The sequence below is a fragment of the Mesorhizobium sp. M1409 genome (assembly GCF_040317535.1).
Classification (GTDB): Bacteria; Pseudomonadota; Alphaproteobacteria; order Rhizobiales; family Rhizobiaceae; genus Mesorhizobium.
The window spans coordinates 1-52,787 of the sequence record NZ_JAMYKV010000049.1; the positions used below are offsets into that span (position 1 = coordinate 1).

A 52,787-nucleotide genomic window follows, 5' to 3' on the forward strand; every position below is an offset into this window, starting at 1 on the left:
GAGAGAAGACGGACAAACCCCGTTTTACGGGGCATGCACATGCGGCATTTCGATTCACTCAAAACTTTCCCCGGACAGCCCTGCGCAAGGGGGGAGATTGGAAGCATCAGCGCTGGCTCATGACTTGCAAAGTTGGTGATTGGCGAAACCCGCAACCACAGCCCATCTCCCCCCTTGCGGGGGAGATGGCCGGCAGGCCAGAGGGGGGTGCCTTGGCTCGGCATTCGAAACCTCAAGCCACTGCCATCTGCTGCAGGCTGACCAGGCGCTGGATGCCCTTCTTGGCCAGGCCCATCAATTCGGCGAACTGCCCTTCGGAGAAAGGCTCGCCCTCGGCGGTGCCCTGGATCTCGACGATGCCACCCTTGCCGGTCATGACGAAATTGGCGTCGGTGCCGGCCGACGAGTCCTCGATATAGTCGAGGTCGATGACCGGCTGGCCGTCATGGATGCCGCAGGAGATCGCCGCGACATGGTCCTTCAGCACCTTGGCGACGCTGGCCATCTGGCGGGCTTCCATCCAACGCAGGCAGTCATACAGCGCCACCCAGCCGCCGGTGATCGAGGCGGTGCGGGTGCCGCCATCGGCCTGGATGACGTCGCAGTCGACGGTGATCTGCTGCTCGCCCAGCGCCTGCAGATCGACCACGGCACGCAAGGAGCGGCCGATGAGCCGCTGGATCTCCAGCGTGCGGCCGCCCTGCTTGCCGGCGGAAGCCTCGCGGCGCATGCGCTCGCCGGTCGAGCGCGGCAGCATGCCGTATTCCGCCGTCACCCAGCCCTTGCCGGAATTGCGCATCCAGCCCGGCACCTTCTCTTCGAGGCTGGCCGTGCACAGGACATGCGTGTCGCCGAACTTCACCAGGCACGAGCCTTCGGCATGCTTGGAGACGCCGCGCTCGAAGGAGATGGCGCGCATTTCGTCGAATTGGCGTTTGGAAGGGCGCATTCAGGCTGCTTTCTTGTATCATTTTCGGAATCTTGGCCGGCTTGTAACCGCATGGGACGCACGGCGCAAAGGAAAATGGCCCGACGATCCGACACAGACACCGGGTGATCTGACGCGCGCACACCGGGTTGCGCGGGCCGTAGCGAAGTCTATATCCTTGGGCCGGAGGTTTTTGGCCGCAATGACCAAGCCAGTCGATCCGAGTTCGCAGTCGCCCGCGCTTCAATCTTTGGATATGCGCTCGCGCGACATCTTCCGGCGCATCGTCGATTCCTATCTCAAGGACGGCGAACCCGTGGGATCACGCAGCCTGTCGCGCATCCTGCCGTCCTCGCTGTCGCCGGCCACCATCCGTAACGTGATGAGCGACCTCGAGCATCTCGGTCTGATCTACGCGCCGCACATCTCGGCCGGCCGGTTGCCGACGCAGGCCGGCCTGCGTTTCTTCGTCGACGCCTTCATGGAGCTTGGCGATCTCTCCGACGAGGAGCGCCGCGCCATCGAGGCGCAGGTGCGGGCATCCGGCTCGGGCGCGACGCTGGAACACATGCTGACCGAGGCCAGCCAGATGCTGTCGGGCATGTCGCGCGGCGCCGGCTTGGTGCTTGCCGCCAAGAACGAAGTGGCGCTGAAGCACATCGAATTCATCCAGCTCGAGCCGACCAAGGCGCTGGCGGTGCTGGTGTCGCAGAATGGCGATGTCGAAAACCGCGTCGTCGAGCTGCCCGCCGGCGTCACCGTCTCGCAGCTGCACGAGGCCTCGAACTTCCTCAACGCCCATATCCGCGGCCGCACGCTGGCCGAGGCGCGGATCGAGATCGCCCGCATCAAGGAAGAGACCAGGGCCGCCCTCGACACGCTGTCGCAAGACCTGGTCGAAAAGGGGCTGGCGGTGTGGGCCGGCGCCGACAGCGGCCTGCCGGCACGGCTGATCGTGCGCGGCCGCGCCAATCTGCTCGAAAACGTCACCGCCCAGGCCGATATCGAACTGTTGCGGCACTTGTTCGAGGACATGGAGACGCAGGACGGGTTGATCCAGTTGCTCGACCTCGCCGAGGAAGGATCGGGCGTGCGCATCTTCATCGGCTCGGAAAACAAGCTGTTCTCGCTGTCCGGCTCATCGCTGGTGGTCGCGCCCTATCGCGACAAAGACGCCCGCGTCGTCGGCGCGCTCGGCGTCATCGGCCCGACCCGGCTCAACTATGCCCGCATCGTGCCGATGGTCGACTATACGGCGCAGCTGATATCCCGCATGCTGCGCTAGGTGTATTGATATTCCGGGGATGCCGGCCTGACCTGAATCTCAGCACCTTAGATCCAAACCTAAGGCCTCCGAGGAGAAAAAGAATGGCGCTCGAAGAATTCAAAGCCCGGATCAGCCTGCTGCTCGAGGAGATGGTCAACCAGCCGGAAGACCAGCACGAGATCCAGGAGCAGTTGCGTGAAAAACTGCGGGAAATGCGCGCCATGGGCCTGCCGCTGCCGGCCGATCTCGTCGAACTGGAAAAACGTCTCGATGACGATTTCTACGCCGCTGGGACCTGAGGCAAAAAACCTCCGCTTTCACTTCAACTGATCGTGTGCCGCGGAACAACAGACGAAACCGCTCGTTTGCCCCTTTGCGGCCGTTCATTGTGTGACCGGGTTTGGAGGATTGAATGATCCGATTGGCCGGGCTGGCCATCTCCGCCGCGGTGTTTCTCACCGCCGCTGCATTCGCCCAGCAGGCGGAGCCCGTATTGAAAGGTGCCGCCGCCTTCGGCGACTGGCGTGCCGACAGGCCGGGTGTGCGCCGCCTGATCAAGCCGAACGATCTGCCAAAGCCCGACGTCACCAATTCCGCCTCCAACAGCGCCGGCCTCGCCGAAAGACCGGCAGGCGCCAAGCCGAAACTGCCGCCGGGCTTTTCGGCCGAGCTGATCGCGTCGGGCATCGACAATCCGCGCGTCGTGCGCGTCGCGCCGAACGGAGACCTGTTCGTCGCCGACAGCGAAGGCAACCAGATCCGCGTCTACCGCCTCGCCGACGGCAGTGCCAAGCCCATTGAGAAAGGCATCTTTGCCGGCAATCTCAACCAGCCCTATGGCATTGGCTTCTATCCTCCGGGCAACGACCCGCAATGGGTCTATGTCGCCAACAGCGACAGCGTGGTGCGCTTTGCCTATCGCAATGGCGACCTGAAGGCATCAGGCGATCCGGAGGCCATCGTCGACGACATCCCTTCAAGTCATCACTGGACCCGCGATATCGCTTTCTCGCCGGACGGCAAGACGCTTTATCTATCGGTCGGGTCTGGTTCGAACGCCGCGCAGGATATGGGCAACGAACCGGAAGGCGGCCTCGACGCCTGGGCGAAGTCGCAGCCGCTCGGCGCTGCCTGGGGTCCCGAGGATGGCCGCGCGGCTGTGCTGGCTTTCGATCCCAACGGCAAGAACGGTCGCATCGTCGCCACTGGCCTGCGCAACTGTTCGGGCATGGCCGTGCAGCCGGCGACCGGCGCGCTGTGGTGCGTCGTCAACGAACGCGATGCGCTCGGCGACAATGTGCCGCCCGAATATGCGACCGTGGTCAAGGAGGGCGCCTTCTATGGCTGGCCCTGGTACTATATCGGCAACAACGAGGATCCGCGCCACAAGGGCGCGCGCCCCGATCTTGCCGGCAAGGCGACCATTCCCGACGTGCTGATGCAAGCACATTCGGCGCCGCTCAACATCGCCTTCTACGAAGGGAAGAGCTTTCCGTCCGAATACAAGGGTGACGCCTTTGTCGCTCTGCACGGCTCATGGAACCGTGGCAACAGGACCGGCTACAAGGTGGTGAGATTGCTGTTCAGCGACGGCAAGCCGACCGGCGAATACGAGGATTTCATCACCGGCTTCGTCGTCTCCAACGGCGAGGTCTGGGGTCGGCCGGTCGGCGTGGCGGTGGCGAAGGACGGCGCGCTGATCGTGACCGAGGACGGCAACGGCACCATCTGGCGCGTCACCCATGACGGCGGCCGCTCCTGAGCGCAAATTCGCATGCCGGCGTGGTGCAATCGAATTCGGGGGCAGGGAATTCACGTCTGGCGGACTTTGTGCGATAGGAGGCTGCGATAGCAGCGTCGCGCGCAAGGCCACAACCATGACCCTCACCGGATTCCTCGCCTACAGTGCCGCTCTCGGCATCGCCGCCGCCATTCCTGGCCCCGGCGTCGCCGCGCTCGTCGCGCGTGCGCTCGGCTCCGGCTTCCGCTCATCCCTGGCGATGTCCTTTGGCCTGATGGCTGGCGACCTCACCTATCTGACCGCCGTGGTGCTCGGTCTCGCCTTCGTCGCGCAGACCTTCGGCATGGTTTTTCTCGCCATCAAATGGCTCGGTGTCGCTTACCTCGCCTTCCTCGGCTGGCGCTTCTGGAACAGCGGCATCACGCCCGAGACCGTCGAGGCGAAGAAGGGCAAGGGCGGGCTGCTGTCGAGCTTCCTTGCCGGCCTGACCGTCACGCTCAGCAATCCGAAGACGATGGTCTTCTACCTCGCGATCACGCCGACCATCGTCGACCTGAAGACCATCACACTGACCGATTACGGCATTCTTGTCGCGCTGACGGTCGTCGTGCTTCTGGTGGTGCTGGTGCCGTATCTGGCGCTGGCGGCCAAGGCGCGCTGGTTCCTGAAGTCGCCGCGCGCGCTCAAGGCGCTGAACCGCACCGCCGCCGGCTTCATGGTCGGCGCCGCCGCGGCGATTGCCGCCCGGCAATAGAGGGCTTTTCGGCCAAAGTATTTCGTAAACAGGCCTTTTCGCGAAATGCTTTTCCGGGGGCGCGACGTTTTCGACACAGGTCCCACTCGGATATTTTCAGCCGACAGTCTATCTTGCGCGGCCGAAGGCCCTATCTTGCCGGCTTGAATTCCATTTGCCTGAAATTCTCCACTTGCCTGAAATTCTGGGAGCGAAACCAATGAACAAGCCCGTCACCTCTGCCCGTTTACCCGGTCGCGGCCGTGTCTACGATTCCATCACCGATACGATCGGCGACACGCCCCTGGTGCGGCTCGACAAGTTCGCTCGGGAAAAGGGCATCGTCGCCAATCTGATCGCCAAGCTCGAATTCTTCAATCCGATCTCCTCGGTCAAGGACCGCATCGGCGTGGCGATGATCGAGGCGCTGGAGGCAGCCGGCAAGATTTCTCCCGGCAAAACCACGCTGATCGAACCGACGTCGGGCAACACCGGCATAGCGCTTGCCTTCGCCGCCGCCGCCAAGGGCTACAAACTGATCCTGACGATGCCGGAAACGATGTCGATCGAGCGCCGGAAAATGCTGGCGCTGCTTGGCGCCGAGCTGGTGCTGACCGAGGGCCCGAAAGGCATGAAGGGCGCCATCGCCAAGGCCGATGAACTGGCCGCGACGATCCCCAACGCGATCATCCCGCAGCAGTTCGAGAACCCCGCCAATCCGGAAATCCATCGCACGACGACGGCCGAGGAAATCTGGAACGACACGCATGGCGAGGTCGATATCTTCGTCGCCGGCATCGGTACCGGCGGCACCATCACCGGCGTCGGCCAGGTGCTGAAGAAGCGCAAGCCCTCGGTGCATGTCGTCGCGGTCGAGCCGGACTCCTCACCGGTTCTGTCGGGTGGCCAGCCCGGCCCCCACAAGATCCAGGGCATCGGCGCCGGCTTTGCGCCCAAAATCCTCGACACGACGATCTATGACGAGATCGTCACGGTGTCGAACGAGGATTCGGTCGCAAATGCCCGCCTCGTCGCCCGACTCGAAGGCGTACCGGTCGGCATCTCGTCGGGCGCCGCCCTGCAGGCGGCCATCGTCGTCGGCTCGCGGCCGGAGAACAAGGGCAAGAACCTGGTCGTGGTCATCCCGTCCTTCGCCGAGCGTTATCTGTCGACCATCCTGTTCGAGGGGCTGGGCTCGTAGTCCTACGCTTCTTCGCGACTAGGCTGGCCCGCTGAAAAAAGTCCCTCGTGGCGCCAGCCACCGGCTTGAGCAGCACCCTGCTTCCGGTTCATATCCCACCGGTCCGCCTTTCGCGGCCCGGGAGGATTTCATGCACAAGCTCTACACTCGTCCGGGCAGCGGCGGCTTCGTCGTCGAGGCGGCGCTGGCGCTGGCGAACGCGCCGTTCGAGCAGATCGACGTGCCGAAGACGGACCGGCCCGATCCGGCCTTCCTCGACATCAGCCCCTTGAACCAAGTGCCGGTGCTGACGTTGCCGGACGGAAGCTCGATGACCGAATCGGCGGCGATCTGCATCCTGCTTGCCGAGCGTCATCCCAATGCCAGCCTGGCGCCGGCGGCCGACGCGCCTGCCCGCGCCGACTTCCTCCGCTGGATGGCCTTCATGTCATCAGTGCTCTATCCGGCGATCCTACGGCTTTACTACGCGCATCGTTACACGACCGATGCCGAAGGCACCAACGCGGTCAAGCAGGCAGCCGTCGCCGAGATGGACCGCGGCTTCGCCGTCCTCGATGCCTCTCTCGAAGGCCGTGACTGGCTGGTCGGCGACCGAATGTCGCTCGCGGACATCTACCTCGCCATGCTGGTGGCCTGGCATCCCGACGCCGAAAGGGCGCGGGCGACCTGGCCTGATATCGAGCGTCTGTGGTCGAAGCTGCGCGAGCATCCCCTGATGAAGACGCTCAACACATCGCATGAGATGTGGCCAGGCTGAACGGACGGCAAAGCGCCGCCTTGGCGAGGCTCAATTTCGCAGCACCGCCCTTTTGCCCTGCAGGAACCGGCGCACCGCTGGGTCGCGCTCGAGGCCGATCGCCCTGTCATAGGCTTCGCATGCCTGCGGTGCCTGGCCGAGCCTGGCCAGGAGACCGGCGCGGGCTGCCCAATAGGGCTGATACTCATCTAGCCGCTTGTCGTCGCCCAGCACGTAGAGGGCCGCCAGTCCAGCCACGGCACCCTCGGCCTCGGCGATCGCCACCGCGCGGTTGATCGCCACCACCGGTGATCCCGCGATCGAGAGCAGCGCGTCGTAGAGCTCGCGTACCGCCACCCAGTCGGTGCGGCCGGTCAGCCGTCGTGCCGCATGTGCGGACTGAACCGCCGCCTCAAGCTGGTAGCGGCCGATGACGCCCATGGTGGCGGCGCGGCGGAGCAGGGATTCCGCTTCGTCGACCAAAGCGCCATCCCACAGCGTATGATCCTGCTCGGCCAGCGGAACATAATCTCCGGCCGCATCGCGCCGTGCCGCGCGCCGCGCCTCGGCGAACAGCATCAGCGACAGCAGGCCCAGCGCCTCGGGCTCTTCCGGCATCAGCGAAGCCATCAGGCGGCCGAGCCAGATGCCTTCGCTGGCCAGATTGCGGCGCCGCGTTTCGGTGCCCGCGGGATCGGACCAGCCTTCTGCAAAGGCGGCGTAGATCGCTTCCAGCACCGCATCCAGCCTTTCGCCGAGTTCGGTCCGGTCTGGAACGCGGAACGGAATGCCGGTTTCACGGATGCGGTTCTTGGCGCGCACCAGGCGCTGGCCCATCGTTGCCGGTGACACCAGGAAGGCGGAGGCGATCGTTGCCGCGTCGAACCCGAGCACGGTCTGCAGGATCAGCGGCGAACGAATGCCGGGCTCGATTGCCGGATGGGCGCAGGCGAACATCAGCCGCAGCCGTTCGTCGGGAAGGTCTTCGTCGGTCATGCGCGCCTCCATCTCCTCGGCAATCAGCTTGAGATGCTCGCGGCCGGCCTCGCTGGTCAGCCGCCGCCGCACCGCATCGACGCGGCGCCGCCTTGCCACCGCCAGCAGCCAAGCTTCCGGCTTTTCGGGCACGCCGGTTCGTGGCCAGCGTTCGAGCGCCGCGGCAAAGGCGTCAGCCAGCGCGTCCTCGGCGGCGGCCACGTCACGCGTGCGCGCCGCGAGCCAGGCGACCAGCTTGCCGTAGCTTTGCCGGGCGGCGGTTTCCGCCGCCGCCCAGGCGATCTCCGGGCGACTGTCCATCACCTCGTCATTTCTTGGGCATGTAGTCGGCCATTTCCCAGATCGGCCGCAACTCGACCGTGCCGGTGCTGGCCGCCGGACAGCGTGCCGCCCATTCGATGGCTGTATCGATGTCGGCCGCCTCGATCATGTAGAAGCCGGCAAGCTGCTCCTTGGTGTCGGCATAGGGGCCGTCAATCACGTTGGTCTTGCCGTCAGCGATCCGCACCGAGGTGGTTGCCTGGGTCGGGCGCAGCCTTTCGCCAGCCAGCCACGCACCGGATTTCTTCAACGCTTCGGTATAGGCGCCATAGGCCGCGCTCATCTGCTGGGCCTTCTCGATCGGCGTGTTCGCCAATGCGGCTTCGTCGTTATTGATCAAAATCATGTATCGCATGGTCTTCTCCCGTTGTTTCGAAGGCCGCTTCGTTGCGAGCCGGACGTATGTCGCGCGGCAGCGCGCGATTTCGACAGGCAGCTCAAAAAAACTTTCGGCTGCGCTGGCTTTTTGCGCAAGCCGCCATCTGTTTCCCGATCCCTCAACCGTTCGTCCAACGAGCACAATTGCGGGTTGGCATTTGCGGCTCGCTGTCTAAACTCGCTCCGGTTCGCACCTGGGAGGCGGTGCGGTCGTCGATATTTTCAGGGAGGAGATCCGATGTTCCATTTCAGAACGAAATTCGTTGCGGCCGGCGCCGTGGCGCTCTCGCTTGGCCTGGGCGCTGTCTCAGCCAAGGCACAGGAATTCATCAACGTGCTGACCGGCGGCACGTCCGGTGTCTATTATCCGCTCGGCGTCGCATTGTCTGAAATCTACGGCAAGGGCATCGAAGGCGCGCGCACCCAGGTGCAGGCGACCAAGGCTTCGGTCGAAAATCTCAATCTGCTGCAGCAGGGCAAGGGCGAGATCGCCTTTGCGCTCGGCGATTCCGTCAAGCTGGCCGCCGAGGGCAACACCGAGGCCGGATATCCAGGCAAGCTCGACAAACTGCGCGGCATCGCCGCCATCTATCCCAACTACATCCAGATCGTCGCCAGCAAGGAATCCGGCATCAAGACGCTGGCCGATCTCAAGGGCAAGAGCCTGTCGGTCGGCGCGCCAGCCTCCGGCACCGAGCTCAACGCGCGCGCCATCTTCGCCGCCGCCGGGCTGAAATACGAGGATCTCGGCCGCGTCGAATATCTGCCCTTCGCCGAATCGGTCGAGCTGATCAAGAACCGCCAGCTCGACGCCACGCTGCAATCGGCCGGGCTCGGCGTCGCCTCGATCCGCGACCTCGCCACCTCCGTGCCGATCAACGTCGTTGCCGTGCCAGAGCAGGACGTCGCCAAGATCGGTGCGCCCTATCTTTCGGTGGTCATTCCCAAGGGCACCTATGAGGGCCAGAGCGAGGATGTCGCCACCGCCGCCGTCGGCAATTTCCTCATCACCCGCGCCGATGTCTCCGATGAAACCGCCTATCAGATGACCAAGCTCCTGTTCGAGCATCTCGACCAGCTTGCCGCGGCGCATGCGGCCGCCAAGGCGATCGACCCGGCCAAGGCGCTCGACGGCATGCCGGTGCCGCTGCATCCGGGGGCTGAGCGGTATTACAAGGAGAAGGGGCTGCTGAAGTAAGCGCCTTTCCCTCCCCTTGAGGGGAGGGTGGACAGCCGCCGAAGGCGGGTGGACGGGTGGGGTCGGTCCAGGCCGCGCACTGCCGCAATGACCCCGCCCGGGGGGGGGGGCCCGCCCCCCGGGGGGGGGGGGGGGGGGGGGGCCGGGCCATGCCGCGCACTGCCGCAATGACCCCGCCCGCCTCGCTTCGCTCGGCCCTGCCCTCGAGGGGGAGGGAAAGCACCGCCAGGAACCCGCCAATGACTGACGTCCATCCGAAAACCCCGACCGTGCTTGCGCCCGCCGAAGAGCAGGTAGAAGGCCTGCCGCCGGGCTTCGGCGAAGGGCTCGCCGGTAAGGCCGCCTTTCTCATCGCCGTCGCCTTTTCCGTGTTCCAGATTTACGTCGCCGCCTATGGCAGCATTCCGAGCCAGGTGGTGCGGGCCATGCATGTCGGCTTCCTGCTGCTGCTCGGCTTCGGCCTGATCGCCAATCTGCGCGCCACCAGCGTGCCGGCGAAGGCCGCGTTCTGGACGCTCGGCGCGCTCGGCTTTGGCACCGGCCTGTACAATTGGGTGTTCTATATCGACCTCATCCGCCGCTCCGGCTTCCTGACCACGCCGGACCTTATCGTCGGCGCCGTGCTGGTGGTGCTGGTCTTCGAGGCCGCGAGGCGGCTGATGGGGCTACCGCTGGCGGTCATCGCCTTCATCTTCCTCGCCTACTGCTTCGTCGGCAATCATCTGCCGCCGCCACTGACCCATCGTGGCTATGATTTCGCCCAGCTCGTCGACACCTTCGCCTATGGCACCGAAGGCATCTACGGCACGCCGATCTATGTTTCGGCCGCCTACATCTTCATCTTCGTCGTCTTCGCCGCCTTTCTCGAACGCGCCGGCATGATCGCATTGTTCAACGATTTCGCGCTAGGTCTTGTCGGCACATGGCGCGGCGGCCCGGCGCAGGTCTGCGTGCTGTCGTCGGCGCTGATGGGCACCATTTCCGGATCGGGCGTCGCCAACGTGGTGGCCAGCGGCCAGTTCACCATCCCGCTGATGAAGCGCTTCGGCTTCCGCTCGGCTTTCGCCGGCGCCGTCGAGGCGACCTCCTCGATGGGCGGCCAGATCATGCCACCGGTGATGGGCGCGGTCGCCTTCATCATGGCCGAAACGCTGAACGTGCCCTATGCCGAAGTGGTCAAGGCGGCGATCATCCCGGCGTTGCTCTATTTCGGCGCCTGCTTCTGGCAGGTGCATCTGGAAGCCGGCAAGGCCGGCCTGCACGGCATGGCGAAGGCGGACCTGCCCAACCCGTGGGACGCGGTGAAACAACACTGGCCGCTGGTGCTGCCGCTCGCAGCCCTCATCTATCTTTTGTTCGCCGGCTATACGCCGATCTTCGCCGGCACGATGGGCCTGGCGCTGACCATCGTGCTCATCCTCGGCACGCCGCTGGCCGCGGCGATCGGGCCGCTCGCCTTCCGCATCGTGTTCTGGTTGGCCCTCGGGCTTGCGGCGGCTTCGTTCATGAAATTCGGCGTCAACCTCCTCGGCCTCGTCATCGCCGCGCTGGTCGTCGCCTGCTTCACCTCTAGGGGCGGCCGCGAAACGCTGCGGATCTGCGTCGATTCGCTCGCCGAAGGCGCCAAGAACGCACTGCCGGTCGGCATCGCCTGCGCCATCGTCGGCATCGTCATCGGCACGCTGACGCTGACCGGCATCGCCTCGACCTTCATCGGCTGGATCATCTCGATTGGCGAGGACAATCTTTTCCTGTCGCTGGTGCTGACCATGGTCACTTGCCTGGTGCTCGGCATGGGCATCCCGACCATTCCCAACTACATCATCACCTCGTCGCTGGCCGGGCCGGCGCTTTTGTCGCTTGGCGTGCCGCTGCTGGTCAGCCACATGTTCGTCTTCTATTTCGGCATCATGGCCGACCTGACGCCGCCGGTGGCGCTGGCCGCGTTTGCCGCGGCACCGATGGCCAAGGAAAGTGGCCTCAAGATCGGCATCCAGGCGACCAAGCTTGCCATTGCCGGCTTCGTCGTGCCGTTCATGGCGGTCTACACGCCGGCGCTGATGCTGCAGGATGCCGGGCCGATCGCCGCCCAGTTCGGCTATCCGGTCGAGGTCGCCTACATCGTCGCCAAGGCGTGCATGGGCATAATGCTGTGGGGTGCCGCCGCCGTCGGCTTCCTCGTCAGGCGCATGGCGTGGTGGGAGCGCCTGCTGGCCTTCGCCGCCGGCGTGCTGCTGGTCGCCGCGGTACCGCTCACCGACGAGGCCGGCTGGGCGCTGTCGCTTGCCTGGATCGGCTGGCATTGCTGGCGGGCGCGGCAGGCGTCGATCTCCGCATGAGCCTGTGCATCCTGGCCGCCGGCAAGACGGTGACGCTCTCGGTTGCCGCCTTCACGCTGTCCTGGACCCATTCGGTGGAACGGACGCGCTGGCAGGAGGACTGGAAGCTGACGCCTTCCGGCCTGCAGGTGGTCGAGGCGCGGATCGAAGGTTCTGGCGCCGGCATGGAACCTCCGGAAGGCGCGGTGCTGAAAGACGGCTGGTGGATTTATACGCCTGATGTCGGTCCGCAGCGGCGCGTCGTGCTCGCTGCCTCGGGTGCCACCGGCGACGGCTGGACGCTGTGCACGGTTCAGGGCTGCCGTGAACTGGGCAGGGCGACTGGCGCCTCCATCGTGCTGGAACCATGCGGGTCGGACGGCACGAGCCAGCCGCGATAGCGCACGATCAATCCGATGAGCGGATGGGAAACTGAACACCATGCCCACGACCGGAGCACAGAACGCAGACGCCATCGAAAACGATGAGGATGGCGTGCGTCGCTGGATATTTCGGAGGGACGATCCGACGTGGGACGGTCGGTCACGCCGGCCTCGGCTGTCCTATGATACTAAGCCAGCCAGCAATGGCACCAAAAGCCGTGGCGATGTCGCATGTCGCCCGTCGACGACAGCGGGACGCTCGGCGCGATAGGTGGTGGCGCGGGTAGAGGTGGCGGGCCTGCAAATCCGGCTGTCGTGGCGATTTTCGAAAGCCATGATCAGTGCGCGCCCAGCGAGTTGCCGCGACGGGCGCAGGCCGGGCCGGGGCCGCGCATGTAATAGCGCTCGGGCCGATATGTCGGCGCAACGAATTCGCGGATGGCGGCGGCATAGCCGATGAGGTGCGCGATGAAGTTCATTTACCTGGTCCCTGTCCCGATTTTCGGATGTCCCTTCCGAATTGCGGTCATCATAGCGTCGAGGCGTGAATAGTCGGTGAACGTGATGTTAATATCTGGTCAAAAATGCCTTGCTTCGTGGCTGGAATGCGGCTGATTCGGGGTCTTTCCGTGCAGTTGGTCGGCATTCCGGCCAATGTGACTTTTGCATCACATATGTTTCGTTTGAATGTCGCCCGCGCGCGGTTCTGTTTCAACTTTTGCCGCGCCCGTGAAATTTCCGTGCTTGGCGCCTCGGCGCCGCAAACCGACCTGGACCTCCATTCGTCGCGCGATGGCGGAACTGGAGCGGGCTCTGTCCGTTCTCACCCTTATCGGGTCGTGGAAGGGAAAAGTCATGGCGCCGCGTCCAGCCTGGAAGGGCTATCTGAAGCTGTCGCTGGTCACCTGTGCCGTCGAGCTGACCAATGCCGTCAGCCACGCCGAGAAGGTCTCGTTTCGGGTGCTGAACCGCAAGACCGGCAACACGGTGAAGCGCATCTATGTCGATTCCGAAACCGGCAAGCCGCTCGGTGACGGCGACGAGATCAAGGGCTATGAGGTCGACGACGGCGAATTCCTTCAAATCGAGGAGGACGAAATCGAGGCTGTGCGGATCGAAGCATCGCATACGCTGGCTCTCGACGGGTTCGTCGACAAAGCCTCGATCCAGCAGATCTATCTCGACACGCCCTACTATGTCACGCCGGCCGACAAGGTGTCGGAAGAGGCGTTCGCCGTCATCCGCGATGCCATGGCGGGCAAGAAGATGGCCGGACTGGCGCGCATCGTGCTCTATCAACGCGAGCGCCCCGTGGTGATCGAACCGCTCGACATGGGCATGGTGCTGACGACGCTGCGCTACGACACAACGGTGCGCGAGCCCGACACGGTGTTCGGCGACGTCAAGGCGGTGAAGACCGATCCGGAGATGACCGAGCTGGCCGAGCTGATCATCGACAAGAAGAAAGCGAAGTTCGATCCAGCGGAATTCGAGGACGAATACGAGAACGCGCTGCTCGAGCTGGTCCGCGCCAAGAAGGCGGGCAGAAAGGCGCCCAACGCCAAAGCGGCGCCCAAACCCTCCAATGTCGTCAATCTGTTCGACGCGCTGAAGAAGAGCCTGTCGTCGGATGGCGACGCGACGAAGGCTTCGGCGAAGGCTAAACGCGCCAAGCCGAAAGCCGGTGCGCCCAAGCGCAAATCGGCCTGAGGACACGAAGCGATGGCCAGCCTCGAACAGTATCATTCCAAGCGCGATTTCAGGAAGACCGCCGAGCCGGCCGGCAAGGTTTCTCGCGACACCAAAGCCAAGGCCGGCGGCATCTTCGTCATCCACAAGCACGCCGCGACGCGGCTGCACTACGATTTGCGCCTCGAGCATGACGGCGTGCTGTGGAGCTGGGCGGTGACGCGCGGCCCGAGCCTCGACCCGCATGAGAAGCGGCTGGCGGTGCATGTCGAGGATCATCCGATCGACTATGCACCGTTCGAAGGCACAATCCCCAAGGGCGAATATGGCGGTGGTTCGGTGATCGTCTGGGACGAAGGCACCTGGACACCCGAGATCGATCCGGCCAAGGCGATGAAGAAGGGCCATATCAGCTTCGAGCTCAAGGGGCACAAACTGCACGGCCTTTGGCATCTGGTGCGGCTGAAGCCGCGCGCGGGTGAAAAGCGCGACAACTGGCTGCTGATCAAGTCGGACGATGCCGCCGCGCGTCCCGGCGAGGACATTCTGACGGAAGCGCCGGAATCGGTGAAGTCGGGCCTGACGATCGAAGAGGTCGGCGAAGGCAAGACCGCCAAGGGCCAGAAGCCAAAGGTCTGGCATTCCAACAAGCCGGCCGCCGGCAAGGCGAAGGCCGGGAGCACGAAACTCGATTTTATCGAGCCGCAGTTCGCCACGCTGGAGCGGGAAGCACCGCCGGGCAAGGACTGGCTGCACGAGGTGAAGTTCGACGGTTATCGCATGCAGGCGCAAATCGCCGGCACGGAGGTGCGGCTGCTGACCCGCACCGGTCTCGACTGGACGGAGAAGTTCGGCGGGGAGATCGTCGCGGAACTCGCCGGGCTGAAATGCAGCGACGCCATCATCGATGGCGAGGTCGTCGTGCTGGCCGATAACGGCGTGTCTTCCTTCGCGCTGCTGCAGGCCGATCTCTCAGCGAAGCGGACGGACCGCTTCCTCTACTATGTCTTCGACATGATGCGCCTCGATGGCGAGGATTTGCGCCGGGCACCTCTGGTCGAGCGCAAGCAGGCCCTGCAGGAGCTGCTCGGCAAGCAATCCGAGAATCCGGCGGTGCGTTTCAGCGACCATTTCGCCGAACCCGGCAAGATCATGCTGGAGCATGTCTGCCGCATGGGGCTGGAAGGCGTCGTCTCCAAGCGCGCCGATGCGCCGTATCGCAGCGGGCGCGGCCCCACCTGGGTGAAGTCGAAATGCACGGCGCGGCAGGAATTCGTCATCGGCGGTTATCTACCGTCGGACAAGACCGGGCGGGGGTTGCGCTCGATCCTCGTCGGCTTCCACGAGGGTGGCAAACTGCATTATGCCGGACGTGTAGGCACCGGCTTCTCCGGCAAGGGCGCCACCGACTTGAAGGCAAAGCTCGATGCGCTGACGGCAAAATCATCGCCCTTCGCCGCAGCCGTGCCGAAGGGCAAGGGACTGGTCTGGGTGAAGCCGGAACTTGTCGGCGAAGTGGAGTTTCGCAGCTGGACGTCCGACCGTATAATACGCCACGCCTCGTTCCAGGGATTGCGCGAGGACAAGCCGGCGGAGGAAGTCGTGCAGGAAAAGCCGAAGGCGGCGACGGGCAAAGGCCCAGCCAAGGCCAAGCCGCCGGCCGGCAGTGCCGCCAAACCCGCCGGGTCGATGACCACCACGGTCAAACTCTCGCATCCCGACAAGCTGCTGTGGCCGGACGAAAAAATATCCAAGCAAGGGCTGCTCGACCACTACGCGCAGGTATGGCCGCGCATGGAGCAATTCATCGTCAACCGGCCGCTCAGCCTGGTGCGGGCGCCGGACGGCATCGGCGGCCAGCGCTTCTTCCAGAAGCACGCCTCGGCCGGCATGAGCGACAAGATCGCCCGCATGAAGGACCCGACCGACGGCGAGGAGATACTGTTCATCCGGGATTTCGACGGCGTTGCGGCGCTGGTCCAGTACGGCGTGGTCGAGATCCACATCTGGGGCTGCACCGTCGACAGACTGGAGCAGCCGGACCAGATCATCTTCGATCTCGATCCCGATGAAGGCGTCGACGTGAAGGCGGTGCGCGAGGCGGCACTCGATATCAGAGGCAAGCTCGACGAGCTGTCGCTGCCGAATTTCGTCAAGACATCCGGCGGCAAGGGCTACCACGTGCTGGTGCCGCTGAAGCCGTCGGCGGATTGGGAGGCGGTTAAACCGTTCGCCCATGATTTTGCTCGCGCGCTCGAACAGGGTGCCCCCGACCGCTACACGGCGACGCTGTCGAAGAAGGCGCGCACGGGAAAGATCTTCGTCGACTATCTGCGCAATGGCAGGGGCTCGACGACGGTCGCGCCTTATTCGTCACGCGCCAAGAGGGGCGCCACCGTGTCGATGCCGGTGACCTGGGCCGAGATCGAGGCCGGGCTGGCGCCGAACGCTTTCCCGATCGGCGACAAGACGACGATGAAGCAGCTGGCGCAAGCCGATCCGTGGGCAGATTTCTTCAAGCAGGGCAAGGTGCTGAAGCGGGGCTAGGACTTCGCCCGCTCAGGCTAGAAACACCTTCTCGAAAGCCTGCTTGCCCGCGGGCGAGAAAATGACCGCGCGGCTGTCCTTTTCGCGGCGCGCCCATTTTTCCGAAAAGATCTTGTCGAGGATGGCGGCGCCCAGCGTGCCGGCGAGGTGCGAGCGGCGCACGCTCCAGTCGAGGCAGGCGCGGCACACCGGCCGGCGCGGCTTGGTGTAGACATCGATGCCGATAGCGGCGAAATGCGATGCGGCCGCCGGCCCGAGCCTGATTTCCTTGTCGTCGCGGACCAGGACGTTTTTTGCGACAAGGCGATCGAGCATCGCCACCGCCTGCTCGCCGGCGAGGTGATCGTAGCAGACGCGCGCCACCCGCATCGCTCCGTCGCGGGGACCCGGTCGCACGCGCTTTGGGCCAACGGCTTCCGCGACGCCGGTGATGGCTTCGATCATGCCCGCCACCTGCGGTCCGGCGAGACCGTAATAGCGATGCCGACCTTGGCTCGCCACCGTGAGCAGCCCGCCTTCCATCAGCTTGCCCAGATGCGAGCTGGCGGTCGGCAGTGACACACCGGCCTCGAGCGCCAGTTCGCTCGCCGTCAGCGCCGTGCCGCCCATCAGGGCATTCAGCATGTTTGCCCGTGCTGGATCGCCGACCAGACTGGCGATGCGGGCTATGTCGGGTCCTTCACGCATAGTTCGTTCTCCGTCGAAGCATTCTTGTCAGATAACCACTATTCTCCGGGCAGATCAAGGAGACGACGATGACCGCGCGAACCGCTTTCCCCTCGGCACCGCTCCCCGGCCGTCAATCGTTCCCGTTCGTTACCTGGCTGCGTTCGCGGCTGCTGGCCCGCTGGTATGACCGCCATTTGCAACGTCTCGACCTTGCCGAGATCGACGACCATTTGCTGCGCGACCTTGGCCTGACGCCGCAAGACGTGCGCCGCGAATGCGCGAAATCCTTCTGGCAAGCGTGACCGTCACCACGATTGCCTAGCAGACCAGGCGGCACAATGTATCGACGCTGCTCGAACTATCGATGCGAAAACCCAAGGAGACCACCATGACCATCACCTGTTTCATCCGCTACGAGATCGACCCGTTCGGCAAAGCCGCCTTCGAGGAGTATGCGCGCAACTGGGGCCAGGCCATTCCGCGCTGCGGCGCCGATTTGATCGGCTATTTCGCGCCGCATGAGGGCTCGGCCACGACCGCCTATGCCGCTTACAACATCGACAGCCTGGCGGCCTACGAAGCCTACCGCGCCCGGCTTGCCGCCGATCCCGCCGGCAAGGCAAACTATGAGTTCGCCAAGCGCGAAAGATTCATCCTGAAGGAGGACCGCATGTTCCTGAAACACGTCTCGGGACCGCACGCGAAACTGGTGCTGCCGTGATTGCCGTCATCTTCGAGGTCGAGCCGGCGGCAGGCAGGCGCGATGCGTATCTGAGCATCGCCGCCGACTTGCGGCCGCTGCTCGACGGCATCGACGGCTTTCTCTCCATCGAGCGCTTCCAGAGCCTGGTCGACCCGAACCGCATCCTGTCCTTGTCGTTCTGGCGCGATGAGAAGGCGGTGGAGGCCTGGCGCAACACCGAGGAACACCGGCAGGCGCAGAAGGCCGGCCGCGGCGGTATCTTTGCCGGCTATCGTCTGCGCATCGCGCATGTGGTGCGCGACTATGGACTGACAGAGAGGGACGAGGCGCCGGCGGACAGTCGGGCGGTGAATGGGTGAGTGGTTCTTCCTTTTCCCCCTGTGGGACAAGGAAAGAACACTAGGCATTCCCGATCAGCACACCCGCCGCGAACACCAGGGCGCCGCCCAGCACCACCTGGAAGGCGGCACGCAGGAAGGGCGTCTGCATGTAGCGGTTCTGGACGAAGGCAATCGCCCACAGTTCGAAGAACACCACGACTGCCGCGACACCTGTCGCCGTCCAGAAATGCGGGATGAGATAGGGCAATGCATGGCCAAGGCCACCCGCCGACGTCATGACGCCGGTGGTGATGCCGCGTTTTATCGGCGAACCACGGCCCGATAGTTTGCCGTCGTCGGAAGCCACTTCGGTGAAGCCCATCGAAATGCCGGCGCCGATCGAGGCGGCAAGCCCGACCAGAAAGGTCTGCCATGTGTCATGCGTGGCGAAGGCGGCGGCGAAGATCGGCGCCAGCGTCGACACAGACCCGTCCATCAGCCCGGCAAGCCCTGGCTGCACATAGGTGAGGATGAACTGGCGCTGCTCGGCGGCGGCCTCTTCGTCCTTCACTTCACCCGGCACGTGCTTCTGCTCCAGGCGCTGCGCCAGCGTCTCATGACCCTGTTCCGCCAACGCCAGATCGTCGAGCAGTTTCCGGGTCGAGGCATCCGTGGTGCGCTTGGCCGCCTCGACATAGAACAGATAGGCCTGCCGCTCCATCGCTTCGGCCTGGCTGCGCACGTGCTCGATGCCAAGCGGCCGGACCAGCCAGTCGGGCTTGCGCTCGTAATAACCCTTCACATGTTCGCGCCGGATCAGCGGAATGCGCTCTCCGAACCGCTCGCGGAAAAGCTCGATCAGCGCGTCGCGATGGCCGTCCTCCTCCTCGGCCATCTCCTCGAACACTTTTGCCGATTGCGGGAAGTTCTCCGTCAGACCATCGGCGTAGGCGCGATAGATGCGTCCGTCATCCTCCTCGGACGAAATGGCCAGAGCCAGGATCTCCTGTTCGGTAAGCGATTCGAAGGGACGGCGGCCGAAGCCGAAGACGCGGGAAAGCATGAGGAATTCACCCTAGTTTAGAATAGTTCTAAACTATGGTTTGAGATGCCTTCGGTCAATTGCGTGCGGTCAAGAATTGTTGAAGCCCGCGCGCGTACCAAGGCCTTCATTATCAGTGAATGTTTACCTATATGGGTGAGCCAAGCCAAGAACAAGGAGCCGGCAGATGACGGCAAAACAGCCTCCGCATCCCTATGATCCCAAGCCCGTTCTCGATCTCATCGCCAGCATCGAGGCCGATCTGCATCGCCTGAAAGGCCTGGTCGAGCAGCAGATCGAGAAATTCGACCCCGCCAATCCGCACAACAAGGCGCCTGACGGCAAACTGACCGAGGAAGGCGTCGAGTGCTGCTACCGCATGTTCGACGAAGGCAAGTCGCGCTATTCGGTCGCCCAGCAAATGAAAATCTCCTTTGCGGCCGCCACGCATCGGTTCAACAACTGGCGCAAGCTGGGCGGGAGCAAGAGGCAGCGGACGCTGTTGGGGTGAGAGCCCGGTTCGCCGCAGGCGAATTGAAAGATCCGGTGGACCTTTCAAAGGGCTCGAACCGGGGGGCTGCCGTAGGCAGCGGGCCCCCGGCTGAGCGCTCGACCGCCAGATGTCGGCGGGACAGCACCCCCCTCTGGCCTGCCGGCCATCTCCCCCGCAAGGAGGGAGATTGGCAGTTTCGACTTCGGCGCTTCTCTTGTCGACGTTGGAAGTTGGCGAGAGTGTTCGTGACGTCTAATCTCCCCTGAGAGGGAGATGGCCGGCAGGACAGAGGGGGGCGTGCAGCGGCGGCGTTGCCGCCCCGCCAAACTTTGTAACGGTCACATTTTTTCATTGGTGCGCCACGTTTGTTTGCGCGCATCATGCGAGGACACCTTCTCTTCCACTGGACCTTACATGACCGCCATAACCCCTCCCGGCATTGCCGACATCCACCGCGCTGCAGCCCGGCTTGCCGGCTTGATCGTCGAAACCCCGTTGATCGAATCGCAGGAGCTGAATAAGCGCTTCGGCGCCCGCATACTGTTCAAGCCGGAGACACTGCAGCGCACCGGCTCGTTCAAGTTCCGCGGCGCCTACAACAAGCTGTCGTCGCTCAGCGAAGAGGAACGCAGCCGGGGCGTCGTCGCCTTCTCGTCGGGCAACCATGCGCAAGGCGTCGCGGCGTCGGCGGCGATGTTCGGCGTCAAGGCGGTCATCGCCATGCCGGCCGACGCGCCGGCGATGAAGATCGCCAATGTCCGCAAGATGGGCGCGGAAGTGGTGCCGTTCGACCGTTTTCGCGACAACCGCATGACCGTGATCCGCCCTTACCTCGAAAAGGGCATGGTGCTGGTGCCGCCCTTCGACGACCCGGCCATCATTGCCGGCCAGGGCACGATCGGCCTCGAATTGATGCGCCAGGCAAGAGCGCTTGGCGTCAGCCTCGACGCGGTTGTGGTTCCCTGCGGCGGTGGTGGCCTGTCGAGCGGCATTTCCGTCGCCGTCAAGGACGTCTCGCCCGACACTGCGGTCTGGGCGGTGGAACCCGAGCACTTCGACGACACCCGCCGTTCGCTGGTCGCGGGCACCAGGGTTTCGAACGAGCCGGGCCACGCCTCGATCTGCGATGCGATCCTGACCGCCGAGCCCGGCCTGATCACCTTCGAGATCAATCGCAGGAACCTCACTGGTGCCATCGCCGTCTCCGACAAGGCGACGGCCCAGGCGATGCGCGATGCCATGGCCTACCTCAAGCTGGTGGTCGAGCCCGGCGGCTGCGTCGCGCTGGCCGCGCTGTCATCGGGCGAGATCGAGCTATCGGGCAAATGCGTTGCCGTGGTGCTGTCCGGCGGCAATGTCGATTTCGGTACCTATGCCGGGATCATGGCGGCGGCATAGCTGGTTCCGAAGAATTGCAGCGGCGCAGAATGATAGCTGCAGCGATCCTTCACACCCCCTCTGGCCGGCAGGCCAGAGGGGGGTGCTGTCCCGCCGGCTTCCAAGACTTCCGCGCTGCAAAAGCACCCTGACGCTCACGCGGCGTCTAATCCAGCGTCCGCCTGAACCGCACCAGTGCGACGCCGGCAAACAATGCCACGAACACCACCAGCCAGCCGATCTCCGTTGCGACCGCTGGCAGTTCGGCTCCCTTCAGCATCACCGCGCGGATGATGCGCAGGAAATGCGTCAGCGGCAGGATCTCGCCGAACACCTGCGCCCAGCCGGGCATGCCGCGATAGGGAAACATGAAGCCGGATAGCATGATCGACGGCAGGAAGAAGAAGAAGGTGAGCTGCAGCGCCTGCATCTGCGTGCGGGCAATGGTGGAGATCGTATAGCCGAGCAGCACCAGCGCCAGCACGAAGATCAGCACGGCGGTGAGCAGCAGCGATATCGAGCCGGTGAAGGGGATGGCGAACAGAAGCTTCGCCGCGGCCAGCACCACCACCACCTGAACGGCGCCGACCGCCAGATAGGGCAGCACCTTGCCCAGCATGATCTCGAGCGGGCTCGACGGCATCGCCAAGAGGTTCTCCATGGTGCCACGCTCGGTCTCGCGCGTCAGCGCGATCGAGGTCATCATCACCATCGTCATCTGCAGGATAACGCCGAGCAGGCCGGGCACGATGTTGTATTGCGAGATGCCTTCGGGATTGTAGCGCCGGTGCACCACCACTTCGAGCTGGCCAAGCGCCGCCTCGGCGGCCGCCTCCTGTATGCCGCGCGCCCGAAGCAGCGCCTGGCTGGCGACGGTGCCGAGCGTCGAGATGGCGCCGCTGGCGACGGCCGGATCGGTGGCGTCGGCCTCTATCAGGATCCGCGGACTGTCGCCGCGTTCGACCCGCCGAGCGAAGTCGGCGGGTATGGTGACGACGAAGGCGACATCGCCACGCGACATCAGGAACTCCGCATCGGCAGCACTTTGCGAGACATGGTCGAAACGGTAGTAGCCCGTGGTCTGCAACGCCGAAACCATGGCCCGCGTGTAGGGGTCACTGCTTGTTGCCACGAGTGCCGCCGGCAGGCTTTTCGGATCATTGTTGATGGCGTAGCCGAACAGCACCAGCTGCATCAGCGGCACGCCGAGCATCATGGCAAAGGTGATGCGGTCGCGCCGCATCTGGATGAACTCCTTGATCAGCAGGGCGCCAAGCCGGGCGAAGGAAAAGACGCTGTTCATGCCATGTTGTCCTTCGAGCCGGACATGAACTGGATGAAGACATCCTCGAGGCTGGTTTCACCAGGCGAAACTTTCACGCCCTTGTGCTGCTTTTCGATATCGGCGAGTGCCGCCTCCAGCTTCTTTTTGTCGGAGCCGACGACATGCAGCGTCGCGCCGAACGGCGCCACCTGGTCGACACCAGGGCGCCCCTGCAGCGCTTCGGCCACCTGGTCGAGCCGCGGGCCTTGCAGGACGAACGTGGTCAGCCCGGCATTCTTGACCACCTCCGCGACTGTGCCGGTGGCCAGCATCTTGCCGTAGGAGATATAGCTGATTCGGTGGCAGCGCTCGGCCTCGTCCATATAGTGGGTGGAGACCAGCACGGTCAGCCCGCCGCTGGCGAGGCGATGGATCTCGTCCCAGAACTCGCGCCGTGCCTTCGGATCGACGCCCGCCGTCGGCTCGTCGAGCAGCAGCAATTTCGGCTGGTGCATGATGCAGGCGGCCAGCGCCAGCCGCTGCTTCCAGCCACCCGACAAGGTGCCGGCCAGCTGGTCGCGGCGCGTCGCCAGGCCGAGGTCTTCAAGCGTCCTGGCGACATGTTCTTCGACCGGCCTCAGCCTGTAGAGCCGCGCCACGAATTCGAGATTCTCGCCGATCGTCAGATCCTCGTAGAACGAGAATTTCTGCGTCATGTAGCCGACTTCGCGTTTGATGCGCAGGCTGTCGGTGCGGATGTTGAAGCCGAGCACCGTGCCTTCGCCCTCGTCGGGTGTCAGCAGGCCGCACATGATGCGGATGGTGGTGGTCTTGCCCGAACCGTTCGGCCCGAGAAAACCGACGATCTCGCCTTCGGCGACCGTCATCGTCACATGGTCGACGACGGTCTTGTCGCCAAAACGCTTGACCAGGCCATGGACGTCGATGACATTCATTTTGCGCTGTCCGCCAGATCGACATCGACGATCTGGCCCGGCTGCAGCGGGCCGGCATCGCCCTCCGGCCGCGCCTCGACGAGGTAGACCAGCTTCTGCCGGTTCTCCAAGGAATAGATCACCGGCGGGGTGAATTCGGGATCGGGCGAGACGTAGCTGACACGTGCCTTCACATCCGGGCCGCAGCCGTCGCAATGGACTCCGAGCAAGGTGCCGACCTTGACCGAGGAGAAGGCGCTCTCCGGAATGTAGACGCTGAGCTTTACCGCTCCGTCGGGCAGGATCGAGATGACCGGCGCGGTCGGGCCGGCGGTGTCGCCCGGATTGCGGATGACGTCGTTGACGCGGCCTGGCGAGGGTGCTGCCAGCACGCGCTTCGACAGCCGCCACTCAGCCTGCTCCAGCGTCGCCTGCGCCTGCTTGACCTGGTTGTCGGCGGCCTTGATCGTCTCCGGCCGTGCCGGCAGGCCGCCGACGGCGAGATTGGCATTGGCCTGGCCGACCTGCGCGTTGGCCGTCTCCAGCGTCGCCGAGGCGGTGTCGAAATCGGCCTGCGTGCCGGCGCCGCGTTTGAACAGGTCCGCGGCGCGGTCGAATTTGCGCTTGGCGTCGGCGGCCTGGGCACTCGCCATGTCGACCTCGGCCTTCAGCACGGCGATCTCTTCTGGCCGCTTGCCGATCTGCAGGTCAGCCAATTGCGCCTGCGCCTGGGCGAGGCCGGCCTCGGCCTGCGCCACCGCGATCCTGGCATCGGCACTTTCCAGCGTCACCACGGTCGTGCCGGGCACCACACGATCGCCGCGCTTGACCATGACGGTCTCGACCTGCGCCACCTCGATCGGCGCCAGCAGCACATAGTCGCCCTCGACATAGCCGACGGCCAGCGGCGCAGCCGGGGCACAGGCGCTGAAAAGCTGCGCGGCGAGCGGCAGCGAACACAAAATGCTCATGGTCTTTGCCTCTTCATCCTTGCCTCTTCCGGGCAGCCAGTATGGCCTTGAGATTGCCCGATGTGGCCGCCACCACCTTGGCGGCCTCGGCGGCGCCGATGTCGTGCCAGCCCATGCGGCGCATCACCGCCTCGCGACCGATGCGGAAATAGATGACCTGGCCGATCAGCGTGAACACGGTAAGCCTCGCAGCCTCGCTTTCGGCCGGCTCGCCCGTCGCCTGTTCCCAGAGCTGGCACAGCCGGCGGTGCGTCGGCTCGAAGACGCCGTCATAGATGCGGTCAAGCGCTGCCGTCGGATGGGAAAGCTCGCGCAACAGGAACTGCACGATCTCGCCGGCCTGCGGGCTTGCCACGACAAAGCCGACCATTCGTTCCAGAGCCGCGAAGAGCTGCATTTGCGCCGCCTCGGGACTGCCCGGCGCGGTTGCCTGCATATTGCCGAGCGCCTGGCCGGCAACCGTCTGAATGGTTTCGACGATAAAGTCGGCGGCAGCGGTGCGAAGACCCTCCTTGCCGCCGAAATGATAGGCGATCGAACCGATATTGGCGTGCGCCTCCGCGGCGATCTCGCGCGTCGAGGTGCCGTCAAAACCCTTTCGGCCGAACAGTTTCAGCGCCGCCTGCACAAGAGCGGCGCGCGTCATCTCGGTGGGCTCGCGGCGAGGGCTTTTGGGGTCGGGCGACTTTGTCATGACCTCCATTTAATCAATCGATTGATTAAAGTCAATCCGTGAGCGCCAACTGTGTACATTGTCTTGCCATGAACGGCGGCAACCGCTTTAGTGCGCGGCCATGGGCAAGGAAATCGAACGCAAATTCCTGGTTTCCGGCACCGCATGGCTGGAACTGGCCGAGGCGGATATCCGCATCCTGCAGTTCTATCTCGCCGCCGGCCCCGCGCGCACGGTGCGCGTGCGCATCAGTGACGGCACTTCCGCCAAGCTGACGCTCAAATTCGGCGGCAAGGCGCGCGAGCGCGACGAGTTCGAATATTCGATCCCCCTGTCGGAGGCGATGGAGATGCTGGACTTCGCCCTCGGACGTGTCATCGAGAAGACACGTCACCATGTTAGGCACCGCGGCTATCTCTATGAAGTCGATGTCTTTGGCGGGCCGCTGGCGGGACTTGTGGTCGCCGAACTCGAGACGCCGGAGGACGTGCCGGACGAAATGCTGCCTGACTGGCTCGGCCGTGAAGTGACCGGCGAGCAGAAATTCTACAACGCGTCGCTCGCCCTCGGGGGGATACCGGAGATCGCCGCATGAGCTTTCGCATCGATCCACGCCTGCCGCTGACCGACGAGGTCAGGCGTATCCTTGCCGAGGAAATCGGCAAGGCTCTGCATCATCTTGACGCCGCGCGTAGCAGGCCGGAGCAGGCGCTGCACAAATGCCGCAAGCGGCTGAAGAGCGCGCGTGCCTTGCTGCGCCTTGTTCGTTCCGGAGACGAAACATTCTGCGAGACAGAGAACCAGTGCTACCGCAATGTGGCGGGGCTGCTTGCCGGCCCGCGCGAAGCGACGGCGCTGATCGAGACCATCGACCGGCTGGCGGCAAGCTTTCCCAAGGAGAGCGCCGACGATGGGCTGACCGCCGCACGCGACAGGCTGATCGCCCACCAGCATGAATTGCACGAAGGCAGCGGACTCGAAGCGGCGATCGGCGCGGCGACCGCCGCTTGCGAGGAAGGCCTCAAGCGGATCGAAAGCCTCGTCTTGCCCGACCAGCCGGAACAGGCCGCGGACGTGCTTGCCGAAGGCGCACGTGCCACGCTGCGTCGCGCCAGAAAGGCGCTGGACAAGGCCGGATCGCGCGGCGAAGCCAATGATTTCCACGATCTGCGCAAGGCGGCCAAGACCCACGGCATGCATCTGTCGCTGCTCGGCAGGCTGTGGCCGACACCGATCAAGGTCCGGCGCAAGGCGGTCGACGAACTGGGCGAGCGGCTGGGCGACCTGCACGATGTGTTCGTCATGCGCGACCTGCTCGAGGCCGACGGGCGTCCGCTCGGACCGCACGAGGACACCAAGCTTCTAGGCAAGCTTTTGAAGCGGTCGGAGAAGCAGCTGAAGAAGAGCTGTCTGGCCGAGGCGGCCGAACTGTTCGGCGACAGCCCCAAACGCTCGACGCGCAAACTGGCGCGCAAGGCGCGCGGCGATCTGGCTTCGCCGCCGGAAGACGCGACGGTCAGCTGACCGACATGCGGCTGGCGCCCGGCTGCCCGCCTATGCTAATCGCCTAGGATATGACCGAGCCCGGCAACACGCTTCTGGATCGACTTGGCCGCTGGCTCGCCGGCCGGCTGCAGGAAGAATCTTCCGGCTACGAACCCTACACGCCATCCGATGCCGAGACGCTGCGCCGCACGCTTGAGCCCGGCGATATCCTGCTGATCGAGGGCAACCAGAAGATCTCGGCGGCGATCAAATACCTGACTCAGTCGACCTGGTCGCATGCGGCCTTCTATGTCGGCGACGCGCTGGCCGAACCGGAGGACGGAACGGAGAGGCGGCGGCTGATCGAGGTCACGCTCGGCGAAGGCTGCGTGGCGGTGCCCCTGTCGCGCTATCGCACCTACAACACCCGCATCTGCCGGGCGAGCGGGCTGACACCGGAGGACCGCGACAAGGTCGTCGCCTTCATGGTCAGCAAGCTCGGCCTTAAATACGACCTCAAGAACATTTTCGACATGCTGCGGTTCTTCTTCCCGACGCCACCGGTGCCGGTGCGCTGGCGCCGCCGCATGCTGGCCTTCGGCTCCGGCGACCCGACACGGGCGATCTGCTCGACGCTGATCGCCGAGGCCTATGGCCAGATCCGCTATCCGATCCTGCCCGAGATCACCCGTGCGCCCGGCCGCGCTTCGGCGCAGTCGAACTATTCGCGCAAGGAAATCCTGCACATCCGCCACCACTCACTGTACACGCCGCGCGATTTCGACCTGTCGCCCTATTTCCGCATCGTCAAGCCGACGCTGGAATATGGTTTCGACTACCGGCAGATGGTCTGGGACGACAAGGCAAGCACAGACGCCGCAGCCGCAAAGGCTGGCGCAATCGCCTCAGACACCTGATGGCCCCTATGGCGCGGCCTATCGCTATCCAGCCGAGGTGCAGGCGTTTCACATGGCGGCCTATATCACGCCGAAACCGCAATAGCACCCTGGTTTTTGGCTCTGTGTTCGACCCAGACATGGACCGGTTCGTCCCGGCCGCGGATGCTCACCGGTCCATGATCGCGCGCATTCAACAGTGTCGTGGGCGATTCCGCCTTCGCGGCCTCAATCAGTCGTGACCCAAAGCAAATATTCGCCTGAAGCTCACGGCAGAGCGACTGCAAACGGCTGGCGACGTTGACGGTGTCGCCCACCACCGCGAAGGACAAATTGCGCTCGCTGCCGACCGCGCCGATGACCACTGCGCCATATTGTGCACCGATCCGAACGTCCAGCGGCGGGTATCCCCTGGACACCCGCTGGACATTCCAGTCTTCGAGAGCGGCGACCATCGCTTCAGCACACTGAATGGCCCGAGTCGCGTCGTCATGGCTGGCTTGCGGAACCCCGAATGTCGCCATGATGCAATCGCCGATATAGTTATCGACGGTGCCATTGTGGTCGAAAACGACCTGTTCCATGCGACGGTGGAACTGACGCAGAAGTTCGAACACTGCTTCGGCCGGATGATCCTCGGAATAGTGTGTGAAGCCGACGATGTCGGCGAACAGCACCGCGATATCCTGCCGGCGGACCGGGCCGAAGGGCTCGTCATCGGTGGCGAGCTGGTCGACGACATTGGGCGAAAAATGCCGGGCGAGATTGGCGCGGGCGCGCTCTGCCTTGACATAGTCTTCCGACAAATGTCGGGAACGATAGACGACCAGCGCCATGATCGCGCCGATAATCAGCACAACCAACACGTTGGTCGCCTGCGCAAATGTATCGACGAAATTGGGGTTGAGATAGAGGTTCAGTCGCTCTGTCACCGGCAGCGAATAGAGGTTCGTCGCCGGAATGACGGTTCCCGGATGAGAAATCACCCATCCCACCCCGATCGCCCATGTCAAGGCCGCGAGCGCGCCGAGATAGAGCGCCAATCGTGTCGAAAGGGTCAGCGCGCCAAGGCATACGAAAATCAGCAGGAATTTGAAGCTGCCCTCGCGCAGTTGCATCGCGGCTGGTGCGACCTCCAGGGAAAACGGGTTGGGCGTTACCAGCAGAACGGTCAACAGAATGATGTCCAGCGTACCGACGAGGTAACCGATCCACCATCGCGCCGTGCGACGGCGCGCAAAGAGAAACTGGATCAGGCCGACGAGCTGGAACAGCACGAGGCCCGCCAGCACGAAGAGCAGCGAAGCATCCCAGCGGCTGATCAATGAAAAGAAGCAGGAGATCACAGCGAGCGATGCCGTACGGGCCCAGAACTGCAATGCAGCACCCTGGCGTTCTGCGCGCGCCCGCAAATTTTTCAGGCGCGAATAGCGGCGAAGTTCAAGTGTTGGCGCGGTCGGCATAGGATCACTTCGATTTCACGGGGACGTGTCACGCATTCGGCAAACCCGCCCTCTTCAGTCTGGCAAATCAGTGCGCGAACTCTATCATGAATGTGATTTCATTTTTGAACCGCGGCTGTCAGGCCGGTAACGGGCGGCGTCCCTTTGCGGGAGCGGCGGGCCGATCGAACGCGCCGGCATCGCGCGGGTGCGGGCCGATCGGCATGATCGCGGGAAATGGCGTTGCACCGAAGGCAAACGTCCATTTGTAGCCAACCAGCCCATCCTCCGGCGTGGTGTGCTGATCGTGATGGGCCAGCAATTTGGCGCGGTCGGCGAGGTCCTGGGCCTCGCGCCGCACCATTTCCGCCGTCTCCGGCCGCATCCGCCTCGAGAAGCTGACGAAGGTCGCTTCGTTCTCGATATGGGTGATGGCCCAGCCGATGAAATTCTTGTTGGTCATCTCGAACAGCGGCCGCAGCGGCCCTTCGAAATTCCACTGGATCGGCGTCTCGACCAGCAATCTCGCCGACAGACCCCGTCGGAGCGCGATCAGGCCAAGTTCCTCCAGATCCCGCAGATAGAGGAACATCGAGGCTTCGCTCAGGCCTTGCGAGCGCATGATGCCCTCGGGCGTGAACTTCTCCGACAGCATGACGAAGATGAACAGCAGTGCCGGCCGGCCGGCGAGCCTGCGCTCGATCTCCGGCGCGATGTGGTTGACCGGACCCGGCCCCCTGTTCATCGAGCCGAGCACGTTCTCCAACTCGACGCCGGCAGCGGCGCAGATCTCCATCAGCCGGTCGAGCTTGCAGTTGCGCTCGTGGAAGATGCGCTTCACCGTCGGCTCGGAAACGCCCATGCGTTCGGCGAGCTCGCGGTAGGTGACGCCCTTCGCCTTCAGCGTCCGCTTCAGCGCGTCGAAGATCAGGCCGTTCATGGGATGCACCTCTTGTCGGGAATTTCGTATCGATTTTCGATACTAGTGGTAATATGGCTTTCGGGAAAGTATCGAAAATCATAGCTCTCCGTTGTCATCACAGGAGACCAGCCATGAAAACCTTCGTCACCTCAGCCTTTCTCGCCGTCATCGGCATCGACGCAGTGCCTGCCGCCCAGGCCGGCGAACTCTGGCGCGCCACCGGTCTCGAACAGCCGGAATCGGCCCTGTTCGATGCCGCCAACAACCGCATCATCGTCTCCAATATCGTCGGCAATCCCGGTGAGGCCGACGGCAACGGCTATCTCAGCGTGGTGTCCTTGGACGGCAAGACGGTCACCCAACACTGGACCGACGGCATGGATGCACCCAAGGGCATGACAATATCGGGCGGCAAGCTCTATGTCGCCGACATCACCAAGGTTCGCGTTGTCGATCTCGCCAGCGGCAAGCTCGTCGCCAGCATCGCGGTGCCGAACGCGGTCTTCCTGAACGACATGACATCGGACTCGTCGGGCAAGGTCTATGTCACCGACATGCTGGCCGACACGATCTATCGCATCGACGGCGACCGGCCGGAACTGTTCGTCAAGGACGCGATGCTGGCTTCGCCCAACGGCGTCTTCGTCGATGGTATCAGGCTGATCGTCGCCTCCTGGGGCAAGGGCATCAAGCCCGACTTCAGCACGGCGGAGCCGGGCGGGCTGCTGTCGGTCGACATCGCCAGCAAGGTGGTTTCGCCCTTGCCGGACGCGCAGAAATTCGCCGACCTCGATGGTGTCGTCGCTATTGGCGACACCATCTACGCCACCGCCTACATGACCGGCACGCTCTACCGCTGTCATCCCGGCGCCGCGCCGGAAGCGGTGGCGCATTTCAAGCCGGGCAGCGCCGACATCGGCACCGACGGCAAGTCGATCCTCTATGTGCCGCTGATGAACGAGGGCGAGGTTGCGGCGCTGAAGCTCGACTGAGAGCCATGATCGGCGCCTCGAGGCCGATCTCCTCGACGTTCGCCAACAGCCGCGAGTGCAGAGGTCAAAGATTCCCAATCCCGACGCGCTCGACCAGGGATCGGCCATGAACGCAGCGGCCAAATTGGCGTGGGGTCAGTCCGGTTACCTCTCGGAAGCGGGCGGAAAAGTGGCTTTGGCTGCCAAAGCCGCAGGCATGTGCCACGTCGGACAACGGAGTCTTGCCTGCTGCAAGAAGCCGCTTGGCATGGTCGGTACGTCTCCGCAATACGTAGCGATAGGGGCCAAGGCCAGTCGAGCGTTTGAAGGCACGGGCGAAGTGATAGGGGCTCAGACCGGCCACGGCAGCCAGGTCCTCAATCGTCAGGTCCTGCTCCAGATTGGCTTCGACATACTCCTGCACCCGCCGCAGAACGACTGGCGCCAGACCGCCGCGGATGAAGAGCGCTCTCGGCGGGCGTTCGCTGCAGCGGGCCGCGAGATAGGTGGTCAGCATTTCGCCGGCCTGAGTTATGGCGATGCGGTCAGCCGGCTCCTCCCACGACAGCGGCAGCACCATGGAGCGGATAATGTTTTCGAGCGACGGATCGCGTTGGAGGCCCGCTTCGCGCAGGCTTATCAGGCTGGGGTCGGCATCGAGCGTCTCCACCACTCGCGACTCAAACACCGGCGTCGGGATGTAGAAGTGGAGCAGCCGGCCTTTCCCGGCAGCCTCCCATGCGGTCGGTGCGCCCGCCGGCACAACCCAGAGGCTGCTTTCGCCATGGATTGGGTCGTAGCTGCGTCCGCGCAGCCGGCGAAAGCCCGCACCACCGGCGACCCAAAAACTGAGCGTATGGTGATTGGCCGGGTTGTAGCGGTAATGCCCGTGTCCCTCCCGCTCCCAGAGCGCAGCTGCCAAGCCCTCCCCGAAGCGTGTCGAGGCCCGCAAAGGAACACCCGACTGCTGCAGATGATTGAAGGTGGTGTAGTCCTGCAATCGTAACATGGCACAGTTCAGGTAAGCGAAATCTCTGCCGAAGCAAGACCGCCGCCCATTCCGCAGCAAGATCAGAACAAAACCCGGAGCTTTTGGGCTGACAGCGCCGCGGTGCCTGCGCTATGTGTCGCCCTGCGGTGGGCTTCGCAGAGCGAGGCAAGAACATGCGATTGCTTGACGACGCAATTGCTGTGCATGGTGGCGAAGCTGAACATCGCCGACGAACTGGCCGGTGGGCTGCATACCCCCAAGGAACTCGCGCGGATGGCTGGAAATGGGAGGCTGAAATGCCTCGAGCGGAAACTCGCGTCGATCACTCGTCGAGTGTGCGACTACTTGGAGTTGTGTTGAAGGCTACAGACGTGGCTCCCAAAGCTTGGCTGTTGGCCGTCTCCAGACGTCGGGCAATCGCGGATTTGCCCCCCGAGCGGCTGAGGGACATCGGTCATGCCGAGGCCCCAGCGGCAGTGCTTGAAGTCAACCCAGGTTTAGTCACGAACTTGATGTCGATGAGGTAGGGGCGGTCCGGACCTGCGGCAGTGTTCGGAACCCGCACTGCCAAGAATACAGCGCGGCTTGAAGCCGCGAATTAACCGTCAACACTGAGGAATGCGCCATGTTGAACCATCTCCAGCGCGCTGCTGCGCGCACGACAACGCTTGCCCGCCAGCCCGGTTCGATCTCGGACGGGACAAGGCTGCGCTCGGTCGACCAGCCGATTGCCACGCAGGAACTTCCTTCCGCCGTCCCGCTAATGGCACTTTCGACGGGCTTCTGGGCTTTCAAGGCCCTGGCTGCAGCACACGAGCTGGACCTCTTCAGCCGCCTCGCGGGCGGCCCAGGCACGACTGCTGGCGAGCTAGCGCAAGCGCTCGGTCTGCATCCACGCCCGGCCGAGATGCTGTTGACCGGCTGCGCAGCACTCGGGCTTCTGGAGAAAGCGGACGGCCGCTATCGCAATACGCCTTTAAGCGAAGCCTATCTCGTGCGCGGGAAGCCGTATTACTTCGGTGGCTTCGTGCAGATGGCCGACAAGCGGCTCTACGCGGGCTGGGGCAAACTTACCGAAGCGCTGCGCACGAACCGGCCAACCACATGGGACACGACAGTGCATCCTCGGCATTCGACGGCGAGGATCCGACGATGCTGGCAACCTTCTGGGAGGCGATGCATTCGCTCTCCACGATGACCGCGAGTATGCTTGGGGAGGCCGTGGATCTCAGCCGTTTCCGCCGTCTTCTCGACATCGGCGGCGGATCGGGCGCGTACGACATCGAGCTTTGCAAGCAATATGGAGCGCTGCGCGCGACCGTGTTTGATCTGCCGCATGTGGCCGCGATCGCCGCGGGAAAGATTGCCGAGGCCGGCTTGACCGACCGGATCGAGACCATAGGAGGCAGCTTCTTCGAGCAGCTTCCCGGGGATCACGACGTGCATCTCCTGTCGATGATCCTGCACGATTGGGACGAGGCGAAGGACCGCCCCCTGCTGCGCCGATCCTTCGAGGCTTTGCCGAGCGGCGGCGCGGTCGTCATCAGCGAGCTTCTCGTCAATGACGAAAAGACCGGGCCGACGCCGGCCGCGCTAATGAGCCTCAACATGCTGATCGAGACGGAAGGGCGAAACTATACGCCGGCCGAATATTCGGCGTGGCTCGAGGAAGCCGGATTCAGGCAAATCGAGACGGTCTGGTTCGACGCACCCGCCGCGAACGGCGCCGTGATCGGCCGCAAGCCCTAGAGCCACGGGACGGAGGAAAGCATGAGCATTCGCGACTTCGGATCTGCCGCGGCGCGCGTGGCGTCGCAGACGGCCAGGCGGGTGTTGCCCGCAGCATTCACGGCGCTGGTGGCGACGATCGGATCGTCGCCTGCCGGCGCGGCCGACCGCGAGCTGGTCGAACGGGGGAAATACCTGGTGACCATCGGGAACTGCACCGATTGCCACACGCCGGGACATTTCCTCGGCAAGCCGGACATGACGCGTCACCTCGGAGGCTCCGAGGTCGGCTTCGAGATCCCGGGGCTCGGGGTCTTCTACGGCCCCAACCTCACGCCCGACGCGGCGACGGGTCTCGGGCGCTGGAGTGAGCGTGATATCGTCACGGCAATCCGAACAGGCAAGCGCCCCGATGGACGCACGCTCGCTCCGATCATGCCGTGGGCGGCATTCGCGGAGCTCACCGATACCGACGCCGGGGCGATCGCGGCCTATCTCAAGAGCCTGCCGCCGGTGAGCAACAAGGTCCCTGGACCGTTCGCACCGGGCGAGGCGCCGACTTCGTTCGTGATGAAGATCGTGCCGCCGGCGAAGCAATAGCGCGCATTGCAGGGCGGCGCCCATCCCTTTACGGAGTCGCCCCTGCCAAGAGCAACCCGTCCTCGCGACCGCGTAAAGAAGAAAGTGAATGATCGACCCACGTGGCGCGATCACTCCATGTAGCGGGTTGCCGATCGAGCTTCGAAGTCAGCCTGATAGACTTTTGAAATGGGCGGCATACAATCCATTTTTCTGCTTTCAATGAAAGCAAAGCGAAATGGCCGAAGAACGCGCCCAACGCCGTCTTGCCGCCATATTGGCCGCCGACGTGGTGGGCTACAGCCGACTTCTGGACCTGGACGAGAAAGGAACGTTGACCGCGTTAAAGAGAAGGCGGAAGGAGATCCTGGAACCACTGGTCCGCGACCGTCACGGCCGTGTCGTAAAAGTGATGGGCGATGGCGTCCTAGTCGAGTTCGGAAGCGCAGTGAACGCTGTGTCATGCTCCGTCGAACTCCAGAAGCGGATGATGGCCGCGAATGAGGGTTTGGCGTTCGACCGACAAATCAACCTGCATATCGGCATCAATCTGGGCGATGTCGTTGTCGAGGACGGCGATCTGTTCGGCGATGGCGTTGTTATCGCAGTGCGGCTTCAGGCAATGGCCGGGGCTGGAGATATCTGCGTCTCCGGCAGCGTCTATGACCAAGTCAAGCGAAAGCTTGAATGCGACTTCGACGAACTCGGTCCGCAAGCGATCAAGAACGTTGCCGAACCGGTGTCCGTTTATCGGATTCGGATATCGACCTCATCTGACGGTGGCGGACCGGCGGAGAAAGCGCCGCTGCCGCTCCCCGGCAAGCCCTCCATCGCCGTCCTTCCCTTTACGAACATGAGCAACGATCCGGAGCAGGAGGCCTTTGTCGACGGCCTCACCGAAGACCTGATCACGGATCTGTCGAGGAACAGCGAGTTGTTTGTCATCGCCAGCAACTCGGCTTTTGCATATAAGGGCAGGCACGTGGATGTGCGTCGCATCGCGCGAGAACTGGGAGTGCGCCATCTTCTTGAGGGTAGTGCACGGCGGGCAGCTGGACGGGTGCGTATCAACGCTCAATTGATCGATGCGATCGGGGGCGACCACCTTTGGGCCGAAAGATTCGACCGAAGCCTTGAAGATATCTTCGCCGTTCAGGACGAGGTGACCGGCAAGATTGTCGAGGCTCTGGTGGGCCGTCTGACCGCCGCGCCGGCGCGCAACAGACCGAGCAACCTGGAGGCCTATGATCTATGTGTGCGTGCACGGGCCTTGGGGCTGCAAACGGCGGTCACCGCGAAAGAAGCCATTTTCCTGCTGAACCGGGCAATCGCGCTCGATCCGGAATATGCGGAGGCCCATCGTTGGCTGGCACTCAACCTCTGGCTGGGCTGGGAGTTCTGGGACGAACCGATGGATCCCAATCGCGCAAGTGCGCTTGCCGAAGCACAGCAGGCGGTCGGACTTGACCCGAATGACGCTGGGAACCGATGGGTATTGGGCGTTATATTAGGACATGAGGGTCGCTGGGCGGAATCGGATGCCGAATTCGCCGCCGCCCACAAGCTGGATCCCAACCACGCCGACGCATGGGCGATGCAGGCTGAACTGACGACGGAAAACGGCCGGCCTGCCGAAGCCATAGAGCAGGTGCGCAAGGCGCTGCGACTCAACCCTCACCCGCCCGGTTGGTATTACTGGATGTTGGGCCAGGCTCAGTATGCCATCGGTGACTACGAATCCGCGGTTCAAACGTTGCGGAGACCCGAAACTTATCGCACGACTTCACGACGCCTGCTTGCGGCAAGCCTTGCGCGACTTGGCCATTTGGAGGAGGCGCGCTGGGAGGCGGAAATGTTCATGATAAGCAATCCGCACTTCACAATCCGGCATTGGTCAGCTTCGCAGCCTTTCCCGGCCGAAGACGTGCGGCGGCATATCGTGGAAGGCTATCGCATGGCCGGGCTGCCAGAATGACTGTCATGGCTATGCCGTCGGGGCCGCAGTGGATAGGCGTCTCGAGGCTGCCGCAGCAGCGAATTTTTGGTCTCTGCTGCCGGGAACGAAATTCGTCATATCGAGACTTGAACATGGCCAGTGAAGACTTTCGACACCGGAAAGCACAACGCGAGGATTACGCTCATGGACGCGGCGATCTCCGCCAGAACCCCTTTCCAGATTAGTGTGCGACTTGGAAAGCTGCCGCCATCAATTCTTTGGGATTTGGGGCCCGGCATACATTCTGGCCTTCCTCTTCAGCTTCCGTGAAGGTCCAGCGCACAATGCCTTCCCGATCGAGCAAGAACTCGCCGACAAGCGGCATGTGACCGGCGATCATAATCTGCCGGTCGGCCTCCGTAATTTCGTACCCGTCCTTTTTCTCAAAAAAGTCGCCCGCCGCAGCCGGGTTCATCGGCTCGGGCAACTCCCCTGGCAGATCGATCCGCATTGTCATGACTGCGTCCATTCCGAGCTTGTGCGGCCATTCGGTTTCATTCTCCGTGAGCTCGAGGATGGGTAAACCGAAGGCGCGGTGTGAAGCGCCCTCCGGGTCGGATGCGCTAAGAAGATCGGGTAGCGGATGGTAACGGAAGTAGAGCCGCGCACGTTCGACCGGCGTCTTGACCACTGCAAGACATTCTATGCCTTTTTCCTTCAGGGCCGGATTGAGCTGCGCCATCGCCGCGACATGGCGCCGGCAGAATGGACAGTGCAGGCCTCGAAACAAACCGACCAGTAATGGGCGGCCTCGAAAATCGTCGAGCGCGATCTTGCCGTCGCGCGAGATCGCGTCGAACACGATATTCGGTACCCGGTCGCCCGGCTGCAACGGCCGGTCGATACGACTCGTGGACATGGACAACCTCCTCGCCCGGATCAGTCAGAAAAAGGCAGCACACCCAGCGTTTCGGAGTTGAGCCCGTGCTTGGGCGCATAACTTCCTGCGCCAGGCAAAATAGCTTTCGGCCTCTGCCATTGCAGAGGTCGATTAAGCGTCGCAACACCATCATAGCACGGAAAAATCATCTGCGGGTCGCCCTCGCGCTGTCTCGAGCGCCTCTATAGTAGATAGTAGCTAACCGCCAGCACCGGCCTTGCCAAACATGTCGGCCAGCGTGGTCGTTTGGGAAGTCGGCTTTCAGGAAGCGCCAAAGGCGCCCTGAATGGCCGCCATCAGGCGCAAAGCGGTCGCTCACGTCGCGCCTTGCGTGAGTCAACTCAGGATCAAAAGTTGGCGTTCAACCGGCGGACACCTTGCACAAAGCGGCCACCGGCCAGCAAATCCTGGTTGCCTACTCCGCCTCCAGCTTTCCTTTCAGCTGCGCCCGAGCGTCCCGGATCGAAGCGGCATAGGTCACCAGCGGACGCTTGACGCCGTGGTTGATCAGCATGCGCCGGATCTGCGGCGCGGCACCCGATATGATGAAGCGGACACCGGCGCGCTTGGCCTTGTGCGCGGCGCCCTCGATGACATTGGCCGCCGTCGAATCGAAGAATGGCACGGCCGAGCAGTCGAGGATGAAGTTCTTGCGCTGGTCGGCGATGCGGTCGAGCACGGTGCCGACGGTCGACGCGGCGCCGAAGAAGAAGGCGCCCGAGATGCGGTAGACGACGGTGTCGGCGTCGGTCGCCTCGCTGGAATCGTAGACGCTGGTGCTGTCGGCCTCGTCCTCCCGCACCAGCGGCTGATCGGCCTCGACCGCAATGCTCTTGGCCATGCGGTCGATGAACAGGATCGATCCCAGCACGAAGCCGACGACGATCCCTTCGGTGAGATCGCGGAAGATGACGAGCAGGAAGGTCGCCATCAGCACCAGCGCGTCGCCGCGAGAAGCGCGCAACAGCGTGGCGAAGGCCTGTTTCTCGAACATGTTCCAGCACACGACCGCCAGCACGCCGGCAAGAGCGGCGAGCGGGATGTAGCTGGCGAGCGGCGCGGCCACCAGCATCAGCGCCAGCAGGATGGCCGAGTGGACCACGCCCGAAATCGGTCCGTGGGCGCCGGCCCGCACATTGGTCGCCGTGCGAGCGATGGTGCCGGTGGCGCAGATGCCGCCGAACAGGGCGGACGCGATGTTGGCAAAGCCTTGCGCCACCAGTTCACAGTTGGAACGATGCCGCCGGCCCGTCATCCCATCGGCGACCACCGCCGACAGCAGCGATTCGATCGCGCCGAGCAGGGCAAAGGCTATGGCATCCGGCAGCACGGCGACCATCCTGTCCAGGCTGATCGGCGGCAAGGCAGGCATCTGCAGACTGCGTGGAATACCGCCAAAGCGGGTGCCGATCGTTTCGGCAGGCAGTGAAAGAAGCGCCACGGCCAGCGATGCCAGCCCGATGGCAATGAGCATGGCGGGCCAAGTCGGCCGCCAGCGCCTCAGGCCGGCTATGGTGACGATGGTCAACACCGCCACGAAGGTCGCCGCGGGGTTGATGGTGCCGGCCGCCTCACCGACCGCGATCAACTTCGGCACCAGCGGTCCCGGCTCCCTGCCGGCAAGCTTCAGCCCGAACAATTCGACGATCTGTCCTGAAAAGATGATGACGGCGATGCCGGCGGTGAAGCCGACCGTCACCGGATAGGGAATGAACTTGATGTAGGTGCCGAGCCGGAGATAGCCGATGGCGAGCAGGAAGACGCCTGCCATCATCGTTGCCAGCAGCAGGCCATCGATACCGACCCGGGCAACCGTCGCGGCCACCAGCACGATGAAGGCACCGGCCGGACCGCCGATCTGGAAGCGGCTGCCGCCGAGCGCCGAAATGATGAATCCGCCAATGATCGAGGTGTAGAGGCCGCGCTCCGGAGTCACGCCCGAGGCGATCGCGATCGCCATCGACAATGGCAGCGCGACGATGGCGACCGTCAGCCCGGCGATGGCGTCGGCCTTGAAGTTTGCGAGCGTGTAGCCCTCGCGCCAGACCGTCACCAGCTTTGGTGTGAACAGTTCGGAAAATGTCGGCTTTGCCGATTTGTGGGCCGACTTATGGGCCGTTTGATGCACCGCCCGCTGCGTCTGATCCATGAACTGCCTTCCGCACCCTGAAGGCGGCGGGATCGTCGGCAGGACTGTCGGCGGTCGCCGTCGCGACTTTATGCCGGCTCAGCCTTGGGATCTGGCGGCACGACAGGCCTGAGGCGCACGCCCCGGCCGCCGCGCTCGCTGGTCTGGTTCTCGCCGATCAACTCCACCCCGGCCTCGTCGAGAGCCTGGATGACCTTCATCAGCGTGTCGACCACGCCCCTGACCACGCCATCGCTCGCCTCCATGCGTTGTATCGTTGGAAGCGAAACGCCGGCACGCTCGGCGAGCGTCTTCTGATCGATGCCGGCCAGCGCCCTTGCGGCGCGCATCTGCGCGGCAGTGATCATCGGCCGGAATCCCCGTCTGAGTCTGCAGAAATAATGTATAATACCATCATTATGATGTTTCAAGCATCAATATGAACGTCTGGGACATAAGCTTCGTCGCCTGACCAGCCATTTTTTCAGATACTTCCCGAGGATTGCGAGCTAGGGTGTCCCATCTGGCGTGGGAGGTAACGCGTTGACTGTTTTCAAGACCTTCGTGACATCGGCAGCCTTGCTGTCCGCGGTTTTCCTGTTGGCGGGTTGCGGGCATGGGCTGATCAACCGGCTGATCTAATCTCCAGTCTCGCTGTCGCCGTTCGGGCGCTGCCCGCGCCATCGCTGCCACGCTCGGGCAGTGAGCCAGCACAGCATCGCCCAGATGAAGCCGGCGCACCAGCCGGCCAGCACATCCGACGGCCAGTGCACACCAAGGTAGATGCGGCTGATGCCGACCAGCAGCGTCGTCAGCACCGCCAGCGACAGCACATAGATCTTCGTCGTTCGCCCGGGTAGGAAGCGCGCGGCCAGCGCGCCGAGCGTCAGATAGGTCACCGCCGACAGCATGGCGTGGCCGCTCGGAAAAGACAGCGTTGTTTCGTTGACGAGATGCGAGACGAGTTCGGGGCGCGGCCGATCGATCCCGGCTTTCAGGAGGCTCGACAGGACCTGACCACCGGCCACCGCCACGAAGATAAAAAGGGCGGTCGCCGGCCTGCGGATAAGCAAGAGATAAAGGATTACCGCCGTTACGATCAGCACCAGCACGCTGCCGCTGCCCAAGCTGGTGATATCGCGCATCGCCCCTTCCAGCCAGGGCGGGCCGATCGGGCTGTCGGGCTGACCCGCCTTGCGGAAGGCGAGCATGATTTCGGTGTCGAAAGCGTGCGGCGTGGTGGCCCGCGCCACCTCCATCAACTCCTCGAAGCCCCACAGGCCGGCGGCGATGGCAAGGCCGGCCAGCAGCACCGGGAATTCGATCCGGTTAAGCAGTGTGTTCGCGGCGTTCTTCATCGGCAACTCGCCTGTTACAACCGACCTTGCAGATAGGGCCCGAGCGTGATCAGCGCCACCGCGGCGATTGCCAGCATGATGCCGGTCGCCTGCAACGCGTTGACGCGCTCGCCGAAGAAGACGAGTGCCACGGCATTCACCGAGACCAGCTGGATGACCGCCGACAGGCTGAACGACACCGACATGCCGAATTCGCGGATCAGCCGCAGCATGATCAGATTGCCCAAGGAATAGAGCGCCAGCGTCAGCAGGATCTTGCCAAGGCTCGGCGCCAGGCCCCATTGCTTGGCCGCGGTGGCCGCCAGCAGGAAAATGACAGTCGAAAAGCCGAGCTGCAGCAATCCCGAAAAACTCAACGTTTCATCCTCTCTCGAACGGCTTCCGCCGCGTGTGTCGCGGACGTTGTTTCCGAAGCGCGCCGGGACGTCAAGCGACCCCGACCAAACGTAAGGTCTTGGCAACGGCAAGACGGAAGCTCAATGTGCTGAAATCGCCCAACCTATCGATTGAAGGGCGGTCAGGGGATCATGATTCGTATTTTTCAAAACTTGGCGCGGCGCTGGAGCGAGCTTTCCCTTGCTCTGCAATTCGTCGTTGCCGGCGGCTTTGGCCTGCTCGCGGTCATGCTGGTGGTGGGCGCCTGGGTGACGGGTCAGATCCGGGATGGCGTCATCCGCAATTCGGCCGCCACGACGGCGCTGTATGTCGACAGCGTGATCGCGCCCCTGCTTCCCGATTTGCGCAAGCAGCATGAGCTCAGCGACTCCGTCAAGCAGGCGCTCGACGAGACGCTTGGCCAGGGCGCGCTCGGCAAGCGCCTCGTATCGTTCAAGCTCTGGACCCGCGACGGCACGATTCTCTATGCGAAGGAGACGGCGCAGATCGGCCGCCGCTTCGATCCGAGCGACAACCTGCGTTCCGCCTTCGGGGGCAGTGTCGTCGCCGAATTCAATACGTTCGATGACGATGAAGGTGAGGAGAGGGCTTCCGGCCTGCCATTGCTGGAGATCTACAATCCCGTGCGCGAGCCGTGGTCCGGCGAGGTGGTGGCCGTCACCGAATTCTATGAGATCGCCGACGACTTCAAAGCCACGCTGGCTTCCGCTCTGTGGTCAAGCTGGCTGGTCGTGGCCGGCGCGACGCTGGCGGCCTTCCTGCTCCTGTCGGGCATCGTCCTGCGCGGCAGCCGCACCATCGACGATCAGCGCGGGGCGCTGCGCCGCCAGGTGTCGGAGCTGCAGGGTCTGGTGACGCAGAACAGCGCCTTGCGACTGCGCGTGCAGAGGGCGTCCCGTCGCGCCACCGCGCTCAACGAAAGATATTTGCGACGCATCGGCGCCGATCTCCATGACGGTCCGGCGCAACTCGTGGCGCTGGCGGCGCTGCGCATGGACAGTCCGGTGTTTTCCGGCGATGGCCATTCGGGTGAAAGCCGCTCGACCGAGGTCGCGATGATCCGCAAGACACTGGAGGATGCGCTGCGCGAAATACGCGGTATCTGCACCGGCCTGGTCCTGCCGCAGATCGAGACGGCTGCCGCAAGCGACATTCTTCGGCTGGCCGTCAACGAACACCAGCTGCGGACGGGAACGTCCGTAACCCTCACGCTGGCCGGGCAGTTGCCAGAACCTGGCGCCTCGGAGAAGATCAGCATCTATCGGTTCGTGCAGGAAGGGCTGAACAACGCCTATCGCCACGCGCGAGGCAAGGATCAGGCGGTGAGTGCCGGGATGAAGGGTGGCAGGCTTTTCGTTGAAGTATCGGATGCCGGGCCAGGCTTCGATCCCGCACGGGACGAGGGCCTCGGGCTCGCCGGTCTCAGAGAGCGGGTCGAAAGCATTGGCGGCCAGTTTGAAACCTTGACCGGGCCGCACGGCACGCGATTGGTAATCCGTCTATCGGTCGAGGAGCAAGCATGACTGGCGCCATTCGCATCGCCATTATCGACGATCATCCCCTCTTTCGCGAAGGTGTGACGCGCAGCCTGTCGGAGATCGGAGGCTTCGAGGTGGCTGGCGAGGGTGCCACGGCGCAGGATGCCGAACGCATCGCCGCGACGGTTCGGCCCGACATATTGCTGCTCGACATTTCAATGCCGGGCGGCGGTCTGGCCGCGGTCGCAAGCATCCTCGCCGGCCATCCCGCCCAAAAGATCGTCATGCTGACCGTTTCGGAGGCCAATGCCGATGTGACCATGGCCCTGAACGCAGGGGTGTGCGGCTATGTCCTCAAAGGTATCGGATCGCGCGCGCTTGCCGACATCCTGCGCAATGTGGCGGCCGGCGAAAGCTATCTTTCGCCGACGCTGTCGGCCCGACTGCTTTCGGATCTCCAGTCCCAGCAGCCGACCAACGGCATAGCGGACCGGCTGCGGCAACTCACCGAGCGGCAGACGGAAATCCTGCGGCTGGTGGCGGAGGGGCTGAGCAACAAGGAAGTCGCCTTGCGGCTGGAACTTCAGGAGAAGACCGTCAAGCATCACATGACCGGCGTGCTGTCGAAACTCAATGTGCGAAACCGCACCGAAGCAGCTTTGATGATGCGTGAGGCGCGCGACCGCGACAGGAACCAGTCTTAAGCCGCAAAACGAGGTCACCTCCGCCGGGGGCGGCGGAGGTGACATGCGAAGCCGGCCGTTGCCTGTTGGCTAGCTTCACAAGGTCTTGAGACGGCTGACATCGGCCGGCGTGGCCCGGCGGTCGATGATCGTGCGACCGAATGCATCCTCCATCCTGAAACGACCATTCTCGATCTTTTCCGTTATGCCGTCGGGATGCCGGACTGTGATCCTGTTGCCTGTCACGTCGACCTCTTTGACATGGCTCGCGCTATTGTCGTTCTTACCTCTGTTGGCTCCCGACTGGCCGGCATTGCCACTGTTGCCATTCCCGCTGCTGCTGTTGCCGCCATTGCCGCCACCGCTGTTGCCGCCGTTTCCACCGCCGCTGTTGCCACCGCCATTGCCACCCTTTTCTGCCTGTGCGCTGGCGGCGTAAATCCCGGGAACGGAGCCGTCGAAGGCAATCTGATAGGGAGCGATGGTCAACGCCAGCGCAGCCGCGGATTTGAGCGCAAGCCGGCAACAACGGGTCGTGAGCGATCTGTGCATCCTGATCTCCGTCGATTGAGCCCGGCCCGCCCACTCTCAAACGCTGCAGTTGCAACCAACATCGCCGAAAGACGTGGTGCCCGGAAGCGACCTCCGACCGTTGCGGTTGTCTCCTAGGACTTTTGGAAGCGCAAGGTTGGACTAAAGTCCTACACATGTGCTAATAGGTGCCGTATGAACGGCGGCGCGACCGCCGATGGCCATCGGGAAACTGGCTTTCCCGATGCCTGGCGGCGGCAGACGCCGGACATCAAGTCACCTCCGCCGGGGGCGGCGGAGGTGACTTGTGAAGCCGGGCCGCTGCCTGCTGGCCTTGCCTCACAATGCCTGGAGGCGACTGAAATCGCGCGCCGTCGCCGGACGTTCGATGATCGTGCGGCCGAGGGCATCCTTCATCTCGAAACGATCATTCTCGATCTCTTCCGTGGTGCCATCGGGATGCTCGACCTTGATCTTGTCGCCGTCCACCTCGACCTTGTCGCCAGTGGCCGCATTGACATGATGACCGGCTCCGCCGTTGTCGGATCCGGAATTGTCGGTTCCGCCATGGTCGTTGCCGGCGCCATCGCCGCCGCCGCCGGGCCCGGAATTGCCGCTGTTTCCGCTGGCACTTCCACCGCTTCCACCACCGCTGCCATCATGTCCGCCATCCTTGGCATGCGCGGCCGCGGCAACGATGCCAGAAGCGGAGCCATGGAAGGCGGGTTGATAGGGGACGACGGCCAGCGCCAATGCCGATGTCGCTCTCAGAGTCAGCCGGCGATAGCGGGTGGGGATCGATCCGCGCATCCCGGTCCTCCTCTTCATCAGGCCGATGCCGAAATTGGCAAGCGGCCGACCATTGCCGGCATAGCGGCTTTGGCATAGGGGGCCTACGACCGATGCCGCGCCAACAGGGACCTTTGCTTGGCCTGATCGGGGACCTTGGTCCCCACATTGCGCCGTTGCGAAAGGGGTCGGCTGCCGAGATCGTGGAACGCGGTTGAAAGCGGCCTGAGCTGTCACGAAAATGTGATCGACCGGATATAAGGGGTTAAACAGGCAACACGCTCCAGCCATCCCCCAAAGCCAGAGGCAAGCCCCAAATGACCGAACATCGCTCCCCCGACGCCCGATTCCGCACCAGCCTGCTCGAGGAAAACGACGGCCCGGCCACCAACCTCACCGACAACCGCACCATGGGCGAGGTCATCGCCGCGCGGTTCTCGCGCCGTGGCTTCCTCAAGGGCTCGCTGGCCGTCTCGGCCATCGCCGCCACCGTCAGCCCACTGGCGCTTATCAGCGCCGACGAAGCCCGGGCTGCGGAAGGCTCGGCCTTCGCGTTCGACGAGTTGGAGGCCGGCATCGACGACAAGCACCATGTCGCGCCCGGCTACGACGCCGATGTGCTGTTGCGCTGGGGCGATCCGCTGTTTGCCGATTCGCCGGAGTTCGACCCGGCGAAACAGTCGGCGCAGGCTCAGGCGAAGCAGTTCGGCTACAACAACGACTATGTCGGCTACATCGCCATCGACGGTTCGGCCGAACATGGCCTGCTGGTCGTCAACCACGAATACACCAACCCGCATCTCATGTTCCCGGGCATCGTCAAGATCGTCGAAAAGGATGGCAAGAAGTCGGCCGAAGTCGCACCGCTCTCGAAGGAGCAGGTCGATGTCGAGATGGCTGCCCATGGCGGCACCATCGTCGAGATCCGCAAGGTCTCGGGCAAATGGCAGGTGGTGCGCGACGGAAAGCTCAACCGCCGCATCACCTCCAACACCGAAATGGCGTTGTCCGGTCCGGTCGCCGGCCACGACCGCGTCAAGACCAATGCCGACCCGTCCGGCGCCAAGGTTTTCGGCACGCTCAACAATTGCGCCGGCGGCGTCACGCCCTGGGGCAGCTATGTGATGGCCGAGGAGAACATCCACGGCTATTTCTCCGGCGACCTGCCGGAGGGCCACAAGGAGGCCGCCAACTACAAGCGCCTGGGCATTCCCGAAGGCGCGTATGAATGGGCCGCGCATTACGATCGTTTCGACCTCGCCAAGGAGCCCAATGAGGCCAACCGCTTCGGATGGATCGTCGAGGTCGATGTCAACGACCCGACCTCGACGCCGAGGAAGCGCACCGCCATGGGCCGCTTCAAGCACGAGGGCGCCGAATCGATCGTCGCCAAGGACGGCCGCGTCGTCTTCTATCTCGGCGACGACGAGCGCTTCGATTATGTCTACAAATTCGTCACCAAGGCGGCGTTCAATCCGAACGACCATGCCGCCAACAAGGACCTTCTCGACGACGGCACGCTGCATGTCGCGAAGTTCGCCGACGACGGTTCGGTCGAATGGCTGCCGATCGTCTTCGGCCAGGGGCCGCTGACGACCGAAAACGGCTTTGCCAGCCAGGCCGACGTGCTGATCGAAACACGCCGCGCCGCCGACCTGCTCGGCGCCACCAAGATGGACCGCCCCGAAGACATCCAGCCCAATGCCGTCAACGGCAAGGTCTATGTCATGCTGACCAACAATTCGAAGCGCAAGGCAGACCAGGTCGATGCCGCCAACCCGCGCGCCGAAAACGCCTTCGGCCACATCATCGAAATATCGGAGGATGGCGGCGATTTCGCCGCTGCCAAGGGCAAGTGGGAAGTGCTGCTGAAATGCGGCGATCCCACCGTGGCCGATGTCGGCGCCACCTTCTCGACGGCGACGACGGCCAATGGCTGGTTCGGCATGCCCGACAATTGCGCGGTCGATTCGGCCGGTCGCCTGTGGGTGGCCACCGACGGCCAGGGCCCGAAAGCCACCGGCCGCACCGACGGCCTGTGGGCGGTGGACACCGAAGGGTCGGCGCGGGCGACCTCGAAACTGTTCTTCCGCGTGCCGATCGGCGCCGAAATGTGCGGTCCGCTGTTCGCACCGGACGATCAGACCGCCTTCGTCGCCGTCCAGCATCCGGGCGATGGCGGCGAGGACTGGGAGCCGTTCGGCCGCCCATCCTACTACGAGGACCTGTCGACGCGCTGGCCCGACTTCAAGCCCGACATGCCGGTGCGGCCGGCGGTGGTCGCCATCACCAAACAGGGTGGCGGCAAGATCGCGGTCTGATATCAGGCACTCGTTTGCAACTGGTGCTCACCCTGCTCGCGGAGGGACTTGCTAATGGAGGTCGTGGGTTCCGGCGGCTCGAGCCGAAATCAGCGTGAGGCACCGGACGAGGCGCCAGCGGAACCTGCGATCCGTTTGGCGATCGCCTTGGCCAGGATGCCGGCATTGGCGAAACAGCCGCGAATGCTTGGCCGCATGCCGGTGAACCACAGGCCGGGGAATTTCGGATCGGATTGGCCGCCATTGAAGAGCGGAACGCCCTTGCCGTCGAGCACGCCGAGCTTGCCGACCATGGGCTCCAGCCCGGTGCGATAGCCTGTCGCCGCAATGACGATGTCGGGATAGACCAGACTGCCATTGGCCAGTATCACGCCGTCGCGGGTGAATTCCCGTATGGCTGGCACCACGGTAATCTTGCCCGATTTGATGGCGCTGACCGCGCCGTCGTCGGCGGCGATCGCGGTATAGTCCGAGGTCAACCGGCTGGCGCCGCCCGAGGGCGCTGGCGGCAGGCCGAATTTGGTCAGGTCGCCGAAAACCAGGCGCTGCGTTGCCGCCATCACCGCATCGGCGATCCACAACGGCAAGCGCGCCATGAGCGGCGAAAGCCTGTGTACTGCGACCTTGCCGACCCGCTTGGGCAGCAAAGCGGGGCCGTTGCGGGCCGACAGCCAGATGGCTGCCGTGTTTATGCCGGCCAGATGATTGAGCGCGTCGAAACCCGAATTGCCGGCGCCTACGACCAGCACTTTTTGGCCCGCATAGCCCTGCGCGTCGCCGAAATCCGCCGAATGGATGATGCGGCCGGCGAAATCCTTCATGCCTTTCCATTCGGGAATGAACGGCAGCCTGTCGCGGCCAGTGGCGATGACGACATTGCGGGCAAGGCGCGGTCCGGCGCTGGTCCGCAGCGCCCAATGATCGCCCTTGAAGGTGATCTCTTCGACAGCGACGCCAAACTGCACCGGCAGCCGGTTCTCCCCACTGAAATCATTCATGTGGCGGATGACGGCCGTCCTTTGCGGAAAGGCAGGCGTGCCGGGGGGATAGGCAAGGCCGGGCAGCGAAGAAAGATTGCGGTGGGTGTTGAGATGCAACTGCTGATGCCGCCGATGCCAGGGTTCGGCCAGCCGGCTTTCCTTTTCCAGGATTGCCGTCGGAACGCCGGCGTTCATCAAGGCATGCGCCGCGACCAGTCCGGCAACACCGGCGCCGACGACGATTGCCGGCTCGACCGTTATCGGCAGGTCCGCAACCGATCGGATTGTCGTATCAGTCATTCACCCTCGAATCCCCATTCGACCATTGCAGCAAGCTCGCAGGGCGCTGTAACCGTTTGATCCCGTGCAGGATCCATAGAGCAAACCGCCACTGATTTTCCAGCCATACGATTTTCGAGCCATCCATTGGGCCGCGATTGCGCTCTGTATGGCATATGCGCGATATCAGCGGTAATCAGGTCGCGGCAATGTGATTGATTCGAGGCCTTTGGGGGCTGGTCTCTGTCATCCCCACGCGCATGCCCGGAGTCAGGGTTCGGTTTTCAAGGTCATGCGCAGAATCAAAGTGTTACAGCACCTTTGCGCGTCTTGAACGCGCGACGCTGTGGCGGCACGCGGAATCTCGACCATGCCCTCCTTGCGGATCTATTTCGACAAAATCCTTGAGGGCGCCGCGCCCAAGGTGGCGCGGCAGGAGCTGACGCATGTCGAGCGCCTGGCGCTGGTTCGCCGCCATGGTGACTTCTCGCTAGCCTATTCCAGCGCCGTTCAAAACAAGCTTTCCTATTTCGGCGACGCCGACGGCTACATCGCCTTCGGCACCAAGATGAAGCATCATTTCGCGCTCGGCGACCCGGTGGCGGCTCCAATGCTGCGGTCCGACTACATCAGACGCTTCGTCGAGACCGGCGGCAGCCCGTGGTTCGTGCAGATCGGCGAGGAGACCGCGCGCGTGCTGGCCGGACTCGGCTACAAGGTCAATCGGCTCGGCATCGATACGCGCCTCACCCTGCCTGATCATGATTTTTCCGGAAAGCGCAACGAGACCGTGCGCTACTCCGAGCGTTGGCTGTTGAAGAAGGGCTTCTCGTTCGAAGAGGACAAGCGCACGATCCACCTCGACGAGATCGCCCGGCTCTCCGACAACTGGCGCGGCGACCGCATCGTCAAGCGTAGGGAAATGGGCTTTCTCAACCGCCCGTTCGCCGACCATCTCGGCATCGATATGCGCCGTTTCGTCCTGCATGGTCCCAATGGCGAGCTGGTCGCCTTGCTCGACTTCGACCCATTGTATCGCGACGACAAGGTCATCGGCTACACCACCGCCTTCAAGCGCAAGCATATCGATGCCTCGCCGCATGCCGAGATCGGCCTGACCAAATTCGCCGTCGACCGTTTTCGCGAGCAAGGCATCTCGGTGGTGACGCTCGGCCTGTCGCCGCTCGTCGATATCGGTCCGAGCGGATTTCCCGAAAGCGATTTCTGGCGCAACACCTTCCAGCGCGCCTACGATTCTGCCTGGGTCAACCGCCGCAGGTTCAACCTGCAAGGCCAGGCGGCGTTCAAGCGCCGCTTCCACGGTGTCGAGGAGCCGGTCTACATCGCCTTCCGCAAGGGGACGTATGTCGAGATGCTGGGGTTGCTGCGGCTCGTCAAGGCGATCTAGACCTGGCTGCGGCTCAGGCACTTTCGCCGCTCAGTTCCTCAGCCGGTAACCGGTCCTGAAGATCCAGGCGACGATCGTTATGCAGATGGCCAGGAAGACGACCGTCATGCCTAGGCTGATGCCGACCGAGACGTCGGACTTGCCGTAAAAGCTCCAGCGGAAGCCGCTGATCAAATAGACGACCGGATTGAACAGTGTCACCGTGCGCCAGATGCCGGGCAGCATGTTGATCGAATAGAAGCTGCCGCCGAGGAAGGTCAGCGGCGTGATGATCAGCAGCGGCACCAGCTGCAACTGCTCGAAACTCTTTGCCCAGATGCCAATGATGAAGCCGAACAGGCTGAAGGTCACCGCCGTCAGCACCAGGAAGGCGACCATCCAGAACGGGTGCAGGATGGTAAGCGGCACGAACAGCGACGCTGTCGCCAGGATGATCAGGCCGAGGATGATCGACTTGGTCGCGGCACCGCCGACATAGGCGATGACGATCTCCAGATAGGAGACCGGCGCCGACAGCAATTCGTAGATCGAGCCGACGAATTTCGGGAAGTAGATGGCAAAGGAGGCGTTGGAGATCGACTGCGTCAAGAGCGACAGCATGATCAGGCCCGGCACGATGAAGGCGCCGTAGCTGATGCCGTCGATCTCGGTGATGCGCGAGCCGATGGCCGAGCCGAAGACGACGAAATACAGCGATGTCGAGATGACCGGCGAGACGATGCTCTGCAGCACGGTGCGGAAGGCACGCGCCATTTCCATCCGGTAGATCGCCCATACCGCACGTAGATTCATGGCCGGGCGCAGGTTCATGGCTCTCTCCTCACCAGATTGACGAAGATCTCCTCGAGCGAGCTGTTTTGCGTGTCGATGTCGCGGAACTGGATGCCGTCGGCCTCGAGGTCGCGGATGAGCGAGGCGACGCCCGGCCGCTCGGCCTGGTTGTCATAGGTGTAGGTCAGCTGCCCGCCATCGGCCGACAGCTCCAGCGCGTAGCTCGAGAACGCCTCCGGAATTGCGGGCAGCGGATTGCGCAGTTCAAGCACCAGCCGCTTGCGGCCGAGCTTGCGCATCAGTTCGGCCTTGTTCTCGACGAGGATGATCTCGCCGCGGTTGATGACGCCGACGCGGTCGGCCATCGCCTCGGCTTCCTCGATGTAATGCGTGGTCAGGATGATGGTGACGCCGTCCTCGCGCAGCCGGCGCACCATCGCCCACATGTCCTGGCGCAGCTCGACATCGACGCCGGCGGTCGGCTCGTCGAGGAACAGGACGCGCGGCTCGTGCGACAGCGCCTTGGCAATCATCAGCCGGCGCTTCATGCCGCCCGACAGCGTGATCGCCTTGGCGTCCTTCTTGTCCCACAGCGACAGGTCGCGCAGCACCTTCTCGACGAAGGCCGGGTTGGCCGGCTTGCCGAACAGGCCACGGCTATAGTTGACCGTCGCCCAGACGCTCTCGAAGGCGTCGATGGTCAGTTCCTGCGGCACCAGCCCGATCAGGCTGCGCGCGGCGCGATAGTCCCTGTTGATGTCGTGACCGTCGACGGTGACGGTGCCCGACGAGCGGTTGACGATGCCGCAAACGATCGAGATCAGCGTCGTCTTGCCGGCGCCGTTGGGCCCAAGCAGCGCAAAGATCTCACCACGCTGGATGTCGAGATTGACCTCCTTGAGCGCGGTAAAGCCGGTGGCGTAGGTCTTGGAGACCCCGGAAATGGACAGGATGGAAGGCATGGCTGAAAACGGCTGCTTGAAAGAGGTCCCTTGATATAGGCCGAATGTCGCTGTGCGCAACCGGAAGTCAATGCCGCTGCCGCCAGTTCTCGACAATGATTGCAGGGTCACGGGCGCTCAGGCCGAGCACGCGCCACGCCTGCGTCATGTTGGCAGGGCGCTGCGGCGTTCCGCCTCGCGGCGGGACGCCGCTTTGACCAGGCCCGGCTTGCGCCCTATTCTTCAATCACTAGAAGCAGCCGGAGCCCACCATGGACCCGCTCATCCTGTCGCGCATGCAATTCGGCGCCAATATCTCGTTCCACATCCTGTTTCCGACGATCACCATTGCGCTTGGCTGGGTGCTGCTGTTCTTCAAGCTACGCTACAACGCGACAGGCGATTCCGCCTGGATACGTGCGTATTTCACCTGGGTGAAGGTGTTCGCGCTGTCCTTCGCCATGGGTGTGGTTACCGGCGTCACCATGAGCTTCCAGTTCGGCACCAACTGGCCGGGCTATATGAAAACGGTCGGCAACATCGCCGGGCCGCTGCTGGCCTACGAAATCCTCACCGCCTTCTTCCTCGAGGCGGCCTTCCTCGGCATCATGCTGTTCGGCTTCCGCCGCGTCTCCAACCGCATCCACACGCTGGCGACGGTGCTGGTGGCTGGCGGCACCACCGTCTCGGCCTTCTGGATCATCGCGCTCAATTCCTGGATGCAGACGCCGGCCGGGTTTGAGATCCGCGACGGCGTGGCACACGCCGTCGACTGGTGGGCGATCCTCTTCAACCCGTCGATGCCCTACCGGCTCACCCACATGTTGCTCGCCTCCGGCCTGACGGTGTCGTTCCTGATTGCCGGCCTGTCGGCGCTGCGCTATCTCAACGGCGACCGCTCGGAATCGATGTGGAAGGCGCTGCGCACCGGCGTCTTCACCGCGGCTATCCTGATCCCGATCCAGATCTTCGCCGGCGACCAGCACGGGCTGAACACGCTGGAGCACCAGCCGCAGAAGATCGCCGCCATGGAGGCCAACTGGAACACCGGTCCCAACGTGCCGCTGGTGCTCTTCGCGCTGCCCGACGAGGCGGCCAAGGAAAACAGGTTCGAGATCGCCATTCCCGACGGGGCCAGCGTGGTGCTGCGGCACTCGACCAGCGGCGTGGTGCCGGGGCTGAACGACTATCCCGGCAACCATCCGCCGGTCTTCCCGGTGTTCTGGGGCTTCCGCATCATGGTCGGCACCGGCATCCTGATGCTCCTCGTCTCCTGGTCGGCCGCCTTCTTCCTCAAGCGCCGGCACAGGCTGCCGAAGCCGCTCGCTTTGCTGATGGTGCCGATGGCGCTGTCGGGCTGGCTGGCGACGCTGGCCGGCTGGTACACGACCGAGATCGGCCGCCAGCCCTGGCTGGTGACCGGCGTGCTGAAGACCGCCGACGCGGTCGGCCCGGTGGCCGGCAGCCATGTCGCGGTGACGCTCGCCATCTACCTTGTTCTCTATGCGTTTTTGCTGATCGCTTTTCTCGGCGTGCTGGTGCACCTGGCGCTGAAGGCGGCGAAGGATGGCGATAACTCGCCGCTGCCGGGCGTGCTCAACGCGCCGATGTCGCAGCCGGCCGCGGGGGAGTGATTGCCGAACCGAGGATCAGCTTAGCGTCCGATTTGCGGAGATATCATGCCAAAACAGACGGATAGACGATCGCCTCGGCCCGATTTGGCACTCCATCCCAGCGCCGGCGCCGCCCCTCACCTGCCTGCCGGCATCCTCTCCCCGTATAGTGGCGGGGAGAGGGACGCTGTCATCGGCGGTTTCGCCGACAACCAGCGTTGCAGAATAGGCGCCGAGGTTGCGGCCGGCCGCAGGGGAGTGATTGCCGAACCGAGGATCAGCTTAGCGTCCGATTTGCGGAGATATCATGCCAAAACAGACGGATAGACGATCGCCTC

52 protein-coding genes are annotated in these 52,787 nt (G+C 63.7%); 29 read left to right on the forward strand and 23 right to left on the reverse strand.

Annotation, left to right across the window (positions count from 1 at the left end):
• Positions 1 to 232: 232 nt before the first annotated feature.
• Positions 233 to 949 (reverse strand): ribonuclease PH, encoded by a 717-nt coding sequence (gene rph / locus NKG99_RS28315; protein ID WP_023762602.1) that lies wholly within the window; start codon positions 947 to 949, stop codon positions 233 to 235.
• Positions 950 to 1,130: 181 nt separating this feature from the next.
• Between rph and hrcA the strand changes: the two genes are divergently transcribed.
• The 6 genes from hrcA to NKG99_RS28345 all read left to right on the forward strand — a co-directional run bounded on the left by hrcA (position 1,131) and on the right by NKG99_RS28345 (position 6,627).
• Positions 1,131 to 2,213 (forward strand): heat-inducible transcriptional repressor HrcA, encoded by a 1,083-nt coding sequence (hrcA, locus tag NKG99_RS28320; RefSeq protein WP_352872376.1) that lies wholly within the window; start codon positions 1,131 to 1,133, stop codon positions 2,211 to 2,213.
• 83 nt (positions 2,214 to 2,296) lie between these two features.
• Positions 2,297 to 2,494: a hypothetical protein gene (locus NKG99_RS28325; protein ID WP_013528634.1), complete on the forward strand. Its 198-nt coding sequence runs from the start codon at positions 2,297 to 2,299 to the stop codon at positions 2,492 to 2,494.
• A gap of 113 nt (positions 2,495 to 2,607) precedes the next feature.
• A complete protein-coding gene (locus NKG99_RS28330) occupies positions 2,608 to 3,957 on the forward strand; it encodes a PQQ-dependent sugar dehydrogenase (protein ID WP_352872378.1) in 1,350 nt (449 codons plus the stop codon).
• A 115-nt stretch (positions 3,958 to 4,072) separates the two neighbouring features.
• Entirely contained in the window at positions 4,073 to 4,690 is a 618-nt protein-coding gene (locus NKG99_RS28335; protein WP_352872379.1) for a LysE family translocator, read from the forward strand.
• A gap of 199 nt (positions 4,691 to 4,889) precedes the next feature.
• On the forward strand, positions 4,890 to 5,870 hold the full coding sequence (cysK, locus tag NKG99_RS28340) for a cysteine synthase A (RefSeq protein WP_352872381.1): 981 nt from the start codon (positions 4,890 to 4,892) through the stop codon (positions 5,868 to 5,870).
• A 130-nt stretch (positions 5,871 to 6,000) separates the two neighbouring features.
• A complete protein-coding gene (locus tag NKG99_RS28345; protein ID WP_352872382.1) occupies positions 6,001 to 6,627 on the forward strand; it encodes a glutathione S-transferase family protein in 627 nt (208 codons plus the stop codon).
• 30 nt (positions 6,628 to 6,657) lie between these two features.
• Here the strand turns inward: NKG99_RS28345 and NKG99_RS28350 are convergent, their stop codons facing one another.
• Entirely contained in the window at positions 6,658 to 7,902 is a 1,245-nt protein-coding gene (locus NKG99_RS28350) for an RNA polymerase sigma factor (protein ID WP_352872384.1), read from the reverse strand.
• 7 nt (positions 7,903 to 7,909) lie between these two features.
• Entirely contained in the window at positions 7,910 to 8,278 is a 369-nt protein-coding gene (locus NKG99_RS28355; RefSeq protein ID WP_352872385.1) for a YciI family protein, read from the reverse strand.
• Positions 8,279 to 8,539: 261 nt separating this feature from the next.
• Between NKG99_RS28355 and NKG99_RS28360 the strand changes: the two genes are divergently transcribed.
• From NKG99_RS28360 to NKG99_RS28370, 3 genes are all read left to right on the forward strand, one after another.
• Positions 8,540 to 9,499 (forward strand): TAXI family TRAP transporter solute-binding subunit, encoded by a 960-nt coding sequence (locus tag NKG99_RS28360; protein WP_352872386.1) that lies wholly within the window; start codon positions 8,540 to 8,542, stop codon positions 9,497 to 9,499.
• A gap of 239 nt (positions 9,500 to 9,738) precedes the next feature.
• Positions 9,739 to 11,838 (forward strand): TRAP transporter permease, encoded by a 2,100-nt coding sequence (locus NKG99_RS28365; protein WP_352872388.1) that lies wholly within the window; start codon positions 9,739 to 9,741, stop codon positions 11,836 to 11,838.
• Positions 11,835 to 12,218: a DUF1850 domain-containing protein gene (locus NKG99_RS28370; protein WP_352872389.1), complete on the forward strand. Its 384-nt coding sequence runs from the start codon at positions 11,835 to 11,837 to the stop codon at positions 12,216 to 12,218. Before NKG99_RS28365 ends, NKG99_RS28370 begins: the two co-directional genes overlap by 4 nt.
• 320 nt (positions 12,219 to 12,538) lie before the next feature.
• Here the strand turns inward: NKG99_RS28370 and NKG99_RS28375 are convergent, their stop codons facing one another.
• Positions 12,539 to 12,679: a hypothetical protein gene (locus tag NKG99_RS28375; protein WP_352872390.1), complete on the reverse strand. Its 141-nt coding sequence runs from the start codon at positions 12,677 to 12,679 to the stop codon at positions 12,539 to 12,541.
• A 376-nt stretch (positions 12,680 to 13,055) separates the two neighbouring features.
• On the opposite strand from NKG99_RS28375, the gene ku reads away from it, so the two are divergent.
• Entirely contained in the window at positions 13,056 to 13,910 is an 855-nt protein-coding gene (ku, locus tag NKG99_RS28380; RefSeq protein WP_352872391.1) for a non-homologous end joining protein Ku, read from the forward strand.
• Between the two features lie 12 nt (positions 13,911 to 13,922).
• Positions 13,923 to 16,436 (forward strand): DNA ligase D, encoded by a 2,514-nt coding sequence (gene ligD / locus NKG99_RS28385; RefSeq protein WP_352872392.1) that lies wholly within the window; start codon positions 13,923 to 13,925, stop codon positions 16,434 to 16,436.
• A 12-nt stretch (positions 16,437 to 16,448) separates the two neighbouring features.
• Here the strand turns inward: ligD and NKG99_RS28390 are convergent, their stop codons facing one another.
• A complete protein-coding gene (locus tag NKG99_RS28390; protein ID WP_352872393.1) occupies positions 16,449 to 17,123 on the reverse strand; it encodes an ArsR/SmtB family transcription factor in 675 nt (224 codons plus the stop codon).
• Between the two features lie 68 nt (positions 17,124 to 17,191).
• Here NKG99_RS28390 and NKG99_RS28395 point away from each other — a divergent pair, with 68 nt between their 5' ends.
• From NKG99_RS28395 to NKG99_RS28405, 3 genes are all read left to right on the forward strand, one after another.
• Positions 17,192 to 17,407: a DUF1127 domain-containing protein gene (locus NKG99_RS28395; protein WP_352872394.1), complete on the forward strand. Its 216-nt coding sequence runs from the start codon at positions 17,192 to 17,194 to the stop codon at positions 17,405 to 17,407.
• A gap of 86 nt (positions 17,408 to 17,493) precedes the next feature.
• A complete protein-coding gene (locus NKG99_RS28400) occupies positions 17,494 to 17,826 on the forward strand; it encodes an NIPSNAP family protein (RefSeq protein ID WP_352872395.1) in 333 nt (110 codons plus the stop codon).
• Positions 17,823 to 18,167 carry an antibiotic biosynthesis monooxygenase family protein gene (locus NKG99_RS28405; RefSeq protein WP_352872396.1) on the forward strand — a complete coding sequence of 115 codons (345 nt, stop codon included), beginning with the start codon at positions 17,823 to 17,825 and terminating at the stop codon, positions 18,165 to 18,167. The genes NKG99_RS28400 and NKG99_RS28405 overlap by 4 nt, the downstream gene beginning before the upstream one ends.
• A 40-nt stretch (positions 18,168 to 18,207) precedes the next feature.
• Here NKG99_RS28405 and mbfA read toward each other — a convergent pair whose 3' ends face one another.
• Positions 18,208 to 19,191 (reverse strand): iron exporter MbfA, encoded by a 984-nt coding sequence (gene mbfA, locus NKG99_RS28410; RefSeq protein ID WP_352872398.1) that lies wholly within the window; start codon positions 19,189 to 19,191, stop codon positions 18,208 to 18,210.
• A 166-nt stretch (positions 19,192 to 19,357) separates the two neighbouring features.
• Here mbfA and NKG99_RS28415 point away from each other — a divergent pair, with 166 nt between their 5' ends.
• Both NKG99_RS28415 and NKG99_RS28420 read left to right on the forward strand, forming a co-directional pair.
• Complete coding sequence (locus NKG99_RS28415; protein WP_352872401.1) at positions 19,358 to 19,681, forward strand: hypothetical protein; 324 nt, start codon at positions 19,358 to 19,360, stop codon at positions 19,679 to 19,681.
• Between the two features lie 396 nt (positions 19,682 to 20,077).
• Positions 20,078 to 21,061, forward strand: coding sequence for a threonine/serine dehydratase family protein (locus NKG99_RS28420; RefSeq protein ID WP_352872403.1), 984 nt, complete (start codon positions 20,078 to 20,080; stop codon positions 21,059 to 21,061).
• A 145-nt stretch (positions 21,062 to 21,206) separates the two neighbouring features.
• Here NKG99_RS28420 and NKG99_RS28425 read toward each other — a convergent pair whose 3' ends face one another.
• From NKG99_RS28425 to NKG99_RS28440, 4 genes are read right to left on the reverse strand one after another with little or no spacing between them, the layout of a single operon-like run.
• Complete coding sequence (locus tag NKG99_RS28425; protein ID WP_352872405.1) at positions 21,207 to 22,343, reverse strand: ABC transporter permease; 1,137 nt, start codon at positions 22,341 to 22,343, stop codon at positions 21,207 to 21,209.
• Positions 22,340 to 23,260 (reverse strand): ABC transporter ATP-binding protein, encoded by a 921-nt coding sequence (locus NKG99_RS28430; RefSeq protein ID WP_352872407.1) that lies wholly within the window; start codon positions 23,258 to 23,260, stop codon positions 22,340 to 22,342. The genes NKG99_RS28425 and NKG99_RS28430 overlap by 4 nt, the downstream gene beginning before the upstream one ends.
• Entirely contained in the window at positions 23,257 to 24,210 is a 954-nt protein-coding gene (locus NKG99_RS28435; protein ID WP_352872409.1) for an HlyD family secretion protein, read from the reverse strand. The genes NKG99_RS28430 and NKG99_RS28435 overlap by 4 nt, the downstream gene beginning before the upstream one ends.
• 13 nt (positions 24,211 to 24,223) lie before the next feature.
• Complete coding sequence (locus tag NKG99_RS28440) at positions 24,224 to 24,904, reverse strand: CerR family C-terminal domain-containing protein (RefSeq protein ID WP_352872410.1); 681 nt, start codon at positions 24,902 to 24,904, stop codon at positions 24,224 to 24,226.
• A 100-nt stretch (positions 24,905 to 25,004) separates the two neighbouring features.
• On the opposite strand from NKG99_RS28440, the gene NKG99_RS28445 reads away from it, so the two are divergent.
• From NKG99_RS28445 to NKG99_RS28455, 3 genes are read left to right on the forward strand one after another with little or no spacing between them, the layout of a single operon-like run.
• The gene (locus tag NKG99_RS28445; protein WP_352872412.1) at positions 25,005 to 25,478 is read left to right on the forward strand and encodes a CYTH domain-containing protein; all 474 of its coding nucleotides are present in this window, start codon (positions 25,005 to 25,007) and stop codon (positions 25,476 to 25,478) included.
• Entirely contained in the window at positions 25,475 to 26,407 is a 933-nt protein-coding gene (locus NKG99_RS28450) for a CHAD domain-containing protein (RefSeq protein WP_352872414.1), read from the forward strand. Before NKG99_RS28445 ends, NKG99_RS28450 begins: the two co-directional genes overlap by 4 nt.
• 50 nt (positions 26,408 to 26,457) lie before the next feature.
• The gene (locus NKG99_RS28455) at positions 26,458 to 27,285 is read left to right on the forward strand and encodes a YiiX/YebB-like N1pC/P60 family cysteine hydrolase (RefSeq protein WP_352872416.1); all 828 of its coding nucleotides are present in this window, start codon (positions 26,458 to 26,460) and stop codon (positions 27,283 to 27,285) included.
• A 65-nt stretch (positions 27,286 to 27,350) separates the two neighbouring features.
• Here the strand turns inward: NKG99_RS28455 and NKG99_RS28460 are convergent, their stop codons facing one another.
• The gene (locus NKG99_RS28460) at positions 27,351 to 28,727 is read right to left on the reverse strand and encodes an adenylate/guanylate cyclase domain-containing protein (RefSeq protein ID WP_352872417.1); all 1,377 of its coding nucleotides are present in this window, start codon (positions 28,725 to 28,727) and stop codon (positions 27,351 to 27,353) included.
• A 118-nt stretch (positions 28,728 to 28,845) separates the two neighbouring features.
• Positions 28,846 to 29,646: a helix-turn-helix domain-containing protein gene (locus NKG99_RS28465; RefSeq protein ID WP_352872419.1), complete on the reverse strand. Its 801-nt coding sequence runs from the start codon at positions 29,644 to 29,646 to the stop codon at positions 28,846 to 28,848.
• 113 nt (positions 29,647 to 29,759) lie between these two features.
• On the opposite strand from NKG99_RS28465, the gene NKG99_RS28470 reads away from it, so the two are divergent.
• Positions 29,760 to 30,620 (forward strand): SMP-30/gluconolactonase/LRE family protein, encoded by an 861-nt coding sequence (locus NKG99_RS28470; RefSeq protein ID WP_352872421.1) that lies wholly within the window; start codon positions 29,760 to 29,762, stop codon positions 30,618 to 30,620.
• Positions 30,621 to 30,684: 64 nt separating this feature from the next.
• On the opposite strand, the gene NKG99_RS28475 is transcribed toward NKG99_RS28470, so the two are convergent.
• On the reverse strand, positions 30,685 to 31,608 hold the full coding sequence (locus NKG99_RS28475) for an AraC family transcriptional regulator (protein ID WP_352872423.1): 924 nt from the start codon (positions 31,606 to 31,608) through the stop codon (positions 30,685 to 30,687).
• Positions 31,609 to 32,215: 607 nt separating this feature from the next.
• On the opposite strand from NKG99_RS28475, the gene NKG99_RS28480 reads away from it, so the two are divergent.
• The 4 genes from NKG99_RS28480 (at position 32,216) to NKG99_RS28495 (ending at position 35,872) form a co-directional block, all read left to right on the forward strand.
• Entirely contained in the window at positions 32,216 to 32,788 is a 573-nt protein-coding gene (locus tag NKG99_RS28480; RefSeq protein ID WP_352872425.1) for a methyltransferase family protein, read from the forward strand.
• Complete coding sequence (locus tag NKG99_RS28485) at positions 32,743 to 33,339, forward strand: methyltransferase (protein ID WP_352872427.1); 597 nt, start codon at positions 32,743 to 32,745, stop codon at positions 33,337 to 33,339. Before NKG99_RS28480 ends, NKG99_RS28485 begins: the two co-directional genes overlap by 46 nt.
• A 21-nt stretch (positions 33,340 to 33,360) precedes the next feature.
• Entirely contained in the window at positions 33,361 to 33,918 is a 558-nt protein-coding gene (locus tag NKG99_RS28490; protein ID WP_352872429.1) for a c-type cytochrome, read from the forward strand.
• Between the two features lie 217 nt (positions 33,919 to 34,135).
• Positions 34,136 to 35,872, forward strand: a complete 1,737-nt coding sequence (locus NKG99_RS28495) for an adenylate/guanylate cyclase domain-containing protein (RefSeq protein WP_352872430.1) — start codon at positions 34,136 to 34,138, stop codon at positions 35,870 to 35,872.
• A 202-nt stretch (positions 35,873 to 36,074) separates the two neighbouring features.
• Here NKG99_RS28495 and NKG99_RS28500 read toward each other — a convergent pair whose 3' ends face one another.
• The 5 genes from NKG99_RS28500 to NKG99_RS28520 all read right to left on the reverse strand — a co-directional run bounded on the left by NKG99_RS28500 (position 36,075) and on the right by NKG99_RS28520 (position 40,615).
• A complete protein-coding gene (locus NKG99_RS28500; protein ID WP_352872431.1) occupies positions 36,075 to 36,752 on the reverse strand; it encodes a redoxin family protein in 678 nt (225 codons plus the stop codon).
• 436 nt (positions 36,753 to 37,188) lie between these two features.
• On the reverse strand, positions 37,189 to 38,922 hold the full coding sequence (locus tag NKG99_RS28505; protein WP_352872432.1) for a SulP family inorganic anion transporter: 1,734 nt from the start codon (positions 38,920 to 38,922) through the stop codon (positions 37,189 to 37,191).
• A gap of 68 nt (positions 38,923 to 38,990) precedes the next feature.
• On the reverse strand, positions 38,991 to 39,269 hold the full coding sequence (locus NKG99_RS28510; RefSeq protein ID WP_352872434.1) for a helix-turn-helix domain-containing protein: 279 nt from the start codon (positions 39,267 to 39,269) through the stop codon (positions 38,991 to 38,993).
• A gap of 270 nt (positions 39,270 to 39,539) precedes the next feature.
• Positions 39,540 to 40,259 (reverse strand): phosphatase PAP2 family protein, encoded by a 720-nt coding sequence (locus tag NKG99_RS28515; RefSeq protein ID WP_352872435.1) that lies wholly within the window; start codon positions 40,257 to 40,259, stop codon positions 39,540 to 39,542.
• Between the two features lie 14 nt (positions 40,260 to 40,273).
• Positions 40,274 to 40,615: a hypothetical protein gene (locus NKG99_RS28520; RefSeq protein WP_352872436.1), complete on the reverse strand. Its 342-nt coding sequence runs from the start codon at positions 40,613 to 40,615 to the stop codon at positions 40,274 to 40,276.
• A 171-nt stretch (positions 40,616 to 40,786) separates the two neighbouring features.
• On the opposite strand from NKG99_RS28520, the gene NKG99_RS28525 reads away from it, so the two are divergent.
• Together NKG99_RS28525 and NKG99_RS28530 are read left to right on the forward strand one after the other, a co-directional pair.
• Positions 40,787 to 42,178 (forward strand): sensor histidine kinase, encoded by a 1,392-nt coding sequence (locus NKG99_RS28525; RefSeq protein ID WP_352872438.1) that lies wholly within the window; start codon positions 40,787 to 40,789, stop codon positions 42,176 to 42,178.
• Positions 42,175 to 42,837: a LuxR C-terminal-related transcriptional regulator gene (locus NKG99_RS28530; protein ID WP_352872440.1), complete on the forward strand. Its 663-nt coding sequence runs from the start codon at positions 42,175 to 42,177 to the stop codon at positions 42,835 to 42,837. Before NKG99_RS28525 ends, NKG99_RS28530 begins: the two co-directional genes overlap by 4 nt.
• A 75-nt stretch (positions 42,838 to 42,912) precedes the next feature.
• On the opposite strand, the gene NKG99_RS28535 is transcribed toward NKG99_RS28530, so the two are convergent.
• Together NKG99_RS28535 and NKG99_RS28540 are read right to left on the reverse strand one after the other, a co-directional pair.
• Positions 42,913 to 43,305, reverse strand: a complete 393-nt coding sequence (locus tag NKG99_RS28535) for a hypothetical protein (protein WP_502911028.1) — start codon at positions 43,303 to 43,305, stop codon at positions 42,913 to 42,915.
• Between the two features lie 381 nt (positions 43,306 to 43,686).
• The gene (locus tag NKG99_RS28540; protein ID WP_352872443.1) at positions 43,687 to 44,157 is read right to left on the reverse strand and encodes a hypothetical protein; all 471 of its coding nucleotides are present in this window, start codon (positions 44,155 to 44,157) and stop codon (positions 43,687 to 43,689) included.
• A 296-nt stretch (positions 44,158 to 44,453) separates the two neighbouring features.
• Between NKG99_RS28540 and NKG99_RS28545 the strand changes: the two genes are divergently transcribed.
• Positions 44,454 to 46,457: a PhoX family protein gene (locus NKG99_RS28545; RefSeq protein ID WP_352872445.1), complete on the forward strand. Its 2,004-nt coding sequence runs from the start codon at positions 44,454 to 44,456 to the stop codon at positions 46,455 to 46,457.
• Between the two features lie 89 nt (positions 46,458 to 46,546).
• On the opposite strand, the gene NKG99_RS28550 is transcribed toward NKG99_RS28545, so the two are convergent.
• Positions 46,547 to 47,737 (reverse strand): flavin-containing monooxygenase, encoded by a 1,191-nt coding sequence (locus NKG99_RS28550; RefSeq protein WP_352872447.1) that lies wholly within the window; start codon positions 47,735 to 47,737, stop codon positions 46,547 to 46,549.
• Positions 47,738 to 48,086: 349 nt separating this feature from the next.
• On the opposite strand from NKG99_RS28550, the gene NKG99_RS28555 reads away from it, so the two are divergent.
• A complete protein-coding gene (locus NKG99_RS28555) occupies positions 48,087 to 49,124 on the forward strand; it encodes a phosphatidylglycerol lysyltransferase domain-containing protein (RefSeq protein WP_352872449.1) in 1,038 nt (345 codons plus the stop codon).
• Positions 49,125 to 49,154: 30 nt separating this feature from the next.
• Here the strand turns inward: NKG99_RS28555 and NKG99_RS28560 are convergent, their stop codons facing one another.
• Together NKG99_RS28560 and NKG99_RS28565 are read right to left on the reverse strand one after the other, a co-directional pair.
• Positions 49,155 to 49,916, reverse strand: a complete 762-nt coding sequence (locus NKG99_RS28560) for an ABC transporter permease (protein ID WP_352872455.1) — start codon at positions 49,914 to 49,916, stop codon at positions 49,155 to 49,157.
• A gap of 14 nt (positions 49,917 to 49,930) precedes the next feature.
• On the reverse strand, positions 49,931 to 50,857 hold the full coding sequence (locus NKG99_RS28565) for an ABC transporter ATP-binding protein (RefSeq protein WP_352872451.1): 927 nt from the start codon (positions 50,855 to 50,857) through the stop codon (positions 49,931 to 49,933).
• 251 nt (positions 50,858 to 51,108) lie between these two features.
• Here NKG99_RS28565 and NKG99_RS28570 point away from each other — a divergent pair, with 251 nt between their 5' ends.
• A complete protein-coding gene (locus NKG99_RS28570) occupies positions 51,109 to 52,470 on the forward strand; it encodes a cytochrome ubiquinol oxidase subunit I (protein WP_352872453.1) in 1,362 nt (453 codons plus the stop codon).
• Positions 52,471 to 52,787 lie beyond the last annotated feature (317 nt).

Coding starts and splice junctions, on each gene's coding strand:
- NKG99_RS28515 (WP_352872435.1), bottom strand. CDS start 40,259: ATGAAGAACGCCGCGAACACACTGCTTAACCGGATCGAATTCCCGGTG.
- NKG99_RS28335 (WP_352872379.1), top strand. CDS start 4,073: ATGACCCTCACCGGATTCCTCGCCTACAGTGCCGCTCTCGGCATCGCC.
- NKG99_RS28420 (WP_352872403.1), top strand. CDS start 20,078: ATGACCGCCATAACCCCTCCCGGCATTGCCGACATCCACCGCGCTGCA.
- NKG99_RS28530 (WP_352872440.1), top strand. CDS start 42,175: ATGACTGGCGCCATTCGCATCGCCATTATCGACGATCATCCCCTCTTT.
- NKG99_RS28550 (WP_352872447.1), bottom strand. CDS start 47,737: ATGACTGATACGACAATCCGATCGGTTGCGGACCTGCCGATAACGGTC.
- NKG99_RS28425 (WP_352872405.1), bottom strand. CDS start 22,343: ATGAACAGCGTCTTTTCCTTCGCCCGGCTTGGCGCCCTGCTGATCAAG.
- NKG99_RS28545 (WP_352872445.1), top strand. CDS start 44,454: ATGACCGAACATCGCTCCCCCGACGCCCGATTCCGCACCAGCCTGCTC.
- NKG99_RS28510 (WP_352872434.1), bottom strand. CDS start 39,269: ATGATCACTGCCGCGCAGATGCGCGCCGCAAGGGCGCTGGCCGGCATC.
- NKG99_RS28555 (WP_352872449.1), top strand. CDS start 48,087: ATGCCCTCCTTGCGGATCTATTTCGACAAAATCCTTGAGGGCGCCGCG.
- NKG99_RS28330 (WP_352872378.1), top strand. CDS start 2,608: ATGATCCGATTGGCCGGGCTGGCCATCTCCGCCGCGGTGTTTCTCACC.
- NKG99_RS28480 (WP_352872425.1), top strand. CDS start 32,216: ATGTTGAACCATCTCCAGCGCGCTGCTGCGCGCACGACAACGCTTGCC.
- ku (WP_352872391.1), top strand. CDS start 13,056: ATGGCGCCGCGTCCAGCCTGGAAGGGCTATCTGAAGCTGTCGCTGGTC.
- mbfA (WP_352872398.1), bottom strand. CDS start 19,191: ATGCTTTCCCGCGTCTTCGGCTTCGGCCGCCGTCCCTTCGAATCGCTT.
- rph (WP_023762602.1), bottom strand. CDS start 949: ATGCGCCCTTCCAAACGCCAATTCGACGAAATGCGCGCCATCTCCTTC.
- NKG99_RS28375 (WP_352872390.1), bottom strand. CDS start 12,679: ATGAACTTCATCGCGCACCTCATCGGCTATGCCGCCGCCATCCGCGAA.
- cysK (WP_352872381.1), top strand. CDS start 4,890: ATGAACAAGCCCGTCACCTCTGCCCGTTTACCCGGTCGCGGCCGTGTC.
- NKG99_RS28460 (WP_352872417.1), bottom strand. CDS start 28,727: ATGCCGACCGCGCCAACACTTGAACTTCGCCGCTATTCGCGCCTGAAA.
- ligD (WP_352872392.1), top strand. CDS start 13,923: ATGGCCAGCCTCGAACAGTATCATTCCAAGCGCGATTTCAGGAAGACC.
- NKG99_RS28325 (WP_013528634.1), top strand. CDS start 2,297: ATGGCGCTCGAAGAATTCAAAGCCCGGATCAGCCTGCTGCTCGAGGAG.
- NKG99_RS28400 (WP_352872395.1), top strand. CDS start 17,494: ATGACCATCACCTGTTTCATCCGCTACGAGATCGACCCGTTCGGCAAA.
- NKG99_RS28500 (WP_352872431.1), bottom strand. CDS start 36,752: ATGTCCACGAGTCGTATCGACCGGCCGTTGCAGCCGGGCGACCGGGTA.
- NKG99_RS28390 (WP_352872393.1), bottom strand. CDS start 17,123: ATGCGTGAAGGACCCGACATAGCCCGCATCGCCAGTCTGGTCGGCGAT.
- NKG99_RS28455 (WP_352872416.1), top strand. CDS start 26,458: ATGACCGAGCCCGGCAACACGCTTCTGGATCGACTTGGCCGCTGGCTC.
- NKG99_RS28470 (WP_352872421.1), top strand. CDS start 29,760: ATGAAAACCTTCGTCACCTCAGCCTTTCTCGCCGTCATCGGCATCGAC.
- NKG99_RS28395 (WP_352872394.1), top strand. CDS start 17,192: ATGACCGCGCGAACCGCTTTCCCCTCGGCACCGCTCCCCGGCCGTCAA.
- NKG99_RS28560 (WP_352872455.1), bottom strand. CDS start 49,916: ATGAATCTACGTGCGGTATGGGCGATCTACCGGATGGAAATGGCGCGT.
- NKG99_RS28525 (WP_352872438.1), top strand. CDS start 40,787: ATGATTCGTATTTTTCAAAACTTGGCGCGGCGCTGGAGCGAGCTTTCC.
- NKG99_RS28430 (WP_352872407.1), bottom strand. CDS start 23,260: ATGAATGTCATCGACGTCCATGGCCTGGTCAAGCGTTTTGGCGACAAG.
- NKG99_RS28495 (WP_352872430.1), top strand. CDS start 34,136: ATGGCCGAAGAACGCGCCCAACGCCGTCTTGCCGCCATATTGGCCGCC.
- NKG99_RS28565 (WP_352872451.1), bottom strand. CDS start 50,857: ATGCCTTCCATCCTGTCCATTTCCGGGGTCTCCAAGACCTACGCCACC.
- NKG99_RS28445 (WP_352872412.1), top strand. CDS start 25,005: ATGGGCAAGGAAATCGAACGCAAATTCCTGGTTTCCGGCACCGCATGG.
- NKG99_RS28450 (WP_352872414.1), top strand. CDS start 25,475: ATGAGCTTTCGCATCGATCCACGCCTGCCGCTGACCGACGAGGTCAGG.
- NKG99_RS28465 (WP_352872419.1), bottom strand. CDS start 29,646: ATGAACGGCCTGATCTTCGACGCGCTGAAGCGGACGCTGAAGGCGAAG.
- NKG99_RS28345 (WP_352872382.1), top strand. CDS start 6,001: ATGCACAAGCTCTACACTCGTCCGGGCAGCGGCGGCTTCGTCGTCGAG.
- NKG99_RS28370 (WP_352872389.1), top strand. CDS start 11,835: ATGAGCCTGTGCATCCTGGCCGCCGGCAAGACGGTGACGCTCTCGGTT.
- NKG99_RS28355 (WP_352872385.1), bottom strand. CDS start 8,278: ATGCGATACATGATTTTGATCAATAACGACGAAGCCGCATTGGCGAAC.
- hrcA (WP_352872376.1), top strand. CDS start 1,131: ATGACCAAGCCAGTCGATCCGAGTTCGCAGTCGCCCGCGCTTCAATCT.
- NKG99_RS28365 (WP_352872388.1), top strand. CDS start 9,739: ATGACTGACGTCCATCCGAAAACCCCGACCGTGCTTGCGCCCGCCGAA.
- NKG99_RS28415 (WP_352872401.1), top strand. CDS start 19,358: ATGACGGCAAAACAGCCTCCGCATCCCTATGATCCCAAGCCCGTTCTC.
- NKG99_RS28475 (WP_352872423.1), bottom strand. CDS start 31,608: ATGTTACGATTGCAGGACTACACCACCTTCAATCATCTGCAGCAGTCG.
- NKG99_RS28350 (WP_352872384.1), bottom strand. CDS start 7,902: ATGGACAGTCGCCCGGAGATCGCCTGGGCGGCGGCGGAAACCGCCGCC.
- NKG99_RS28485 (WP_352872427.1), top strand. CDS start 32,743: ATGCTGGCAACCTTCTGGGAGGCGATGCATTCGCTCTCCACGATGACC.
- NKG99_RS28490 (WP_352872429.1), top strand. CDS start 33,361: ATGAGCATTCGCGACTTCGGATCTGCCGCGGCGCGCGTGGCGTCGCAG.
- NKG99_RS28540 (WP_352872443.1), bottom strand. CDS start 44,157: ATGCGCGGATCGATCCCCACCCGCTATCGCCGGCTGACTCTGAGAGCG.
- NKG99_RS28440 (WP_352872410.1), bottom strand. CDS start 24,904: ATGACAAAGTCGCCCGACCCCAAAAGCCCTCGCCGCGAGCCCACCGAG.
- NKG99_RS28360 (WP_352872386.1), top strand. CDS start 8,540: ATGTTCCATTTCAGAACGAAATTCGTTGCGGCCGGCGCCGTGGCGCTC.
- NKG99_RS28435 (WP_352872409.1), bottom strand. CDS start 24,210: ATGAGCATTTTGTGTTCGCTGCCGCTCGCCGCGCAGCTTTTCAGCGCC.
- NKG99_RS28505 (WP_352872432.1), bottom strand. CDS start 38,922: ATGGATCAGACGCAGCGGGCGGTGCATCAAACGGCCCATAAGTCGGCC.
- NKG99_RS28570 (WP_352872453.1), top strand. CDS start 51,109: ATGGACCCGCTCATCCTGTCGCGCATGCAATTCGGCGCCAATATCTCG.